Annotated in this window: 56 protein-coding genes and 1 pseudogene (2 of these 57 cut by a window edge); 36 read left to right on the forward strand and 21 right to left on the reverse strand. The window is 66.1% G+C overall.

What is annotated here, in order from left to right; genetic code table 11:
* The 5 genes from nagA to gap all read left to right on the forward strand — a co-directional run.
* Positions 1 to 91, forward strand: the 3' end of a protein-coding gene (nagA, locus tag CXB49_RS22520) for an N-acetylglucosamine-6-phosphate deacetylase (protein ID WP_101710430.1). It extends 1,031 nt beyond the left edge of the window; only the last 91 of its 1,122 coding nucleotides appear in the window; its start codon lies off the left edge, out of view; its stop codon occupies positions 89 to 91.
* Positions 84 to 1,094 (forward strand): SIS domain-containing protein, encoded by a 1,011-nt coding sequence (locus CXB49_RS22525; RefSeq protein WP_101710431.1) that lies wholly within the window; start codon positions 84 to 86, stop codon positions 1,092 to 1,094. Before nagA ends, CXB49_RS22525 begins: the two co-directional genes overlap by 8 nt.
* A 40-nt stretch (positions 1,095 to 1,134) precedes the next feature.
* A complete protein-coding gene (gene ptsP / locus CXB49_RS22530) occupies positions 1,135 to 3,627 on the forward strand; it encodes a phosphoenolpyruvate--protein phosphotransferase (protein WP_101710432.1) in 2,493 nt (830 codons plus the stop codon).
* Between the two features lie 80 nt (positions 3,628 to 3,707).
* On the forward strand, positions 3,708 to 5,378 hold the full coding sequence (gene nagE, locus CXB49_RS22535) for an N-acetylglucosamine-specific PTS transporter subunit IIBC (protein ID WP_101710433.1): 1,671 nt from the start codon (positions 3,708 to 3,710) through the stop codon (positions 5,376 to 5,378).
* Between the two features lie 229 nt (positions 5,379 to 5,607).
* Positions 5,608 to 6,606 (forward strand): type I glyceraldehyde-3-phosphate dehydrogenase, encoded by a 999-nt coding sequence (gene gap / locus CXB49_RS22540; protein WP_101710434.1) that lies wholly within the window; start codon positions 5,608 to 5,610, stop codon positions 6,604 to 6,606.
* A 69-nt stretch (positions 6,607 to 6,675) separates the two neighbouring features.
* On the opposite strand, the gene CXB49_RS22545 is transcribed toward gap, so the two are convergent.
* Positions 6,676 to 7,119, reverse strand: a complete 444-nt coding sequence (locus CXB49_RS22545) for an Lrp/AsnC family transcriptional regulator (protein WP_101710435.1) — start codon at positions 7,117 to 7,119, stop codon at positions 6,676 to 6,678.
* 416 nt (positions 7,120 to 7,535) lie between these two features.
* Here CXB49_RS22545 and phoB point away from each other — a divergent pair, with 416 nt between their 5' ends.
* The 3 genes from phoB to tal all read left to right on the forward strand — a co-directional run bounded on the left by phoB (position 7,536) and on the right by tal (position 10,700).
* Positions 7,536 to 8,225, forward strand: coding sequence for a phosphate regulon transcriptional regulator PhoB (gene phoB, locus CXB49_RS22550; RefSeq protein ID WP_101710436.1), 690 nt, complete (start codon positions 7,536 to 7,538; stop codon positions 8,223 to 8,225).
* Entirely contained in the window at positions 8,225 to 9,532 is a 1,308-nt protein-coding gene (gene phoR / locus CXB49_RS22555; protein WP_101710437.1) for a phosphate regulon sensor histidine kinase PhoR, read from the forward strand. Before phoB ends, phoR begins: the two co-directional genes overlap by 1 nt.
* A gap of 106 nt (positions 9,533 to 9,638) precedes the next feature.
* Positions 9,639 to 10,700, forward strand: a complete 1,062-nt coding sequence (gene tal, locus CXB49_RS22560) for a transaldolase (RefSeq protein ID WP_101710438.1) — start codon at positions 9,639 to 9,641, stop codon at positions 10,698 to 10,700.
* A gap of 69 nt (positions 10,701 to 10,769) precedes the next feature.
* Here tal and CXB49_RS22565 read toward each other — a convergent pair whose 3' ends face one another.
* The gene (locus CXB49_RS22565) at positions 10,770 to 11,300 is read right to left on the reverse strand and encodes a hemerythrin domain-containing protein (RefSeq protein ID WP_101710439.1); all 531 of its coding nucleotides are present in this window, start codon (positions 11,298 to 11,300) and stop codon (positions 10,770 to 10,772) included.
* A gap of 198 nt (positions 11,301 to 11,498) precedes the next feature.
* Between CXB49_RS22565 and CXB49_RS24220 the strand changes: the two are divergent.
* Both CXB49_RS24220 and ampD read left to right on the forward strand, forming a co-directional pair.
* Positions 11,499 to 11,936, forward strand: a pseudogene (locus CXB49_RS24220) (GNAT family N-acetyltransferase); the annotation flags it as partial.
* Complete coding sequence (gene ampD / locus CXB49_RS24225) at positions 11,931 to 12,521, forward strand: 1,6-anhydro-N-acetylmuramyl-L-alanine amidase AmpD (RefSeq protein WP_233493133.1); 591 nt, start codon at positions 11,931 to 11,933, stop codon at positions 12,519 to 12,521. The pseudogene CXB49_RS24220 and the gene ampD, both read left to right, overlap by 6 nt.
* Before the next feature lie 75 nt (positions 12,522 to 12,596).
* Here the strand turns inward: ampD and CXB49_RS22575 are convergent, their stop codons facing one another.
* Genes CXB49_RS22575 through CXB49_RS22590 form a run of 4 tightly spaced genes read right to left on the reverse strand, consistent with a single transcriptional unit; the run spans position 12,597 to position 15,641 of the window.
* Entirely contained in the window at positions 12,597 to 13,052 is a 456-nt protein-coding gene (locus CXB49_RS22575; RefSeq protein WP_101710441.1) for a hypothetical protein, read from the reverse strand.
* A complete protein-coding gene (locus tag CXB49_RS22580) occupies positions 13,049 to 14,371 on the reverse strand; it encodes a chorismate-binding protein (protein WP_101710442.1) in 1,323 nt (440 codons plus the stop codon). The genes CXB49_RS22575 and CXB49_RS22580 overlap by 4 nt, the downstream gene beginning before the upstream one ends.
* Complete coding sequence (locus CXB49_RS22585) at positions 14,368 to 15,111, reverse strand: queuosine precursor transporter (protein WP_101710443.1); 744 nt, start codon at positions 15,109 to 15,111, stop codon at positions 14,368 to 14,370. The genes CXB49_RS22580 and CXB49_RS22585 overlap by 4 nt, the downstream gene beginning before the upstream one ends.
* Entirely contained in the window at positions 15,108 to 15,641 is a 534-nt protein-coding gene (locus CXB49_RS22590) for a helix-turn-helix transcriptional regulator (protein ID WP_101710444.1), read from the reverse strand. Before CXB49_RS22590 ends, CXB49_RS22585 begins: the two co-directional genes overlap by 4 nt.
* A 512-nt stretch (positions 15,642 to 16,153) precedes the next feature.
* On the opposite strand from CXB49_RS22590, the gene CXB49_RS22595 reads away from it, so the two are divergent.
* Positions 16,154 to 16,720 (forward strand): phosphohydrolase, encoded by a 567-nt coding sequence (locus tag CXB49_RS22595; protein ID WP_101710445.1) that lies wholly within the window; start codon positions 16,154 to 16,156, stop codon positions 16,718 to 16,720.
* Between the two features lie 116 nt (positions 16,721 to 16,836).
* Here CXB49_RS22595 and kup read toward each other — a convergent pair whose 3' ends face one another.
* A complete protein-coding gene (kup, locus tag CXB49_RS22600) occupies positions 16,837 to 18,702 on the reverse strand; it encodes a low affinity potassium transporter Kup (protein ID WP_101710446.1) in 1,866 nt (621 codons plus the stop codon).
* Between the two features lie 283 nt (positions 18,703 to 18,985).
* Here kup and CXB49_RS22605 point away from each other — a divergent pair, with 283 nt between their 5' ends.
* The 3 genes from CXB49_RS22605 to CXB49_RS22615 are packed head-to-tail and all read left to right on the forward strand — an operon-like array spanning position 18,986 to position 22,651.
* Positions 18,986 to 20,692, forward strand: coding sequence for a proline--tRNA ligase (locus CXB49_RS22605; protein ID WP_101710447.1), 1,707 nt, complete (start codon positions 18,986 to 18,988; stop codon positions 20,690 to 20,692).
* Positions 20,692 to 21,330: a lytic transglycosylase domain-containing protein gene (locus tag CXB49_RS22610; protein ID WP_101710448.1), complete on the forward strand. Its 639-nt coding sequence runs from the start codon at positions 20,692 to 20,694 to the stop codon at positions 21,328 to 21,330. The genes CXB49_RS22605 and CXB49_RS22610 overlap by 1 nt, the downstream gene beginning before the upstream one ends.
* A gap of 25 nt (positions 21,331 to 21,355) precedes the next feature.
* Positions 21,356 to 22,651, forward strand: a complete 1,296-nt coding sequence (locus CXB49_RS22615) for an Nramp family divalent metal transporter (protein ID WP_101710449.1) — start codon at positions 21,356 to 21,358, stop codon at positions 22,649 to 22,651.
* A gap of 357 nt (positions 22,652 to 23,008) precedes the next feature.
* Here the strand turns inward: CXB49_RS22615 and CXB49_RS22620 are convergent, their stop codons facing one another.
* Complete coding sequence (locus CXB49_RS22620) at positions 23,009 to 23,506, reverse strand: MarR family winged helix-turn-helix transcriptional regulator (protein WP_101710450.1); 498 nt, start codon at positions 23,504 to 23,506, stop codon at positions 23,009 to 23,011.
* Positions 23,507 to 23,749: 243 nt separating this feature from the next.
* Here CXB49_RS22620 and guaD point away from each other — a divergent pair, with 243 nt between their 5' ends.
* A complete protein-coding gene (gene guaD, locus CXB49_RS22625; protein ID WP_101710451.1) occupies positions 23,750 to 25,063 on the forward strand; it encodes a guanine deaminase in 1,314 nt (437 codons plus the stop codon).
* Between the two features lie 117 nt (positions 25,064 to 25,180).
* Here the strand turns inward: guaD and CXB49_RS22630 are convergent, their stop codons facing one another.
* Genes CXB49_RS22630 through CXB49_RS22645 form a run of 4 tightly spaced genes read right to left on the reverse strand, consistent with a single transcriptional unit; the run spans position 25,181 to position 27,021 of the window.
* The gene (locus CXB49_RS22630) at positions 25,181 to 25,702 is read right to left on the reverse strand and encodes an RDD family protein (RefSeq protein WP_101710452.1); all 522 of its coding nucleotides are present in this window, start codon (positions 25,700 to 25,702) and stop codon (positions 25,181 to 25,183) included.
* The gene (locus CXB49_RS22635) at positions 25,699 to 26,085 is read right to left on the reverse strand and encodes a DUF3106 domain-containing protein (protein ID WP_101710453.1); all 387 of its coding nucleotides are present in this window, start codon (positions 26,083 to 26,085) and stop codon (positions 25,699 to 25,701) included. The genes CXB49_RS22630 and CXB49_RS22635 overlap by 4 nt, the downstream gene beginning before the upstream one ends.
* Positions 26,078 to 26,458, reverse strand: coding sequence for a DUF3619 family protein (locus CXB49_RS23825; RefSeq protein ID WP_158301011.1), 381 nt, complete (start codon positions 26,456 to 26,458; stop codon positions 26,078 to 26,080). Before CXB49_RS23825 ends, CXB49_RS22635 begins: the two co-directional genes overlap by 8 nt.
* Complete coding sequence (locus tag CXB49_RS22645) at positions 26,455 to 27,021, reverse strand: RNA polymerase sigma factor (RefSeq protein WP_101710455.1); 567 nt, start codon at positions 27,019 to 27,021, stop codon at positions 26,455 to 26,457. The genes CXB49_RS23825 and CXB49_RS22645 overlap by 4 nt, the downstream gene beginning before the upstream one ends.
* Before the next feature lie 192 nt (positions 27,022 to 27,213).
* Between CXB49_RS22645 and ilvB the strand changes: the two genes are divergently transcribed.
* The 3 genes from ilvB to ilvC all read left to right on the forward strand — a co-directional run bounded on the left by ilvB (position 27,214) and on the right by ilvC (position 30,595).
* A complete protein-coding gene (gene ilvB, locus CXB49_RS22650) occupies positions 27,214 to 28,980 on the forward strand; it encodes a biosynthetic-type acetolactate synthase large subunit (RefSeq protein ID WP_101710456.1) in 1,767 nt (588 codons plus the stop codon).
* Between the two features lie 10 nt (positions 28,981 to 28,990).
* On the forward strand, positions 28,991 to 29,482 hold the full coding sequence (ilvN, locus tag CXB49_RS22655; protein WP_101710457.1) for an acetolactate synthase small subunit: 492 nt from the start codon (positions 28,991 to 28,993) through the stop codon (positions 29,480 to 29,482).
* Positions 29,483 to 29,578: 96 nt separating this feature from the next.
* Positions 29,579 to 30,595, forward strand: coding sequence for a ketol-acid reductoisomerase (gene ilvC / locus CXB49_RS22660; protein WP_101710458.1), 1,017 nt, complete (start codon positions 29,579 to 29,581; stop codon positions 30,593 to 30,595).
* Between the two features lie 65 nt (positions 30,596 to 30,660).
* On the opposite strand, the gene CXB49_RS22665 is transcribed toward ilvC, so the two are convergent.
* From CXB49_RS22665 to CXB49_RS22690, 6 genes are all read right to left on the reverse strand, one after another.
* Positions 30,661 to 30,900 carry a hypothetical protein gene (locus CXB49_RS22665; RefSeq protein WP_101710459.1) on the reverse strand — a complete coding sequence of 80 codons (240 nt, stop codon included), beginning with the start codon at positions 30,898 to 30,900 and terminating at the stop codon, positions 30,661 to 30,663.
* 192 nt (positions 30,901 to 31,092) lie between these two features.
* Positions 31,093 to 32,334 carry a sugar MFS transporter gene (locus CXB49_RS22670; RefSeq protein ID WP_101710460.1) on the reverse strand — a complete coding sequence of 414 codons (1,242 nt, stop codon included), beginning with the start codon at positions 32,332 to 32,334 and terminating at the stop codon, positions 31,093 to 31,095.
* A 12-nt stretch (positions 32,335 to 32,346) separates the two neighbouring features.
* Positions 32,347 to 33,021 carry a transaldolase family protein gene (locus tag CXB49_RS22675; protein ID WP_101710461.1) on the reverse strand — a complete coding sequence of 225 codons (675 nt, stop codon included), beginning with the start codon at positions 33,019 to 33,021 and terminating at the stop codon, positions 32,347 to 32,349.
* Positions 33,018 to 33,887, reverse strand: a complete 870-nt coding sequence (locus CXB49_RS22680) for a LuxR C-terminal-related transcriptional regulator (protein WP_158301012.1) — start codon at positions 33,885 to 33,887, stop codon at positions 33,018 to 33,020. Before CXB49_RS22680 ends, CXB49_RS22675 begins: the two co-directional genes overlap by 4 nt.
* Positions 33,888 to 34,209: 322 nt before the next feature.
* On the reverse strand, positions 34,210 to 35,052 hold the full coding sequence (asd, locus tag CXB49_RS22685) for an archaetidylserine decarboxylase (RefSeq protein ID WP_101710463.1): 843 nt from the start codon (positions 35,050 to 35,052) through the stop codon (positions 34,210 to 34,212).
* A 216-nt stretch (positions 35,053 to 35,268) separates the two neighbouring features.
* Positions 35,269 to 36,309, reverse strand: coding sequence for a DUF2860 domain-containing protein (locus CXB49_RS22690; RefSeq protein WP_158301013.1), 1,041 nt, complete (start codon positions 36,307 to 36,309; stop codon positions 35,269 to 35,271).
* A gap of 151 nt (positions 36,310 to 36,460) precedes the next feature.
* Between CXB49_RS22690 and CXB49_RS22695 the strand changes: the two genes are divergently transcribed.
* From CXB49_RS22695 to CXB49_RS22705, 3 genes are all read left to right on the forward strand, one after another.
* A complete protein-coding gene (locus CXB49_RS22695) occupies positions 36,461 to 37,117 on the forward strand; it encodes a response regulator (RefSeq protein ID WP_071111402.1) in 657 nt (218 codons plus the stop codon).
* Positions 37,118 to 37,160: 43 nt separating this feature from the next.
* Complete coding sequence (locus CXB49_RS22700; protein WP_158301014.1) at positions 37,161 to 38,510, forward strand: ATP-binding protein; 1,350 nt, start codon at positions 37,161 to 37,163, stop codon at positions 38,508 to 38,510.
* Between the two features lie 184 nt (positions 38,511 to 38,694).
* Positions 38,695 to 40,482 carry a 2-isopropylmalate synthase gene (locus CXB49_RS22705; RefSeq protein ID WP_101710466.1) on the forward strand — a complete coding sequence of 596 codons (1,788 nt, stop codon included), beginning with the start codon at positions 38,695 to 38,697 and terminating at the stop codon, positions 40,480 to 40,482.
* A gap of 247 nt (positions 40,483 to 40,729) precedes the next feature.
* Here CXB49_RS22705 and CXB49_RS22710 read toward each other — a convergent pair whose 3' ends face one another.
* Positions 40,730 to 41,173: a hypothetical protein gene (locus CXB49_RS22710; protein ID WP_101710467.1), complete on the reverse strand. Its 444-nt coding sequence runs from the start codon at positions 41,171 to 41,173 to the stop codon at positions 40,730 to 40,732.
* Positions 41,174 to 41,357: 184 nt separating this feature from the next.
* Here CXB49_RS22710 and bioD point away from each other — a divergent pair, with 184 nt between their 5' ends.
* Complete coding sequence (bioD, locus tag CXB49_RS22715; protein WP_101710468.1) at positions 41,358 to 41,984, forward strand: dethiobiotin synthase; 627 nt, start codon at positions 41,358 to 41,360, stop codon at positions 41,982 to 41,984.
* Here the strand turns inward: bioD and CXB49_RS22720 are convergent.
* Positions 41,981 to 43,237 (reverse strand): HD-GYP domain-containing protein, encoded by a 1,257-nt coding sequence (locus tag CXB49_RS22720; RefSeq protein ID WP_158301015.1) that lies wholly within the window; start codon positions 43,235 to 43,237, stop codon positions 41,981 to 41,983. The genes bioD and CXB49_RS22720 overlap by 4 nt on opposite strands.
* A gap of 226 nt (positions 43,238 to 43,463) precedes the next feature.
* Here CXB49_RS22720 and coxB point away from each other — a divergent pair, with 226 nt between their 5' ends.
* Genes coxB through CXB49_RS22745 form a run of 5 tightly spaced genes read left to right on the forward strand, consistent with a single transcriptional unit; the run spans position 43,464 to position 47,833 of the window.
* A complete protein-coding gene (gene coxB, locus CXB49_RS22725) occupies positions 43,464 to 44,585 on the forward strand; it encodes a cytochrome c oxidase subunit II (RefSeq protein WP_101710470.1) in 1,122 nt (373 codons plus the stop codon).
* Positions 44,586 to 44,597: 12 nt separating this feature from the next.
* Positions 44,598 to 46,232 carry a cytochrome c oxidase subunit I gene (gene ctaD / locus CXB49_RS22730; protein WP_101710471.1) on the forward strand — a complete coding sequence of 545 codons (1,635 nt, stop codon included), beginning with the start codon at positions 44,598 to 44,600 and terminating at the stop codon, positions 46,230 to 46,232.
* Between the two features lie 10 nt (positions 46,233 to 46,242).
* Entirely contained in the window at positions 46,243 to 46,785 is a 543-nt protein-coding gene (locus tag CXB49_RS22735; RefSeq protein ID WP_101710472.1) for a cytochrome c oxidase assembly protein, read from the forward strand.
* 2 nt (positions 46,786 to 46,787) lie between these two features.
* Complete coding sequence (locus CXB49_RS22740) at positions 46,788 to 46,964, forward strand: DUF2970 domain-containing protein (RefSeq protein ID WP_101710473.1); 177 nt, start codon at positions 46,788 to 46,790, stop codon at positions 46,962 to 46,964.
* Positions 46,965 to 46,984: 20 nt separating this feature from the next.
* On the forward strand, positions 46,985 to 47,833 hold the full coding sequence (locus CXB49_RS22745) for a cytochrome c oxidase subunit 3 (protein WP_369826520.1): 849 nt from the start codon (positions 46,985 to 46,987) through the stop codon (positions 47,831 to 47,833).
* Positions 47,834 to 47,839: 6 nt separating this feature from the next.
* Here the strand turns inward: CXB49_RS22745 and CXB49_RS22750 are convergent, their stop codons facing one another.
* Positions 47,840 to 48,037 carry a DUF2909 family protein gene (locus CXB49_RS22750; protein ID WP_101710475.1) on the reverse strand — a complete coding sequence of 66 codons (198 nt, stop codon included), beginning with the start codon at positions 48,035 to 48,037 and terminating at the stop codon, positions 47,840 to 47,842.
* A 103-nt stretch (positions 48,038 to 48,140) separates the two neighbouring features.
* Here CXB49_RS22750 and CXB49_RS22755 point away from each other — a divergent pair, with 103 nt between their 5' ends.
* From CXB49_RS22755 to hisC, 9 genes are all read left to right on the forward strand, one after another.
* Positions 48,141 to 48,755, forward strand: a complete 615-nt coding sequence (locus tag CXB49_RS22755; RefSeq protein ID WP_158301016.1) for an SURF1 family cytochrome oxidase biogenesis protein — start codon at positions 48,141 to 48,143, stop codon at positions 48,753 to 48,755.
* Positions 48,742 to 49,251: a hypothetical protein gene (locus CXB49_RS22760; protein WP_101710477.1), complete on the forward strand. Its 510-nt coding sequence runs from the start codon at positions 48,742 to 48,744 to the stop codon at positions 49,249 to 49,251. The genes CXB49_RS22755 and CXB49_RS22760 overlap by 14 nt, the downstream gene beginning before the upstream one ends.
* 37 nt (positions 49,252 to 49,288) lie before the next feature.
* On the forward strand, positions 49,289 to 50,311 hold the full coding sequence (locus CXB49_RS22765) for a heme A synthase (protein ID WP_101710478.1): 1,023 nt from the start codon (positions 49,289 to 49,291) through the stop codon (positions 50,309 to 50,311).
* Complete coding sequence (locus tag CXB49_RS22770) at positions 50,308 to 51,207, forward strand: heme o synthase (RefSeq protein WP_101710479.1); 900 nt, start codon at positions 50,308 to 50,310, stop codon at positions 51,205 to 51,207. The genes CXB49_RS22765 and CXB49_RS22770 overlap by 4 nt, the downstream gene beginning before the upstream one ends.
* Positions 51,207 to 51,788, forward strand: coding sequence for an SCO family protein (locus CXB49_RS22775; protein WP_101710480.1), 582 nt, complete (start codon positions 51,207 to 51,209; stop codon positions 51,786 to 51,788). The genes CXB49_RS22770 and CXB49_RS22775 overlap by 1 nt, the downstream gene beginning before the upstream one ends.
* Positions 51,789 to 51,833: 45 nt before the next feature.
* Positions 51,834 to 52,598 carry a flagellar brake protein gene (locus CXB49_RS22780; protein ID WP_199406740.1) on the forward strand — a complete coding sequence of 255 codons (765 nt, stop codon included), beginning with the start codon at positions 51,834 to 51,836 and terminating at the stop codon, positions 52,596 to 52,598.
* A 36-nt stretch (positions 52,599 to 52,634) separates the two neighbouring features.
* Positions 52,635 to 53,276, forward strand: coding sequence for an ATP phosphoribosyltransferase (gene hisG, locus CXB49_RS22785; protein ID WP_101710482.1), 642 nt, complete (start codon positions 52,635 to 52,637; stop codon positions 53,274 to 53,276).
* Between the two features lie 88 nt (positions 53,277 to 53,364).
* The gene (gene hisD / locus CXB49_RS22790; protein ID WP_101710483.1) at positions 53,365 to 54,657 is read left to right on the forward strand and encodes a histidinol dehydrogenase; all 1,293 of its coding nucleotides are present in this window, start codon (positions 53,365 to 53,367) and stop codon (positions 54,655 to 54,657) included.
* 132 nt (positions 54,658 to 54,789) lie between these two features.
* Positions 54,790 to 55,154: the beginning of a histidinol-phosphate transaminase gene (gene hisC, locus CXB49_RS22795; RefSeq protein WP_101710484.1), read on the forward strand. The gene runs 712 nt beyond the window's last position; the window shows 365 of its 1,077 coding nt (coding positions 1–365); it begins with the start codon at positions 54,790 to 54,792; the stop codon falls past the right edge of the window.

The following is a 55,154-nucleotide window of genomic DNA, read 5'->3' on the forward strand; positions in this document are numbered from 1 at the left end:
CGCCTGGGCCGACATCGTGGTGCTGGATGCCGAACTGAATCTGCAGCAAGTCTACGTTGAGGGAGAAGAGATTGGCCTCGTTGATGCTTGAGGAAGCGCTGTATTCCGCCGAGGCGGTGTCGGCGCAACATATGTACGCCGATGACGGTCTGGCCGCGCTGGGGCGCGAGCTGGGCCGCATCCGCCCGCGGCTGGCGCTGACCGTCGCCCGCGGCAGCTCCGACCACGCCGCCAGCTATTTCGCCTATCTGGTGATGCAGCGGCTCGGCGTGCCGGTGGTGTCGCTGCCGATGTCGCTGCTGACGCTGCACCGTTCGCCGCTGGCGGTCGAAGGCCAGCTGGCCGTCGCGCTGTCGCAGTCCGGCCAGAGCCCGGACCTGGTCGACACGATGAAGGCCTTGTCCGCCGCCGGCGCCCACACGGTGGCGCTGGTCAACAAGCAGCAGTCGCCGCTGGCCGAGGCCTGCGACTGGGCGGTGCCCTTGTGCGCCGGCGAGGAAAACAGCGTCGCCGCCACCAAGAGCTACATCACCGCGCTGTCGGCCGTCGCCCGCCTGGTCGCCCACTGGCAGGCCGACGACAAGCTGCTGGCCGCGCTGGCCAATCTGCCGCAGCGGCTGCAGGACGCCGCCGGGCAGGACTGGTCGGCGGCGATAGACGTGCTGAAGCCGGCCGAGCGCATCATGGTGGTCGGCCGCGGCCTGGGCTTCGCGGTGGCGCTGGAAGCGGCGCTGAAATTCAAGGAAACCTGCGCGATCCAGGCCGAGGCCTTCTCCGGCGCCGAGATCAAGCACGGCCCGATGGCCTTGATCGACGACGGCTACCCGCTGCTGATCTTCGCGCCGCGCGGTCCGGAGCAGCAGGGCCTGATCGATCTGGCCGACGAGATGCGCGGCCGCGGCGCGCGCGTGCTGTTGGCCGCGCCGGACAATGTGGACAGCCGCGACCTGACGCTGGCGGTGGCCGACGACGAGGCGCTGGACCCGCTGCTGGCGATCCAGAGCTTCTATTTGATGGCGGCCCGGCTGTCCGAGGCGCGCGGCCTGAATCCCGACCTGCCGCGCCATCTGTCCAAGGTGACCCGCACCCGCTAAGCGCGGTCGCCGGAAAACAACAAGATAGCAAGGACGCTCGATGACCATAACGCTAGAGCTGCTGGCGCCGTTCTCCGGCCCGGCCATTCCGCTGGAACGCGTGCCCGATCCGGTGTTCGCCGGCCTGATGATGGGGGATGGCCTGGCCGTCGAACCGATGTCGTCGACGCTGCTGGCCCCCTGTAAGGGCACGGTCGGCCAGCTGGCCCGCACCGGCCACGCGCTGACGCTGATCGCCGACGGCGGCGTCGAGGTGCTGATCCACATCGGCATCGATACCGTCAAGCTGGCCGGGCAGGGCTTCCGCCCGCTGGTCGCCGTCGGCGACCGGGTGGCGGCCGGCCAGCCGTTGGTGGAGGTGGATCTGGACGCGGTGGCGCGCCGAGCGCCGTCCTTGCAGACCATGGTCGTCGTCGCCGATGCCGAGCGATTCTGTTTCACCGGCCGCGCCGAGGGTTGGCTCGAGGCCGGACGTTCGCCCCTGCTGACGCTGACGGCGCGGGAGGCCGCGTCGTCCGGCGCGTCCGCCGACGGCCCCGAGCGCGAGGGCGAGGCGGTGGTGGGCCACGAGGGCGGCCTGCACGCCCGGCCGTCGGCGCGGGTGCAGCAGGCGGTCAAGGCTTTCGCGTCCGAAGTGATCGTCGAATTTGGCGGCAAGCAGGCGAATGCGCGCAGCGTGATGGCGCTGATGAGCCTGGGCGTGGCCGAGCGCGACACGGTGGCGGTCCGCGCCAGCGGCGCCGACGCCGAGGCGGCGCTGGCCGCCGTCGTCGCCGTGCTGGAAACCCATAGCGCGGCCGGTCACGCGCCGGTCGCGGTCCATGCCGCGCCGGCCGTCGCCGGGCGCCTCGCCGGCGTGGCCGCCGCTCCGGGCCTGGCCATCGGCCGGGTGGTCAGGCTGGACGTTTTCGATATGGCGCTGCCGGAGGCCGGCGCCGGCGCCCTGGCCGAGCGGGAACGGTTGAGCGCGGCGCTGCGCGCGGTGCGCGAGCGGGTCCAGCACGGCATAGACGCCGCGCTGAGGCGCGGCGCCACCGCCGAGAGCGACATCTTCGCCGCCCATCTGGCGCTGCTGGACGATCCCGAGTTGCTGGCCGCCGCCGAGCGGGGCATAGACAGCGGCGCCGGCGCCGGCCTGGCCTGCCGTCTGGCCATCCGCGCGCAGTGCGCGGTGCTGGCCGGTCTCGGCAACCAGCTGCTGGCCGAACGGGTGGCCGATCTGAAGGATATCGAGCGCCAGCTCTTGGTGGCGATGTACGGCGAGCCGGAGCAGGGGCCGGCGCTGTTCGACGCCTCCATCCTGGTGGCCGAAGACCTGGCCCCGTCGGCGCTGACCCGCTTGCCGCGCGCCAAGGTGGCCGGCATCGTCACCGCCGCCGGCGGCGCCAGCGGCCATGTCGCCATTCTGGCGCGCGCGCTGGGCATTCCGGCGCTGGTGGCCTGCGGCCCCGACGCGTTGTCGCTGACGCCGGGCCAGGCGCTGATCCTGGACGCCCGCGCCGGGCTGGTCAATCCGCGGCCCAGCGAGGCCGAACTGGACGACGCCGCCGTCGAGATCGCGCGGCTGGCCGCGCGCGAGCGCGCGCTGCAGGCCTCGGCCAAGGGCCCGGCGATCACGCTGGACGGCGCGGCGATCGAGGTGGCGGTCAATATCGCCAACGCCGACGACGCCCGCGAGGGCGTCGCGCACGGCGCCGACGCCGTCGGCCTGTTGCGCACCGAATTCCTGTTCATAGACCGCCGCGAGGCGCCGACCGAGGACGAGCAGACCGAAGCCTACCAGGCGGTGCTGGACGCGCTGGACGGCCGCAACGCCATCATCCGCACGCTGGATATCGGCGGCGACAAGGACGTGCCCTATCTGCAGCTGCCGCCGGAACCGAACCCGGCGCTGGGCCTCAGGGGCATACGCACCGGCTTCGCCTATCCGGACATGCTGGACGCGCAGCTGCGCGCGCTGCTGCGGGTCAAACCGCTGTCGCGGCTGCGCATCCTGGTGCCGATGATAGCCGACGTCGGCGAACTGATACGGCTGCGCGGGCGCATCGAGGCGCTGGCCGGCGAAATGGGCCTGGCCGAGCGGCCACAGCTGGGCGTGATGATAGAGGTGCCGTCGGCGGCGCTGCTGGCCGACCAGTTGGCGAAGCATGCCGACTTCCTGTCGATAGGCAGCAACGACCTGACCCAGTACACGCTGGCGATGGACCGTTGCAACGCCGCGCTGGCGGCCCGCATCGACGCGCTGCATCCGGGCCTGTTGCGGCTGATCGCCATTGCCGTTGACGGCGCGAGCAAACATGGCAAGTGGGTCGGCGTCTGCGGCGCGATGGCGTCCGATCCGCAGGCGGTGCCGGTGCTGATCGGCCTTGGCGTCGCCGAGCTGTCGGTCAGCCCGCGACTGGTGCCGGAAGTGAAGAATCTGGTGCGCGGTCTGTCGCTGCAGCAATGCCGCGGCGAGGCCGAGCGCCTGCTGGCGCTGAATTCGGCGCAGGCGGTGCGCGCGCGGATAACGGAGTTGTGGCCCGCCGCCTGAGGCTGGGCATGTAGGGAAGGCTGCGATGTGCAGGGAGCCGCCGGGGGACACGGCGGCCCCATCTAACCTGGGAGAGATGTGTGAGTACACTGAACAAATTCGCCGGCATACAGCAGCTGGGGCGCGCCCTGATGCTGCCTATCGCCGTGTTGCCGGTGGCCGGCCTGCTGTTGCGGCTGGGCCAGCCCGACCTGTTGGACATCAAGATCATGGCTCAGGCCGGCGACGCCATCTTCGGCAATCTGGCGCTGATCTTCGCCATCGGCGTCGCGGTCGGCTTCGCCAAGGACAATAACGGCACCGCCGGCCTCGCCGGCGCCATCGGCTTCCTGGTGCTGACCGCGGTGCTGAAGGTGCTGGACGACAAGATCAATATGGGCGTGCTGTCCGGCATCCTGTCCGGCCTGGTCGGCGGTTATCTGTACAACCGCTACAAGGACATCAAGCTGCCCAGCTACCTGGCCTTCTTCGGCGGCAAGCGCTTCGTGCCCATCGTCACCGGTTTCTCAATGTTGATCCTGGGCGCGGTGCTCGGCTACATCTGGCCGCCGATCCAGCACGGCATCGACAGCGTCGGCCAGTGGCTGATCGGCGCCGGCGAGTTCGGCGTGTTCTTCTACGGCGTGCTCAACCGCGTTCTGATCGTCACCGGTCTGCATCACATCATCAACACCATCGTCTGGTTCCAGGTCGGCGACTTCACCACCGCCGCCGGCAAGCTGGTCCATGGCGACATGACCCGCTTCTTCGCCGGCGACAAGAGCGCCGGCATCTTCATGGCCGGCATGTTCCCGGTGATGATGTTCGGCCTGCCGGCCGCCTGCCTAGCGATGTACCGCACCGCCAAGCCGGAAAACCGCGCCGCCGTCGGCGGCCTGCTGTTCTCGATGGCGCTGACCGCGATGCTGACCGGCGTCACCGAGCCGGTCGAGTTCGCCTTCATGTTCCTGGCGCCGCTGCTGTACGTGATCCACGCGCTGTTGACCGGCCTGGCGCTGGCGGTGATGCACTGGTTCGGCGTCAAGCTCGGCTTCACCTTCTCGGCCGGCCTGTTCGACTACGTGATCAACTTCGGCATCGCGACCAAGCCGCTGCTGCTGCTGCCGATAGGCGCGGCCTACTTCGTCGTCTACTACGCGCTGTTCGTGTTCTTCATCAAGAAGTTCGACTTGAAGACCCCGGGCCGCGAGGACGTGATGGTCGCCGTGGCCAGCGTCGGCGCCGGTACCGGCCGCGCGCGCGCCTTCATCGCCGCGCTGGGCGGCGCCGCCAACCTGAAATCGGTCGATGCCTGCACCACCCGGCTGCGCCTGCAGGTGGCCAGCAACGACAAGGTGGACGAGGCCGCGCTGAAGGCGCTGGGCTCGCGCGGGCTGATCAAGCCGGCCGCCGGCAGCGTGCAGGTGGTGCTGGGGCCGGAGGCCGATCTGGTCGCCGATGAAATCCGCGGCGCGCTCGGCTCCGCCGATATCGCCGACACGCCGGCGCCGGTTGCGGCCGTCGCGTCGCCCGCCGCCGCGGCGATAGACAAGGCCAGCTGGCTGGCGGCGCTGGGCGGCGCCGACAATGTGCGCAAGGTCGAGGCGGTCGCCGGCAGCCGGCTGCGCGTCGAGGTGGCCGACGCCGCCCGAGTCGACCAGGACGCGCTGCAACGGCTGGGCGCCAGCGGCGTCGCCGCCTTGTCGACCAATCTGCTGCATGTGGCGCTGCAGGTCGACGCCGGCCCCTATGCCGCCGTTTTGCAGGGCTGAGGCGGTCAAAGCGCAAACTATTGATGTAACGAGTTGATTACATCGGCAAATGGGTGGAAAGTGACAGCGCAAGGCGGAAAACGTCCTTGCGCTGTTTTGTTTCGGCGCGCGCCCGTTCGCTATCGGCGCCGCCGGACGACAGCCGCCAAATTCGTTTTTTCGATGGCGCCGGCCACGGGCCGTCGAATCGTTCATCGAGCAGTCACAAGCTGACAAGGAGACTTCAATCATGGCTATCAAAGTCGGTATCAACGGTTTCGGCCGTATCGGTCGCATGGCGCTGCGCGCGATCGCCAAGGATTTTCCCGAGATCGAAGTGGTTGGCATCAACGATCTGCTCGATCCGGAATACCTGGCCTATATGCTGAAATACGATTCGGTGCACGGCCGCTTCCCCGGCGAGGTCAAGGTCGACGGCAGCACGCTGCTGGTCAACGGCAAGCGCATCCGCCTGAGCGCCGAGAAGGATCCAGCCCAGCTGAAGTGGAACGAAGTCGGCGCCGACATCGTCATCGAGTGCACCGGCCTGTTCCTGACCGAGGAAAGCTGCCGCAAGCATATCGAGGCGGGCGCGAAGAAGGTGGTGCAGTCGGCGCCGTCCAAGGACGACACGCCGATGTTCGTCTACGGCGTCAACCACCACAAATACGCCGGCGAGGCCGTCGTGTCCGCGGCCTCCTGCACCACCAACTGTCTGGCGCCGGTGGTCAAGGTGCTGAACGACAACTGGGGCATCAAGCGCGGCCTGATGAGCACCGTGCACGCCGCCACCGCCACCCAGAAGACCGTGGACGGCCCGTCGTCCAAGGACTGGCGCGGCGGCCGCGGCATCCTGGAAAACATCATTCCGTCGTCGACCGGCGCCGCCAAGGCCGTCGGCAAGGTGATCCCGGAACTGAACAAGAAGCTGACCGGCATGGCCTTCCGCGTGCCGACCTCCGACGTGTCGGTGGTCGACCTGACGGTGGAGCTGGAGAAGGAAGCCGACTACGCCGACATCTGCAAGGCGATGAAGGCCGCCGCCGACGGCGAGCTGAAAGGCGTGCTGGGCTACACCGACGAGAAAGTGGTGTCGACCGACTTCGTCGGCAACACCGCGCCGTCCACCTTCGACGCCGACGCCGGCATCGCGCTGGACAAGACCTTCATCAAGGTCGTCGCCTGGTACGACAACGAATACGGCTACACCTGCAATATGCTGCGCTTCGTCAAGCACGTGGCGGGGTGATCCAAGCGCATCAAGGGAGAGTTGTTCTCTGTTCCGGCCGGCGTCCGCAAGGACCCCGGCCGTTTTTTATCAGTCGGCGTCGGCCAGCGCCGGCATCCGCGCGGGCACCGGCGTGTCGATGATGATGGAGGTCTTGGTGTCGCCGAATTGCATCAGTCGCGCGATCAGCGTCTGCAGCGCCGGCATCGTGTCGACGGCCACCTTGATCATCAGGCCGCTGGTGCCGGTGATGGACGCGCACTCGATCACTTCAGGCGTGTTGCGGATTTCGTCTATCACCAGGTAGTACTCGAGGTGCTTGACTGTCAATTCGATCAGGCAGGATATAGGCAGCCCGACGCGGCTGGGGTCGATGCGGGCGTGGTAGCCGGCGATGACGCCGGACTGTTCCAGCTTGGCCACCCGGTCGGCCACCGCCGGCGCCGACAGGTTCACCCGGCGGGCCAGCTCGGCGAAGCGGATCCTGGCATTTTCGTGCAGTGCGACAAGAATTTTGCGATCGAATCTGTCCATTATTTGAATCAAAGGAAATATGACGTAATAAACATCAATAGTAAGGCGATTTGGTGAAAAACCCTAGTATTTCTTGGTCAAAGCCCCGGATATTCTACGTAGAATCCACCCCGTATCTGGAGCAAGCGGCACGTCCCGCTGTTTGCTCCGCTCCAAGATTGGTTGCGGATGAGTCGTGTCGTTCGACCCCCCTCATTTGAGACTGTCCTGGTGATCTCTTTGTCCCTGGTCTCTTGTCAAATCCACGTTTTTGACGACGACCATTCCGGGTCTGCCCATGCGGCGGGCCCGTTTTTTTTTGTCTGGATTTCATTGCGGCCTTGCCGCACAATCGCGCGTCCGCGCTTCAAGACATGTCATATTACTGTCATCTAGCGTTTGTATCCTTGCCACAAAATCAAACCGAGGATAGCCGCATGGCCGCCAACATCTTGCTTGTCGAAGACGAACCTGCGATTCAGGAGCTGATCGCCTTCAACCTGGCCCAGGCCGGCCACCATGTGTTGCGCGCCGGCACCGCCGAGGCGGCGCTGACGCTGGTGAGGAACGCGCTGCCCGATCTGGTGCTGCTGGACTGGATGCTGCCCGGCGCCAGCGGCGTGGACGTCGCCAAGCGCCTGCGCGCCGACGAGCGCACCCGCCACATTCCCATCATCATGCTGACCGCGCGCTCCGACGAGCAGGACAAGATCGTCGGCCTGGAAACCGGCGCCGACGACTACATCACCAAGCCGTTCTCGCCGCGCGAGCTCTTGGCCCGCATCAAGGCGGTGCTGCGCCGCCGCGCGCCGCAGATGACCGACGACGCCGTCGACGTGCAGGGCCTGAGGCTGGACCCGGTGACTCATCGCGTCACCGGCCACGGCAACGTCATCGATCTCGGTCCGACCGAGTTCCGCCTGCTGCATTTCTTCATGACCCATCCGGAACGCGTCCATTCCCGCGCCCAGCTGCTGGACCAGGTGTGGGGCGACCACGTCTTCGTCGAGGAGCGCACCGTCGACGTGCATATCCGCCGGCTGCGCAGCGCGCTGGAAGGCACTCAGCACGATGGCCTGATCCAGACCGTGCGCGGCACCGGCTACCGTTTCTCCGTGCAGCAGTAATGCGAGAATTATTGCAACGTACCGCGCTGTGGCTGGCGGCCATCATCGTCGTCTCAGGCGGTTTCTGGGCACTGGGCTCGGCCAGCGACGCGCTGCTGGCGCTGGCGATCGCGCTGGGCGGCTGGCTGGCCTTCAATCTGTACCATCTGGCATTGTTGTTGCGCTGGTTGCGCCATCCGGTGGCGGAGCGGGTGCCGGACGGCTTCGGCGTCTGGCACAACGTCTTCATGACCTTGTACCGCACCATGCGCAACCAGAGCCAGAGCAAGAAGAAGCTGACGCACGCGCTGGAGCGTTTCATCAACGCCGGCGAGGCGATGCCGGACGGCGTGGTGGTGCTGGACGAGTTCGACCGCATCGAATGGGTGAACCCGATGGCGGTCGAGCATCTGGGACTGGACCGCAAGCGCGATGTCGGCAACCAGATACTGAACCTGATCCGTCAGCCGGCCTTCCACGGCTATATGAAGAACGCCAGCTTCAGCCTGCCGCTGATGCTGAGCTTCAGCCAGCCGCGCGAACTGGTGATCTCGCTGCAGCTGGTGCCGTTCGACTCCACCCGCAAGCTGTTGCTGACGCGCGACATCACGCAGATGGAGCGGGTGCAGACCGTGCACCGCGACTTCGTTGCCAACGTCTCGCATGAATTGCGCACGCCGCTGACGGTGGTCGGCGGCTTCCTGGAGACGCTGGGCGACATGGAGGAAGTGGACGAGCGCACCTTCCGCCAGTTCCTGCCGATGATGATGGAGCAGTCGCGCCGGATGCAGAGCCTGGTCGAGGATCTGCTGACCTTGTCGCGGCTGGAGAACAGCCCGAAGGCGGTCAATGCCGAAAAAGTCGATATGCGCGACATGCTGGACACGCTGATGGTGGAGGCCGAGGGCCTGTCGCACGGCCGCCACCAGGTCAAACTGCTGCGCAACTGCGATTGCGGCCTGTGGGGCAGCGGCCAGGAACTGCATTCGGCCTTCGGCAACCTGGTATCCAACGCGGTGCGCTACACACCGGAGGGCGGCAGCATCACCTTGTCCTGGCAGGACGAGGGCGAGCAGCTGCGCTTCTCGGTCACCGACACCGGCATCGGCATTCCGCGCGAGCACATCCCGCGGCTGACCGAGCGCTTCTACCGCGTCGACCGGGGCCGCTCGCGCGGCAGCGGCGGCACCGGTCTCGGTCTCGCCATCGTCAAGCATGTGCTGGCGCGTCATCACGCCCGGCTGGAGATACGCAGCGAGCCAGACAGGGGCAGCACCTTCAGCGCGGTGTTCCCGCGCGAGCGCCGCAACGACAGCCAGGCGGCCTGAGCCTGTCTCGATCCTGCGCAAGCCGCCGCGACAATTTCCTTGGCGCGGCGGGCCCGCCGCGCTACGATGTCTGTCTTTATCTCAAGCAATTCCCGGACGCATCTCCATGAATCGACTGCAAGCCATCCGCCCGTTCGGCCAGCGCATCTGGCTGGACAACCTGTCCCGCGAACTGATCTCCTCCGGCGAGTTGTCGCGCCTGCTGGCCGATGACGGCATCGCCGGCGTGACGTCCAATCCGGCGATCTTCTACAAGGCGATCAGCTCCGACGCGAGCTACCAGGGCGAGCTGGCCGTGCTGAAGCAGGACGCCTCGCTGTCGGCGGAGGCGCGCTACGAAAAGCTGGTGGTGGCCGACATCCAGGCCGCCTGCGACCTGCTGCTGCCGCAGTACGAGGCCAGCCAGGGCAACGACGGCTACGTCAGTCTGGAAGTGTCGCCTGAGCTGTCGCGCGACGAGGCCGGCACGCTGGCCGCCGGGCGCCGCCTGTGGGCCGAGATCGGCCGCGCCAACGCGATGATCAAGATCCCGGCCACGGCCGAGGGCATCCGCGCCTTCCAGACGCTGACCCGCGAAGGCGTCAACGTCAACATCACGCTGTTGTTCTCGCTGCCCCAGGTCGAGGCGGTGTGGGACGCTTATATCGCCGGCCTGTCCGCGCGACTGGCCGACGGCCAGCCGGTGGCCGGCGTCAAGGCGGTGGCCAGCTTCTTCCTGTCGCGCGTCGACAGCCTGCTGGACCCGCAGGTGGCCGAGCAGCACAAGGGCAAGGTGGCGATCGCCTTGTCCAAGGCCGCCTACGCCCGCTACCAGGAACGCTTCCACGGCGAGGAATTCGCCAAGCTGCGCGCCGCCGGCGCCGCTCCGCAATTCCTGCTGTGGGCGTCCACCGGCACCAAGAACGCCGCCTACCGCGACGTGCTGTACGTGGAGAGCCTGATCGGCGACGAAACCGTCAACACCGTGCCGGACGCGACGATGGCCGCCTTCCGCGACCACGGCGACGCCGCGCTGACGCTGCCGCGGGACATCGCCGAAGCCCGGGCGCTGCTGGCCGAAGTGGCAGCCGCCAGCATCGATCTGGCCGCCGTAGGCGAGCAGCTGCAGCGCGATGGCCTGAAGCTGTTCGAGGACGCCTTCGCCCAGTTGCTGAAGCTGACGGCTTGATGCCGCTTCGCTGAGGAAATACGGAGACGGGTTGTCGGCGCGAGCCGGCAACCCGTTTTGCTTGAAGGATCAGGCCGTCTGCTGGCGGCGCCGCGCCATATTGGCGCCGGCCTGGCGCAGTTCGTCGGCGTTCAGCGCGCTGGCGGCGGTGGGAAACAGCCAGGCCTCCTCGGCGGCGGCGTGTTCGCGGTACTGGCGGGCGAACTCCTGCAGCTCGATGTGGCTGATCTGCCGGATGTGGCCGTCGCGCAAGGACATCAGGTCGTCGCGGATCGCGTTCCAGCAGGAGTGCAGATAGCCGTGCTCGGCCGATAGCTGTTCCAGCCGGGCGATGGCGGTGGGGACGCGCTGTTCTATCAGCGGGAACAGCTCCTCCTCTTCGTCGGTATGATGGGCCGGTCCGGCGAGGTCGAAGTAGCGCACCACGTCGTCTATCGTGTTGCGCGCCGCCTCGTCTACGCCGTGCTGCTCGATATACGGCGGCAGTTTGTCCAGCTGGTCGCAGAAGCGGCGTATCTTGTCGTGGCAGGCCAACAGCATTTCCAGCGGCTGTTCGAAGCTGGGGGCGGTGGCGCCGCCCAGGGTGTCGAGCGTGAGCATGAGTGGTCTCCTGCATGGGGTTCGGCATGATTGTGCCGCACTGTCCAAACCGTGGACATGACGCGCCTCAAGTGCAGGCGGTTCGCCGCAGCGGCGGCCGCGCGCTGGCGCAAGTTCTTGATTGATACCGCTTTGCGCGATGGAACACAAGCCGGATTTGTACGCGTTGGCCCGGCTTTTCGATGACGGGGGGGCGTAATGGATTTGCCTTTTGAAGTGAAGGACTTGGACCTGGGCGACGCGGCGCTGGCGCAGCGGGCCTTGCAGCTGCAGCTGGACGCGCACCGGCTGGAGGTGGAGTGGCTGGACTATCCGGAACTGCCGGTATTGTGGCCAGACCTGGCGGCGTTGCATTCTTGCCGCGACCGCATCCTGGCGGTTTTCGACGGCGATGGCCTGCGCGGCCTGCTGGTGACCTCGCGTCGGCTGGACGGCGGCATGCACATCGAGCGCACGGTGGTGGATCCGGCCCATCTGGGCGAGGGCTGGGGCTATCGCCTGCTGAACCACGCGCTGCGGGGGGAAAGCAGCGTCAGCGTCGACACCGCCGAAGTCAACAGCGCGGCGATTTCGCTGTATCACAAGGTCGGCTTCGTGCTGGCCCAGCGCTGGAACACCATCGATGGCCTGATGCTGTGGCGGCTGGAATACCGGCCGGCGACGCCGCCGGAGCTGGCGCTGGGCGACGACGGCTGGGTCCAGGGGGCGCGGCAGCTGCCGTCGCCTAACTGCGACGAGCGCGGGCCGGGCTGCGAGCCGGAACTGCTGGTGATACACAATATCAGCCTGCCGCCTTATCGCTACGGCGGCCCAGGCGTCGAGCAGCTGTTCACCAACCGGCTCGATCCGGCCGAGCATCCGTATTACCAGGGCATCCATCAGCTGCGGGTGTCGGCGCACTTCTTCGTCCGCCGCGACGGCCTGCTGCTGCAGTTCGTGCCGGTCGGGCTGCGCGCCTGGCATGCCGGCGTTTCCAGCTGGCGCGGCCGCGAGAAGTGCAACGACTTCTCCATCGGCGTCGAGCTGGAAGGCTGCGACTTCGAACCGTTCAGCGAGGCGCAGTATCTGACGCTGGCGGCGCTGGCGCGGGCCCTGCGCAGCGGGCTGCCGTCGCTGACGGCGATGACCGGCCACGAGCACATCGCGCCGGGGCGCAAGACCGATCCCGGTCCCTGTTTCGACTGGCCGCGCGCGCGCGCCGACATCGGCCTGGCGGGCTGAGCTGCCATCCGAGGGCGTTTTCCGCGCCCCGGATTCGGCAGAAAACGGCCGCCGCCGCAAAAAGACGGAAGCCTGTTACCTCAGCTTCAGATAGGGCCGGGGATGGCTGTGGAAGGTCAGCCCGGCGTCCGGCAGGCTGAAAGTGGCGTACAGAAAGCCGATGTAGAAGGCCAGCTCGTCGCTGAGCCGCTGGATCACGTCGAGATTGCTGAGCAGGTCCTTGTACGGAATGCCGACCCGCTCGGTGTCGTCGCTGACGAAGCCGACGCTGCGCTCGAACACGATGTCTTTCAGCCGGAAGTCGCCGTCTATGGCGACGTCGCGGAAATCATATTGCGCCTGCAGCGCCGGCCGGCCGCGCGCCACCTTGCCGGCGACGACGCCGGCCAGCAGGATTTCGTCGCGCGGCAGCCCTTCCAGGCTGGAGAGCCGCACTACCTTGTCCAGCGGCACGCGGTAGATCTTGGCGGTGTTGACCAGCCGCACCATGATGGCTTCGGGCGTGATGTCGTCTATCGTCAGCGTGGTCATAGCGCCTCCAGGATCAGTTTGGCCTTGGCATCCAGTTCGTCTTGCTCCTGTTCGGGGCTGGAGTGGCGGGTCACGGTGCTGCCGACGCGGGTGAACGCCGAGCCGCCGCGCAGCAGCGCGCTGCGGATCACGGTGCCGAGATTGGTTTCGCCGGCGGTGACATAGCCGAAGGCGCCGCCGTACCAATGGCGCTTCTCGTGGCCGGCCAGCAGCCGGATGGCCGCCGCCGCCGGGGTGCCGACGATGGTGGCCGGCCACAGATGGTCGCAGATGGCGTCGGCCTCGTCGAGGCCGGGCTTCAGCGTCGCGACGACGTGGGCCGAGGTATGGAACACATTGGGAAACTGTTCGATCTCGCGCTCGGCCAGCAGGCGGATGTCGTCGCCGCAGCCGCGCTTGGCCGCCATGTCGGCGCGCACGCATTCCTCCAGCTCGAAACGGTCCTTGTCCGACGCCAGCAGCCTGGCGATTTGCCGGCTGTCCTCGTCGGCGTCGCGGCCGCGGGCCGCCGTGCCGCAGATCGGGCTGGTTTCCAGCCGGCCGTCGCGCAAGCGCAAAAACATCGCCGGGGAGGCGCCGGCCAGCTGGAAGCCGCCGCCGTCGAAGAACAGCTGGTAAGGCGCGCGGCTGCGGTCCAGCAGTTTCCGGTGCAGGCCCCAGCCGTCGCAGGCGGCCGGGCGGCGGATGGCGAAGCTGGGATTCAGCGAGCGCAGCGCGCCGGCGTCTATCTGCCGCCGCGCCAGCCGGTACATGTCGGCGTACGGCGCGCCGCCGCCGGCGGCGAAGGCGTCCAGGTCCAGCCAGCGCTCCAGCCGGAGCGGTTCGTCGCCGGCGTCGCGGGCGTCCGGCGCCATCCAGTAGCCGTGCTCGACCCCGTCCACCCGCAGCCGTTGCGGCAGGTGGAACACGCCCAGCAGCTCGTCGCCGTCCGCGTCGGTGGCATGGGCCAGCTCATAGGTGAAGAAGCCGTACAGGCCGAAGCGGTCGTCGGCGTCGAACAGCTTCGGCAGCGCCAGCAGGCGGGCCAGCTTCTCGCGCGGGCCGGCGGCGTCGGACAGGTCGAGCCGCCAGGCGGCGCCATCGTCGGCGCGCAGCGGCAAGCGCTCCGCCATCGCGGCCGCCATCGCCCGTCCATTGTCGCCGCGCGGCAGCAGGATCAGGCTGTCGGCGCGGAACAGCACGGTCAGCGCCGCCTGGTCGACTTGCCGCGACTGCAGGACATATTTGGCGGTATGGTCGTAATTGCAGCTGAGCGCGAAGACCGGCGGCGTGCCGGGGCGCGCCGCATCGTGGCCGGGGTGCAGGCGTATCGCGTTCATACTTGCAGGTAGCGGGAGGAGAACTTGACGGTCTTGCCGGCCGGCGCCTCCTCGCTCCAGGCGCGATAGCGGTACAGCAGCTGCACGATGTACTGCGAAATCCAGGACAGGATCACCGTCGACGAGAATTTGAACACCAGGCTGAAGGCGAAGATCTTGACGATGGTGGCGAACGGAAACACGCCGTAGAAGGCGATCATGAAGCAGATGGCGGTGTAAACCACCTCGCCGATCACCGACGAGAAGATGTCGCGGATGAAATAGAAGCGGCTGGACCACAGATTCTTCAGATACAGCAGGAAGCGGGTGTTGAACTGGCTGCCTATCAGGCAGCCCAGCGCGAACGAGATCGAGCCGCGGACGATGTGTTCGCTGATCAGCACATAGCTGGTGTTCAGCGCCTGGCAGCGATCGCGCTCGGCCAGGGCCATCGCGGCGCAGTCGCGCTCGGACTGGCTGAGCGCGGTGAACGCCAGCGCGAACAGGATTTCGGCCAGGCAGGTGGCGAACAGGATCTGGTTGGAGCGGTTCTTGCCGTAGACTTCGGCGATCGGATTCAGCAGCATCAGGATGATGGGCATCGTGAAGGTGCCCAGGCTGGCCTCGGTGCCGAATATCTGCACCACCTTGTACGAGGTCAGATTGGAGACGATGGCCGCCGCCAGGATCATGAAGGACAGGATGACGATGGGGTCCAGCGTGTCCAGGGTCTTGCGGGCGAGCAGGGACAGGATTTTCATGTGTTCTTCCTGAAGGTGATGCCGATGATTTTGCCGATGGCGGCGCCGCCATCGGCGAAGGAGAGATGGTCGCTGTGGCGGTATACCAGTTGGGCGGCGTCGTCGGCCCCGGACTGGATCAGCAGCACGGCGCGGGCCGGAAACAGCGCCGGTCGGAACAGCGCCTGGTCCACGGCGACGACATCGGCCGCCGCCGGGTGGTCCAGCCGCACGTATTCGTCCCAGACCGGCTGGCCGGCCGGCGGCAGCCGGTCCAGTTGCTCGAGCCGGGTCAGCACCGGCGCCATGCGGACGTCGGCGCTGCGTTCCCGGCCGAACGGGTCCAGACCCAGCGCGTGGCTGATGGCGTGGGCGTTGCTGAGCGTCAGCTCCCTTTCCTCGAACAGGCCGCGGTGCAGCGTCGATTGCTTGATGCCGGTCAGCCGCGCCAGTTCGCTGATGGTCAGCTTGCGGTCGCGTATCCTGCGGATGGCGCTCGATTTGAATTCGTTCAGGAAGCTGCTGTGTTGCGGTTCATCATTGGCGTGCATCTGCGTTTTCCTTGCCTGGAGTCTGGAACGGCGAATGGCGGACGAGCGGCGGCATCACAGGCCGCCTTGCCGCGATCGGACGCTGTATGCGCGGGGTACTGGAAACAATGGCGCGCTCCATGCTAGATTCATGCTTTATGAATTTGGTAATAAAAAGTACTAATCAATTCAATTTTAGCGGCGACTGATCGCGAGTATATCGAGCAGTCTGGAGAATCATGCCGCGCCGCATCGGCCATCGCCGGCGCCATTGAAATTCTGCGCCGGTTTGCTATGCCATGATGATCAATCATCGCGCGATGTAAATACCGGACACATTATTTTTGACGTGAAATTCTATTCCAATAAAATATTCTTATACAAGTTTTTAGCTTAAATAGGATTTGGCCGAAATGGACAAGGTGTCCGCCGGCCCAGGATCGCCAGATGGTTCCCGGCGGGGACGGTCCGGTCGAGTTTCATGCGGTCATGACGGACGCGCCCGCCAAAGGCGGGGCGTCCAGGAGCGAGGAATGAGAGACGCATTCATTCAGACAGTATCCGGGCGCTACCTCAATGTGCTGGATCCGCAGCCGGACGATATCGATATCGCCGACATCGCCCATCATCTGGCGCACATCTGCCGTTTCGGCGGCGCCTGCCGCCAGTTCTACAGCGAGGCGGAACACGCGATACGAATGGCGGAGATTCTGCCGCAGCCACTGCAGCTGGCCGGTTTGCTGTACGGCGCCGCCAAGGCCTACTCCGGCGCGGTGGTGCGGGCGGACTCGTTCGAATGCTCCCCGCTGCAGCACAGGCTGACGGCGGCGGTGGAGGAGCGCTTCGGACTGGCCTTGTCGGGCGATGACCGGGCGACGCTGGCGATGGCCGATACCCGGCTGCTGGCGACCGAGCGGCGCGACCTGATGCCGCCGGACAATATCGAATGGCCGATCCTGGCCGGCGTGCAGCCGTTGCAGGAGCGCATCTGGCCGATGACCATCTCCCAGGTGCTGGCGCGTTTCTGCACCCAGTACGAGCAATACCTGGGTTGGGCGCCGAGTTCGCATATCCGCCTGCGCAAGGAGGCTTGCCGCTGACAGCCTGTTCATACGGCTGTCTTCCGGCTGGCGGGTAAGGGGGGGCATGAGCCGGCGCCGGGCCATGAAAAAGGCGCGCCGGAACGGCGCGCCTTTTTTCGTCGGGCGAGGAGGGGCTACAGCTCGACCTGGGCGCCCAGCTCCACCACGCGGTTGGCCGGCACCTGGAAGAAGTCGGTGGCGCGCAGCGCGTTCTTGCTCATCCAGACGAAGATCTTTTCGCGCCAGCGCGCCATGCCCGGATGGTCGGTGGAGATGATGGTCTCGCGCGACAGGAAGAAGGACGTGTCCATCAGTTCCATGTCGAAGCCATCCTCGCGGCACATCTCCATCACCTGCAGCACATTGGGCTCCTCCTTGAAACCGTAGCGCGCCACCACCCGCCAGAACGACGCCGACATCTGCACCACGTCCAGCCTGTCCTCCTCGGCGACGTAGGGCACGTCTTCGGTGCGCACCGTCATCAGCACGACGCGCTCGTGCAGCACCTTGTTGTGCTTCAGATTGTGCAATAGCGCGTGCGGCACGCCGTGCAGCGTGCTGGTCAGGAAGACCGCGGTGCCCTGGACCCGCGCCGGCGGATAGGCTTCCAGATTCTGGATGAAGTCGTCCAGCGGCAGCGCCTGATCGCGCAGGCGGCGGAACAGGATCTCGCGGCCCTGTTTCCAGGTGCTCATCAGCGTGAAGATGATCATGCCCAGCACCAGCGGCAGCCAGCCGCCGTCGGCCACCTTGTGGACGTTGGCGGCGAAGAAGGCGCTGTCTATCACGCCGAACAGCACGGTGATGGCCAGCGCCAGCGGCAGCGGCCAGCGCCAGTTGACGCGGGCGACGACGAAGAACAGCAGCGTGGTGATCAGCATGGTGCCGGTGACGGCGATGCCGTAGGCGGCGGCCAGGCTGGACGAGCTCTTGAAGGTCAGCACCACCACCAGCACCGCGACCAGCAGCGCCCAATTGATGAAGGGCATGTAGATCTGGCCGATCTCCTTGTCCGAGGTGTGGCGCACCTCCAGCCGCGGGCAGTAGCCGAGCAGGATGGCCTGGCGCGTCAGCGAGTAGGCGCCGGAAATCACCGCCTGCGACGCGATGACGGTGGCCAGCGTCGCCAGCACGATCATCGGCAGCAGCGCCCAGTCCGGCGCCAGCAGGAAGAAGGGGTTCTTGATCGCGGCCGGATTGCTCATCAGCAGCGCGCCCTGGCCGAAGTAATTCAGTCCCAGGCCGGGCAGCACCAGGCTGAACCAGGCGCGGCGGATCGGCGTCTTGCCGAAGTGGCCCATGTCGGCGTACAGCGCCTCGGCGCCGGTCAGCGCCAGCACCACCGAGCCCAGCGTCAGGAAGGCGTGGAAGCCGTTCTGCTGGATGAAGGTGACGGCGTGCCATGGATTCAGCGCCTGCAGCACCGCCGGCTGCTGGACGATCTGGTGCAGGCCGAGGATGCCGAGGATGGCGAACCAGATCATCATCACCGGACCGAACATCAGGCCGACCCTGGCGGTGCCGTGGCGTTGCAGCAGGAACAGGCCGACCAGTACGCCGACTGCCATCGGCAACACATAGGCCTCCATGCCGGAGGAGAGGACTTCCATGCCCTCGGCGGCGGACAACACCGACACGGCCGGGGTGATGATGGCGTCGCCGTAGAACAGCGCGGCGCCGAACAGGCCCAGCAGCACGATCTTCCAGCGCGCGGCGTGGGTGGTGTAGTGCCGCGCCAGCGCCATCAGCGCCATGATGCCGCCTTCGCCGCGGTTGTCGGCGCGCAGCACGAAGGCGACGTACTTGATCGATACCACGAAAATCAGCGACCAGAAAATCAGCGACAGAATACCGAAGATATTGTCAGGCGTGGTGGGGAGGTTCTGGCTGACGAAGCACTCGCGCAAGGTGTACAGCGGGCTGGTGCCGATATCGCCGTAGACCACGCCGAGGGCGGCCAGGGTCAGGCCCGCCATCGCCTGTTTGTTGTGATCCTGCATAAGTTTCCATTACGGTTGTGCGCCGCCGCGGCATGCGTGGCAGCGGGGGATCCGGAAGCCTCGATGGCTGCCGCCGTATCATCATTGTCGATGACGGCGGGCAAATAAAAAAGCCATAAAGTCCCCGGCAGGGCGCAGGTTACTCCAGAGTACCCGGCCCGCCAAGCACAGGCCGACGCGCTGTTGTCATGGTTGTTGTACTGCAACAACTGGGCTGTGCTTGGCCGCCGACGGCTGTCGACGCTACAATCGAAGCCGTTTAGCCGAATTCCAAGGACGCATCATGCGCGCATCGCAGTTTTTCATTTCCACCCAGAAAGAAGCCCCCGCCGACGCGGACATTGTCAGCCAGAAGCTGATGCTGCGCGCCGGCTTCATCCGCAAGCAGGCCGCCGGCATCTATTCCTGGATGCCGATGGGCCTGCGCGTGGTGCGCAAGGTGGAAACCATCATCCGCGAGGAAATGAACCGCGCCGGCGGCATCGAAGTGAGCCTGCCGGTGGTGCAGCCGGCCGAGCTGTGGCAGGAAACCGGCCGCTGGGACAAGATGGGCGCCGAGCTGTTGCGCTTCAAGGACAGACACGAGCGCGACTTCGCGCTGCAGCCGACCGCCGAGGAGGTGATCACCGACATCGCCCGCCGCGAGCTGCGCAGCTACCGCGCGCTGCCGAAGAACTTCTATCAGATCCAGACCAAGTTCCGCGACGAGCGCCGTCCGCGTTTCGGCGTGATGCGCGGTCGCGAGTTCACGATGAAGGACGCCTACTCCTTCGACCGCAGCGCCGAAGACGCCGGCAAGAGCTACGACAATATGTACGCCGCCTACCGCCGCATCTTCGACCGCCTGGGCCTGAGCTACCGCGCGGTGGCGGCCGACACCGGCGCCATCGGCGGCGACCGTTCGCACGAATTCCAGGTGATCGCCGACACCGGCGAGGACGCCATCGTCTACTGTCCGGATTCGGAATACGCCGCCAATATCGAACTGGCCGAGGCCGTGGCGCCGGCCGGCGAGCGCGCCGCCGCCGCGGCCGCCTTGAGCAAGGTCCACACGCCCAAGGTCAAGACCATCGCCGAGCTGGTCGACTTCCTGAAGGTCGACGTCAAGGCGACCGTCAAGGCGGTGGTGGTCGAAGGCGAAGAGGACGAGGCCGTGCTGATGCTGGTGCGCGGCGACCATGAGCTGAACGAGGTGAAGGCGCAGAAGATCGCCGGCATCAAGAATCCGCTGAGCTTCGCCAGCCCGGCCGCCATCCGCGCCGCCTTCGGCGCCAATCCCGGTTCGCTGGGCCCGGTGGGCTTCAAGGGCCGCGTGATCGCCGATCGCACCGTCGCCAAGATGGCCGACTTCGTCATCGGCGCCAACGACGACGATCAGCACTACACCGGCGCCAACTTCGGCCGCGATTGCGCCGAGCCGGAGGTATTCGACATCCGCAACGTGGTCGAGGGCGACGCGTCGCCGGACGGCAAGGGCGCGCTGGCGATCCAGCGCGGCATCGAGGTCGGCCACGTGTTCTATCTCGGCACCAAGTACTCGGTGGCGATGAACGCCACCTTCCTCGACGAAGACGGCAAGCCGAAGCCGTTCGAGATGGGCTGCTACGGCATCGGCGTCACCCGCATCCTCGGCGCCGCCATCGAGCAGAACTACGACGACAAGGGCATGATCTGGCCCGCCGCCATCGCGCCGTTCGCGGTGGTGGTGTGCCCGGTGGGCTACGACCGCTCCGAGGCGGTGAAGGACGCCGCCGACAAGCTGCACGCCGATCTGCTGGCCAGCGGCGTCGACGTGCTGCTCGACGACCGCGGCGAGCGTCCGGGCGCGATGTTCGCCGACTGGGAGCTGATCGGCGCGCCGCACCGCGTCACCATCGGCGACCGCGGCCTGAAGGAAGGCAAGGTCGAGTACCAGCACCGCCGCGACAGCGAAGCCACCGCCGTCGCCGCCGATGCTATTCTGGAGCATGTCCTCTCCAAGCTGGCCTGATGAAGACTAGCCTCCTCCTCCCGCTGTCGTTGTGCTGGGTGCTGGCGCCTGCGCCGGCATGGGCCGGCGCGCAGAAGGAGGAGGCGCTGTCGGCCAATGTCGCCACGGCGATGAGCCGTTCGATCTCCGACGTCAACGCGCCCAGGCTGGTGTTCGACGACGCGCGCGTCGGCCAGGCCTGGCTCGCCGAGATGTCGTCGCGGCTGCAGAAGCGCATTCCCGACCCGTGGGTGCGCGAGCGCCTGCTGACCGCGATCCAGTACGAAGCCGTCCGCGCCGGGCTCGATCCGCAGCTGGTGCTGGGCCTGATCCAGGTGGAGAGCGGCTTCAACAAATACGCCGTCTCCGGCGCCGGCGCGCGCGGCCTGATGCAGGTGATGCCGTTCTGGCCGCGCCATATCGGCACGGCGCAACACAATCTGTTCGATCTTTCCACCAATCTGCGCTACGGCTGCACCATCTTGCGCTACTACCTCGATATCGAGCGCGGCAATCTGTTCCGCGCGCTGGGCCGCTACAACGGCAGCCTGGGGCGCTCCGAATATCCCGATCTGGTCATGGGCGCCTGGCATCGCCGCTGGGCATGGACCCCGCCAGCGCTGAGAGTGGCCGGCGACGCGCCGTTGCGCGCGCGCTGAGCCGGTCCCGTCCGACGGCGCCCCGATGCTGCCCACCACCGCCACAGCCCCGTTTTGTCCGGCCGAGGTCAACGGCAGCATACGGATAGACGCCGGGGCCTCTTTCGGCAGCCGGTTGCGCCGCTTCGCCGGACCGGGCCTCTTGGTGGCGGTCGGCTATATGGACCCCGGCAACTGGGCCACCGACATCGAGGCCGGCTCGCGCTTCGGTTATCAGCTGTTGTGGGTGGTGATGCTGTCGGGACTGGCCGCGATGCTGCTGCAGATGTTGGCGGCGCGGTTGGGACTGGTCACCGGCCTGGACCTGGCGCAGGCCAGCGCCCGTCGCTACGGCCGCGCCGGCCGGCTGCTTCACTGGCTCAGCGCCGAGGTGTCCATCGTCGCCTGCGACGTGGCCGAGGTGCTGGGCTGCGCCTTGGCCTTCAAGCTGCTGTTCGGCGTGCCGCTGGCCTGGGGCGTGGGCTTGACCGCTTTCGACACTCTGATCGTGCTGGGGCTGAAGGGGCGCGGTTTTCGCCAGCTGGAAGCCATCGTGCTGGGGCTGGTCGCCACCATCGCGTTATGCTTCCTGGCGCAACTGGCGTTGCTGGACACCCGTTGGTCGGCGGTGGCGGCGGGCCTGGCGCCGACCCTGCCGACGCCGGGCATGGACAAGGCCGTCTTGCTGGCGCTCGGCATCGTCGGCGCCACCATCATGCCGCACAATCTGTATCTGCATTCATCCGTGGTGCAGACGCGGCGCGTCGACGGGGATGACGGCGTCGGACAGGCGCTGTTCTTGTGCCGCATCGACACCATCGCCTCGCTGCTGCTGGCGATGCTGGTCAACGGCGCCATTCTGGTGCTGGCCGGCAGCGCCTTTCACGCCGCCGGGCATACCGCGGTGGCCGACATCGCCGAGGCCCACCAGCTGATTCGGCCGCTGGCCGGTTCGATGGCGGCGCTGCTGTTCGGCATCGCGCTGCTGGCGGCCGGGCAGAGCGCGACGCTGACCGGCACCGTGGCCGGCCAGGTGATCATGGATGGTTTTCTCGGCATACGCATTCCGTGCTATCAGCGACGGCTGATCACGCGCGCGCTGGCCTTGTTGCCGGCGCTGGCCGGCATCGTCTGGCAGGGGGAGTCGGCGGTCGGGCCGATGCTGGTGTGGAGCCAGGTGGTGCTGGGCCTGCAACTGCCGCTGGCGATGTGGCCGCTGCTGAGGCTCAGCGGCGACGCGGCGCTGATGGGCGAGCATGCGCCGCCGCGCTGGATGCTGGCCGGCGGCTGGGGCCTGTTTGGCCTGGTATTGGCCGCCAATCTGGCGCTGCTGCTGGGATGAGCAGCCGGCAAAACGCCCGATGCGGCGTTGCGCCTCCTTGCCGTGCGATGGGCACTGTCCACGTCGGCGCGCCTTGCCTCGGACGTTTTGCCGATTGCTCGAAGAGTCTGGGGGAGGAGGCCGATGCGGCGTTGCGCCTCCTTGCCGTGCGATGGGCACTGTCCGCGTCGGCGCGCCTTGCCTCGGGCGTTTTGCCGATTGCTCGAAGAGTCTGGGGGAGGAGGCCGATGCGGCGTTGCGCCTCCTTGCCGTGCGATGGGCACTGTCCGCGTCGGCACGTCTTGCCTCGGACGTTTTGCCTTCTTAGTTGTGCGATGGGCAAGACAAAGGCCGCCCTCGGGCGGCCTGTCTGCCGGATCAGTCTTCCTGCGACTGCAGCATCTTTTTCAGCAGCCGCGCCAGCGTGCGGCGCTCGTCCACGTCCAGCATGTCCATCAGCTCCGCCTCGGCGGCCAGATGGTGGCCGGCGGCGTCTTCTATCACCTGGAAACCCTTGGCCGTCAGCGTGACGATGACGCCGCGGCGGTCGTCGGGGTCGGGAGAGCGGCTGACCAGCCCGGCTTCTTCCAGCCGATTGATGCGGTTGGTCAGCGCGCCGGACGAGATCAGCACCATGCCCTGCAGCTGATTCGGCGACAACTGGAACGGCTCGCCGCCGCGGCGCAGCGCCGCCAACACGTCGAATTCGCCGACGTTCAGACTGTGGCGGGCCAGGTCCTGCAGTACCCGGCGGGTGATGAAGTATTCCATCCGCACGATGCGGCCGATGACTTCGGTGGCGGAGGTGTCGAGGTCGGGACGGACCTCGTTCCACAGGGCGACGATACGGTCGATCTGGTCTGGTGCTTGCTGCATGCTGCTGGTTCCTGATCCAAAAAGATAAACGCGGCAAACTCGGTCGGGCGCAAGAGTATCACGACTTCAAAATATACTATCTTCATTTAAAGACAACTGCTAACTGGTCGAATGGCCGCGTCCGGTTTCGCCGCCGGAAGCGGGCGCGCTTGCCGCTGAAACGGAACGAGGGTATATTTACACGTAAAGATTCTTTATGTGAAGATAAATGCCGGAGAGCGAGTTCCGGCGCGGGAGAGGAATTTGAAGACTGCGGTACGCGGCGATGTGCTGACTTTCCGGGGCAATCCGTTCCGGGACGCCGAGCGGGATTGCCTGGCTTTCCAGCGCGACGCGCTGGTGGTGATGGAGAACGGCCGCATCGCGGCGTGCGGGCCGGCGGCCGAGCTGCTGCCGTCGCTGCCGGAGGGCGCGCGCGTCGAGCATTATGCCGACCATCTGATCGTGCCCGGCTTCATCGACTGCCACGTCCACTACCCGCAGACCGAGATGATGGCGGCCTTCGGCGAACAACTACTGGACTGGCTGAACCATTACACCTTCGTCACCGAGCAAGGCTTCGCCGACGCGGACCATGCCCGCGAGGTGGCGCGGGTCTTCCTCGGCGAGCAGCTGCGCAACGGCGTTACCACCGGCTGCGTGTTCGGCACTGTTCACGGCGTCTCGGTCGACGCGCTGTTCGAGGAGGCGTCGCGGCATAATCTGCGCGTCCTGGCCGGCAAGGTGTGCATGGACCGCCACGCGCCGGAGGCCTTGCTGGACACGCCGCTGGTCGGCTACGAGGCGTCGCGCGCGCTGATCGAGCGCTGGCACGGCAAGGGTCGCGCCGAATACGTGATCACGCCGCGTTTCGCGCCGACCTCAAGCCATGGCCAGCTTGAGATGCTGGGCGCGCTGGCGGCCGAATTTCCCGACGTCGCCATCCAGTCCCACATCTCGGAGAACCTGGACGAGATCGCCTGGGTCAGGCAACTGTTCCCCGGCTGCCGCGACTACGCCGCCGTCTATCAGCGCTACGGCCTGCTGCGTCCGCGCGCGATCTACGGTCATGGCGTCCATCTGAGCGACGAGGAGCTGGCCGTCTTCCACGACAGCGGCGCGTCGCTGGCGCATTGCCCGACGTCCAACTTCTTCCTCGGTTCCGGCAGTCTGGACCTGCGCCGCTGCGTGGCCGGCGACAAGCCGGTCGCGCTCGGCCTCGGCACCGATCTCGGCGCCGGCACCAGTTTCTCGATGCTGCAGACGATGAACGCCGCCTATATGGCGTCGCAGACCCACGGGCGGCCGTTGACGGCGGCCCAGGCCTTCTATCTGGCCACCCGCGGCGGCGCCGAGGCGCTGGGCATCGCCGACAAGGTCGGCAGCGTGGAGGCCGGCATGGAGGCCGACCTGGCGGTGCTGGACCTGCGTTCGACGCCGCTGCTGGATTTCCGCATGCGCCATGTCCGCGACCTGTCCGAGGCGCTGTTCGTGCAGATGATGCTCGGCGACGATCGCGCGATCGCCGCCACCTATGCCGCCGGCGCGGCGGTGTACCGGCGCGGGGAGCGCGCTTGAATCAGGGCTGTGGGTAAGTTTTGAAATAGACGGCGGCTGTGGATAAGATCGCGGCCGCGCGTTTTCACCGGCATCTGGCCGCGCGGAGAGGGCGGTCCGGCCGCCGTCGCCGCCGCTTTATTTGCCGCCGCGCGGCGGTTTGGGCAGCAGCACCAGCCGGGTGCCGGCCAGCCGGTCGTGCAGGTGGCGGCGGTCCTTGTCGTAATAGCGGGCCAGGAAGGGCAGCAGCCACCAGACCAGCGCCAGCCATTTGACGGCCGGATGATCGCCGTAGCTGCGCTGCCAGCCGAGATAGGACACCACCGGCAGGCCGACGAACAGCATCGCCGCGACGGCGAAGCGCATCAGCGCCTGCTGCCAGTTCAACAGCTGGCCGTCGGCGGTCACCAGGCGGATGTGCCAGGTCTTCATCGCCGCGGTCTGTCCGCTGCGGGTCCAGCAATAGCCGAAATAGGCGAACAGCACGCCGGCGGCGGTCAGCTGGATCAGCGTGTGCAGCAGCGCCGAGTCCTGGCCCAGCGCCAGTTGCAGCGGCGTGATCGCGGCGCTGGTGATCAGCAGCATCGCGACGATCAGCAGCGATTCGTAGAACAGGCTGGCCAGGCAGCGGGCCAGGCTTGGGGAGGCGGTTTCTGTCATTGGGCGTTCGAGGCCTCGGGTGTCTGCGCGCGCAGGCGCCGCATCACTTGTTCGCGCTGAGCGGGCGGCAGCTGCTGCAGTTTCTGCCAGTTGGCGCGGATTTCGCGCCGCTGCTGCTGGCTCAGCTCGGACCAGGTCTTCAGCTTGCGCTGCACCCGCTGGCGCTGTTCCGCCGGCAGGCCGGAGAGCCGCGGCACGATGGCCAGCAGGTTCTGTTTCTTGTCCGGCGCGTAGCGATTCCATTCCGGCGCCAGCGGCGCCAACACCTGTTGCTGCTCGACGCCGAGCTGGTCCCAGCGCGGGTCGGACGGCGGCGCGGCGAGGACGGCCGGCGCCGGCAGGGCGGCCAGGCACAGCAGGGCGGCCGGCAGCATCCTATTCATGCAGGCTCCGGCTGAAATGCGGCTCCAGCAGCGAGTCCAGCGGCAGGTCCTGCGACAGCACCGCGGCGTCTATCGATTCGGATTCGGCCAGCAGCCCCTCGGCCAGCATCAGGCCGACGGCGGTCAGCGCGGCGAAGCCCAGCGCCGCGCTGCCGCGCTTCAGCAGCACGATATGGCGCTGCGCCCACAGGGCCAGCTTCTCGTGCAGGCCGATGGGCTCGGCGGCGCGCATCTCGAAGCGCTCCATCGCGCGTCGGCGGGCGGCTTGCAGCCGCGCGGCCTGGCTCGGGGTCGGGTGGGAATGGGGATTGTCCAGAATGCGGGCGATATGGGTCGGCAAATGGTCGCCCTGGCTATCATTGGCGTGTTTCACAGCAGTACTCCCTTTTGCGCAAGAATGGCCGCCAGGGTGTGGTTGGCGCGCGAGCAGTGCGTTTTCACGCTGCCCTCCGAGCAGCCCATCACCAGGGCGGTTTCGGCAACGTCCAGACCCTCCCAGTAACGCAGCAGAAAGGCCTCGCGTTGACGGGCCGGCAGCAGCTGCAGCGACGCGTCTATCATCTCGGCCACTTCCTTGCGCTGGTACCATTTTTCCGGATTGGTGTGCGCCTCGTCGGCGGCGACGTCCAGCGTCTCCAGCGGATCCGGGCTGTCGTCCTCGGCGTGGGTGGGAATCAGCGACGACAACAGCGTGCTGACGAAGCTGCGCACCTTGCTGCGCCGGTAATGGTCGCGGATGGTGTTCTGCAGGATGCGCTGGAAGATCAGCGGCAGCTCTTCGGCCGGCGCGTGGGCGTAGCGATCGGCCAGCTTCATCATCGAGTCCTGGACGATATCCAGCGCGTTGTCTTCGTGCCGCACCGCGTACAGCGCCTGTTTGAAGGCGCGCTTTTCCACCGACTCGAGGAAGTCGGCCATTTCCTTGCGGCTTGCCATCTGTGCGTTTCGGGTTGATGCCAACCAACGATGGTATCAGAGCAGGATTCGCTAGGCTAGTCCGATTTTTTGCCTGAAATAACCGTGGCTTAGCGGTTTTTTGCACCTGCACAAAAGCACTTGACCATGCTTTGAGCAATACGATAAGGTCTTTGAGCAAACGGGATGAAATCAACATGAAATAGAGGCGATATGCAGATATCGGGCGCCGAAATAGCAGTCCGCTGCCTGCAGGAAGAGGGAGTCGAGTTCGTCTTCGGCTATCCGGGCGGCGCGGTACTGGAAATCTACGATGCCATCTTCCGGCAAGACAAGTTCAAACATGTGCTGGTCAGACACGAGCAGGCCGCGGTGCACGCCGCCGACGCCTACTCGCGCTCCAGCGACAAGGTGGGGGTGGCGCTGGTCACCTCGGGCCCGGGCGCGACCAATGCCGTCACCGGCATCGCCACCGCCTATATGGACTCGATCCCGCTGGTGGTGATCTCCGGCCAGGTGCCGTCCCCGGCCATCGGCCTGGACGCGTTCCAGGAAGTCGACATGGTCGGCATCACCCGTCCCTGTGTGAAGCACAACTTCCTGGTCAAGGACGTGGGCGAGATCGCCGCGACCATCAAGAAGGCGTTCTACATCGCCAAGAGCGGCCGTCCCGGCCCGGTGGTGGTGGACATCCCGAAGGACGTGACCCAGGCGCGCGCCGAGTTCCACTATCCGGACAGCGTGCACATCCGCTCTTACGTGCCGGCCACCCGCGGGCACAGCGGACAGATCAAGAAGGCAGTGAACCTGCTGCTTGAGGCCAAGCGTCCCTTCATCTATGTCGGCGGCGGAGCGGTGCAGGGCGGCGCCGAGGCCGAGGTGACCGAACTGGTGCGCTCCCTAAATCTGCCGTGTACCAACACGCTGATGGGCCTGGGCGCCTATCCGGGTTCGGACCGGCAGTTCCTGGGCATGCTGGGCATGCACGGCACCTACGAAGCCAATATGGCGATGCAGTACTGTGATGTGCTGATCGCCGTCGGCGCGCGTTTCGACGACCGCGTGATCAGCGTGCCGTCGCATTTCCTGGCCCAGCCGAAGAAGATCATCCACATCGACGTCGATCCGTCATCGATCTCCAAGCGCGTCAAGGCCGACATACCGATCGTCGGCGACGTCAAGCTGGTGCTGCGCGAGATGCTGGACATCGTCAAGCAGTCCGGCCAGAAGCCGGACGGCTCGGCGCTGAACCAGTGGTGGCGGCAGATAGAGGAATGGCGCGGCCACGACTGTCTGCTGTACACGCCGTCCGACGAGCTGATCAAGCCGCAGATGGTGGTGCAGAAGCTGTACGAGATCACCGGCGGCCAGGCCATCATCACGTCCGACGTCGGCCAGCACCAGATGTGGGCGGCGCAGTACTACCGCTTCGACCGGCCCAAGCAGTGGCTGAATTCCGGCGGTCTCGGCACGATGGGCTTCGGCCTGCCGGCGGCCATCGGCGCGCAACTGGCCAACCCGGACGCGCAGGTGGCCTGCATCACCGGCGAGGGCTCGATCCAGATGAACATCCAGGAGCTGTCCACCGCCAAGCAGTACCACACGCCGGTCAAGGTGGTGGCGTTGAACAACCGCTATCTGGGCATGGTGCGCCAGTGGCAGGAGTTCTTCTACGGCACCCGCTATTCCGAGTCCTATATGGACGCGCTGCCGGACTTCGTCAAGATCGCCGAGGCCTACGGCCACATCGGCTTCAAGGTGGAGAATCCGGCCGACGTCGAGCCGGTGCTGCGCGAGGCCTTCAGCGACAAGCTGAAGGAGCGCCTGGTGTTCCTGGACTTCCGTACCGACCAGTCCGAGAACGTGTTCCCGATGATCCAGAACGGCAAGGGCCTGGATCAGATGGACCTGCCGGCGCATATGCGCGCCGTCCAGCAGGTGCCTTTCGAGAACAACCGTGACTACGGCAATATGTGCTAAGGCGGCCGGCATGCGACACATCTTATCCATACTTCTGGAAAACGAGGCGGGCGCGCTGTCGCGCGTCGTCGGGCTTTTTTCGGCCCGCGCCTACAACATCGATTCGCTGACAGTGTCCACCACCGAGGACCCGACGCTGTCGCGGATGACCATCGTCACCCACGGTTCCGACGAAGTCATCGAGCAGATCACCAAGCAGCTCAACAAGCTGATCGAGGTGGTCAAGGTGATAGACCTCAACGAATCCGAGCACATCGAACGCGAGATGATGCTGATCAAGGTCCGCGCCGTAGGCAAGGACCGCGAGGAGATGAAGCGGATGGCCGACATCTTCCGCGGACGCATCATCGACGTGACGGAAAAGACTTACACCATCGAGCTGACTGGTACGAGCGACAAGCTCGGCGCCTTTATCGAGGCGGTGGACCGCGCAGTGATCCTGGAAACGGTCCGTACCGGCGCATCCGGCATAGGTCGAGGCGAACGGGTTCTGAAAATCTGATCGGGGCCTGGGAGCCTGTTTTAAGGTCTTTTCCCGGAAAAAGGCTTTGAACAGGCTCTATGAGCCCCCTGGCAAACCAATACCAAGGACAAAGCAATGAAAGTTTATTACGACAAAGACGCCGATCTCTCCATCATCAAGGGCAAGAAAGTGGCCATCATCGGCTACGGCTCGCAAGGCCATGCGCACGCGCAGAACCTGAAGGAGTCCGGCGTCGACGTCATTGTCGGCCTGCGCAAGGACGGCGCGTCGTGGAAGAAGGCCGAGACGGCCGGCCACAAGGTCAAGGAAGTGGCCGAGGCGGTGAAGAAGGCCGACGTGGTGATGATCCTGCTGCCGGACGAGTCGCAGCCGGACGTCTACCACAAGGACATCGCCCCCAATCTGAAGAAGGGCGCCGCGCTGGCCTTCGCCCACGGCTTCAACATCCATTACAACCAGATCGTGCCGCCGGCCGACGTCGACGTGATCATGGTGGCGCCCAAGGGCCCGGGCCACACCGTGCGCTCCGAATACCTGAAGGGCGGCGGCGTGCCGACGCTGATCGCCGTCTACCAGGACAAGTCCGGCAAGGCGCGCGACGTCGCGCTGTCCTACGCCGCGGCCAACGGCGGCACCAAGGGCGGCGTGATCGAGACCAATTTCCGCGAGGAGACCGAGACCGATCTGTTCGGCGAGCAGGCCGTGCTGTGCGGCGGCGCCGTCGAGCTGGTCAAGGCGGGCTTCGAGACGCTGGTGGAAGCCGGCTACGCGCCGGAAATGGCCTATTTCGAGTGCCTGCACGAGTTGAAGCTGATCGTCGACCTGATGTACGAGGGCGGCATCGCCAACATGAACTACTCGATCTCCAACAACGCCGAGTACGGCGAGTATGTGACCGGCCCGGAAGTGGTGACCTCGGCCACCAAGGAGGCGATGAAGAAGGCGCTGTACCGCATCCAGAGTGGCGAGTACGCCAAGATGTTCATCCTGGAGGGGAAGACCAACTACCCGTCGATGACGGCCCGCCGCCGCCTGACCGCCGCCCACCCGATCGAGAAGGTCGGCGCCGAGCTGCGCGCGATGATGCCGTGGATCGCCAAGAACAAGCTGGTGGACCAGTCGAAGAACTGATAGACGGGCCATCCGCCGTCAATGACGAAGCCGGGCGAAAGCCCGGCTTTTTTATCGTCCCGGCTTCAGATGCCGTGGCTGGCGCGCCTGCCCGTCGTCTTCAGCTCCTGCAGATTGAGCAGCTGATGTTTCAGACCCAATTCCACCAGCGACAGCAGATACTCCTTGGTGAAGATCAGCGAGCCCTCCCATTCCGAGCCCGGCTCGCCGACCATCAGCGGGCTGGTCACCAGCACCGGGTCGCCGCTGATCACGTCCAGCGCGTAGTTGTCGTCTGAGATTTCCCTGACAAGGTGGTGGTGCATAGATTCGGCTCCGCGAGATTGGGCTAGCAGTGATGGTCTTTATCTGCATCAAAACAACTGCTTAGGCGCGCCGGATCAGCCGGCTGCTGGAAACAGCCGCTACGTTAGCGCATTCGCGGGTCGGGAATAAGTACAGAAATCTGCAGTGAATTTCGCGGCGGGAAAAGACGGCGGCCAAAATGGCCGCCGGCATCAATATTCCAGCGCCTTGCGCGCCGGGGCGGGCGACGGTTTCCGGTCCAGCCGCATGCCGTAGGCGAAAATCACGACGAAGCTCAGCAGCGGCAGCGCATAGGCGGTCGCGGTGCCGTAATGGTCGGCGACCAGGCCCATCGCATACGGGAACACCGCGCCGCCGCTGACCGACATCGCCAGCAGCGAGCTCGCCATCTTGGTCTGTCCGTACAGGCCCTTGATGGCCAGCGAGAAGATGGTGGGGAACATGATGGACATGAAGAAGAAGATCAGCATCAGCGCCGCGATGGCGGCGTCGCCGCGGGCCAGCACCACGACCAGCGACAGCGCGATATTGGCCAGCGCGCAGACCGCCAGCAGACGGCTGGGCGCCAGATAGCGGATGACGAAGGTGCCGACGAAGCGGCCGACCATGAACAGCATCATCGCCATCGACAGCAGCCAGGCGGCCGATTGCGAGGACAGGCCGGCCCGGCTTTCGGTGGCGTAGTTGATGAAGAAGGCGCCGACGCCGACCTGGGCCGCGACATAGAGGAACTGTGCCAGCACGCCGGCCGAGAAGCGGCGCTGGCCGAGCAGCGCGCGCCAGGTGCCGCGCGGCCGCTCGTCCGACGACGACTCCGCCTCCGGCATCGGGGTTCTGGCGATCAGCGCGGCCAGCAGCGCCACGAAGGCGGCGATCCAGACATAGACCTGCATCACCAGGCCATGGCCGCCCTGGGGGCCGGTCTGGGCGCCGAGGCCGAAGAAGAAGGCGCCGCCGATCAGCGGGCCTATCACCGTGCCCAGGCCGCAGAAGGCCTGGGCCAGATTGAGGCGCCGTTCGGCGCCGTCCTCGTCGCCGAGCAGCGAGATATACGGATTCGCCGTGGTTTCCAGGCAGCCGGAGCCGCAGGCCAGGATGAACAGCGCCAGCACGAAAAAGGGGAAGCTGCCGGCGGACAGCGACGGAATGAACAGCAGCGACCCGGTCGCGAACAGCGCCAGCCCGGCGATCAGGCCCGCCTTGTAGCCGTACCGCTCATTGAAGGCCGCGGCTGGTATCGCGATGACGAAATAGGCCAGGAAATAGGCGATCTGCAGCAGGCCGGAGCCGGCCTTGCTGATGTGCATGGCTTCCTGGAAATGCTTGTTGAGCACGTCCAAGAGGCCGTAGGACAGGCCCCAGAGGAAAAAGGTGCAGCTGACGAGGACGATGGTTTGCGCGAGGACGCGGCGGGTGGCGGGGGCGCTGATCATGGCGTGGCGGGCTTAAACGTCGAACAGGTGGGAGGAGGTGGCCAGCGGATTGCCGGCCCAGGCGGCGTCGAATTGCGCCAGGCTGCCGTCGATGTCGGTGCTGGACGCGAACAGGCGGCGGTAGACCTCGGTCGGCAGCGTGATCGCGGCGATGCCGAGACGCGCGCAGCCGATGAACTGATCGACCGACTTGATCGCGGCGCCGAGTATCGCTGTCGGGTAGCCGGCGCTGTCCAGGATGTGCTGGGCCTGCTCCAGCATCGCGAAGGCGTTGCCGGTCGACTGCTCGATCCGGTTGACGTAGGGCGCCGCGTAGCGCGCGCCGACCATGCCGGCCATGACGACTTGCCGGGTCTCGAAAATGGCGGTGGCCAGCGTCGCGACGCCTTCTTTCTCCAGCGTCGCCATCGCCTGGAAGCCGTCGCCTATCGCCGGAATCTTGATCACGATGCGCGGGCTTTTGCGGGCGATGCGGCGCGCCTGCTTCAATTGGCCGGCCAAGTCGTCGGCGCAGACCTGGACGGCCAGCTGGCCGGACTGGATGTCCAGCAGCCGGTCCAGTATGCCCTCGACGTCCTCGTTCGCCGCGCCGAGGATCGCGGGATTGGTGGTCACGCCGGCGAGTATGCCCAGGTCCTGGGCGTGTTTGACGGCCTGAAAATCAATGGTATCCAGCCAGAGCTTCATGTCGTATCACCATGTTTGATTGAGAAGGGGTAGAGGTTTTTCGCGCTGAGCTTGCCCATGACGAAGCCGAGCTGGCACAGCGAGCGGCAGTTCAGCCTGTCCTTGATGTTCTTGATGTGCTTGTTGACCGCGTCGCTGGAAATGCCCAGCTGCATCGACGCCTCCGCGCAGGAGGCGCCCTTGACCAGCTCCCGCATCAGCTCCAGTTCCTTGGTGGTCAGGTAGGCGTTGCCGAACTCCTCCCCGACATAGATGCGGGAGACGTCGCGACGGTCCAGCAGGCTGTGGAAATCGGCGGCCAGCATCGCGTGATTCAGTTCGCTGCCGCGGATCTGGCTGTTGGCCTGGGCGAAATCCGGCAGCACGATCCGGCTTTTCGAGGCGTCGTGGATGACGTCCTGCAGCTTGTATTTGAACAGCGACATGAATTTGTGCAGGAAATACATTTTTCCCATCAGGTATTCATTGTCGACGCTGTTGTCGTTGATGGCGCCGAAGTGATAGAAGTCGCAATGCTTGTCATGGCGTTCTATCAGCGTGACGCCGTTGTCGATGCCGAACTGGGCGGCGGCGGAATAGATGGGTTCGCGGTTCAGCCAGTTCCAGAAGACATGGCCGTCGGAAAAGCTGCTGGGCGCGTTCTCGAATATCGCCAGCTTGTACATCTCCTTGCGCCAGTAGTGCGTGATCCAGTCTATGGCGTTGGTCAGCACCACGCGCGAGCCGTCCTGGTAATGCCGGTCGAAGGTGAAATAATTGATTTTCAGGCTGCGCAACGGCCGGGTGAACTCGATGATCGCATCGGTGGCGGTGAACGATGGATTGGTCGCATAGAAAATATCGGACTGAAAATTGATGGCTTCCACTGACTTGACACCTCTTGCCGGCGGCTCGGGTTCGCGCGCGTTTTTCATGCCGGAGCGCTCGTCGCGCGGCCGCTTGGGGCCGCGCGGCGGGGGCGGGGCGTTGGGTGAAGACCGTGGACGCCCGACGTGTTCCGGATGGTTCGGGGCGTTATCGTATCATCTGGGCATTATGATTGGCATAATTTTATGATTTTGTAATAACAAGTAATTTATTGTGTCGAACGATCTGTCGACGGCGGGGGCGAAGCGGGACGGAAAATAAAAAAACGACGCCGGGAGGCGTCGTTTCGGTCTGGCGGCGTCCGGGCCGCGTCGACGGCGCTCAGTCCGCCATCGTCTCGCCCAGCCGCACCGGGCTGGCGGGGCCCCACTGCGGATTGAAGCGCAGCGGGCCGGCCGGAAACAGCAGCACCACGGTGGAGCCGAGCAGGAAGCGGCCCATTTCCTCGCCGCCGGCCAGGCGGATGTCCTGGCCGCGGTAATCCCACCGTTGCACGGCGGGCCGGCGCGGCGGGTTGACCACGCCGTGCCAGACGGTGGCCATGCTGCCGACGATGGTGGCGCCGACCAGCACCATGACGAAGGGTTGGCCGTCGTCGTCCTCGAACAGGCAGACCACCCGCTCGTTGCGGGCGAACAGCCGGTCCACGCCGCGGGCGGTGGCCGGATTCACCGAGTACAAATCCCCCGGGACGTAGGTCATTTCCAGCAGGCGGCCGGCGCACGGCATATGGATGCGGTGGTAGTCGCGCGGGCTGAGGTAGATGGTGGCGAAGTGGCCGTCGGCGAAGCGGGCGGCCAGCCCGGCGTCGCCGGCCAGCAGCGCGGTCGCGCTGTAGTCGCGGCCCTTGGCCTGGAAGATGCGGCCGCCGTCTATCGCGCCCAGCTGGCTGACGGCGCCGTCGACCGGGCAGACCAGGCGGGCGTCGGCCAGCGGCCGCGCGCCCGGTTTCAGCGCGCGGGTGAAGAAATCGTTGAAGGTGGCGTAGGCCGCCGGATCGCTGTTCGCCGCCTCGCCCATGTCGACCTGATAGCGGTCGATGAAGCGGCGGATCGCGGCGGCGGTGATGCCGCCGCCCTTCCAGCCGGCGAAGCAGCCTGCCAGTCGGGTCAGCGCCAGTTTGGGCAGAATATGTTGAGACAGCACGAACAGGCGCTCGGACACGGGCATTTCCTGATGATGAGTTTAACCGCCCATTATATCGCAGCTAAGCGCGGCTAGCCCGCCAACTGCCGATGACGCGGCGCTTCCGCGCCGGTCATGCCGATTTCCCCTAATGGCCGAGCGCTCGACAGGAAGCGCCACAGCCATCTGGCGCTGCGCTGAATGGCGGACCACCAGCGGGCGCCTTTGCGATGATGGCCGCGCGTTTCGACTGGATCAAAGATGGTAGCCCAGGCCGATGGACACCTCTCGGATATGCGCGTTGAAATAAGCAAGGTCCGAGCTGGAGCGCCCATAGTTGCCGCTGAGAAAGGCGGACCAGGCCTTGGCGCCGAACAGGTTTTTCCGGGTCAGGCCCAGGCTGAGCAAAGCGTCGCGGCTATCCGCTTTCTGGCCGGCGAAGACCGGATTGCCGGCTTGATAGCGGGTGCGAAGCGCGGCGAGGGAGGTCGTGGCGTCCCAGTTCGCGCCTTGGTAGGCGTAAGCCAATTGCATCCCGTAGCGTCGGGTGCTCATCGCCTTGCCGTCCAGATCTGCGCGCGCGTATATCAGGCCGGGGGTCAGCGTATGCGCGCCCTGGCTGTCCAACTTCCAGGCATAAGCGGCTTGGACGCCGTAGTTGTCGCCATTGCGCCGCAGCAGGGCTTGATTGGCCAGCGTCAAGCCTTGTGCCTGCCCGCTTTGCTCATTGTCCAGCTTTTGCCTGGCGTAGCTGAAGCTGGCGCTGAACGGCGTATTCAGGATGTTCGACCAGCCCAGCGCCAGACCCGCGCTTTTCAGCTTGCCGTCTTGGCGGGCGACATTCAAAGCATAGGGGTCCAGCCAGACTTCGCTCTGGCCATAAGTCAGCGCCGCCGACACCGCACCGGCTTGCGGCAGTTGCTGGCGCACGCCCAGCTGCAGGCCGCCTCCCGCAGCGAAGGTGCTGGTATTGGAAGGCGAGATGAAGAGCCGGGTGCCGGTGCCGGCGAAGCCATAGCTCCATTCGCCTTCGATCAGGGGGGCTGTGCCGGATTGCGAGGCCGGCGATTGCGTCAGGCTGGCGGCGCTGGGGCGGCCGTCGTTTGGCGCCTTGAGGAAATTGCTGGCCAGTTGATAGTGGCTGACGCCTAGCTGGAAGGTCCCGGAGAAACCGTCTTGTTCCTTCTCTGCGGCGACTGCCAGCAAAGGTGCGAGCAGTATCAATACGGCATGATGTTTCATCGGATATTCCTTTGGATGGAGTGAAAAGAGCGGGTCGCCGGGCGGGCAATTCATCTTGGCGTTGGATCGCCAAGCCGATTGTCTGTCTTGAGCGCGCGACCATATACTCCATGGCCAGCGCAAGAGAGGGCATCCCGTTCGCATGGCCCAAGTATGTGTATTCCAACCTTTGGCTAAGCCAAAGATTGTCGCGGTGAAAACGAAAATGCATCTATTGATTGTTGAGGATGACTTGGACCTGGGCCGGGCTTTGCAGGCCGCGTTGAAAGCCGAAGCGGTGACAACCGAATGGGTGCGCAAGCTGGCGGATGCGGACGCCTTGTTCGAGCCGGACCGGTTCGATTGCGTATTGCTGGACCTGGGTTTGCCGGACGGCAGCGGCTTGGCATTGTTGCGCGCCTGGCGGGCCAGGCAGATAGCTGTGCCGGTGATCATGATCACGGCCAGCGCCGATTTGAACGATAAGTTGGCGGGTTTGGACGATGGCGCCGATGATTATCTGTGCAAGCCGTTCGCGGTGTCGGAAATGGTGTCGAGAGTGCGGGCGGTATGCCGCCGCAGCGCTCGGCAAGCCAGCGAAGTCTGGAGCCTGGGCGCGCTGAGCCTCAAACCCCGCGTGCACTTGGCCTGGCTGGACGGCCTGGCGTTGGACTTGTCGCCTCGCGAATTCCGCTTGCTGGTGGAACTGGCGCGCGATCCTGGCCGCATCGTGTCGAAAACGGTGCTGGGGCAACGGCTGGAGCCGCTTGGCGATATTGTCGACGGCGCGACGATAGAGGTGCACTTGTCCAATCTGCGCCGCAAGATAGGCGCCGAGCGCATCCGCACCGTGCGCGGCGTGGGCTATCAATATGTGGTTTAAATGGCTGGCGGACGGTTTGGCGCCGTCGTTGACGAGGCGGGTCTTGCTGGCTTTGTTGCTGGCTTTCGCCTTGATATGGCTGGCGCTGGTCGGGCGGGAATACCATGAGTCGAGGTCGTCGGAATCCCGCCGCCAAGTTTTGTGGAATGTGACCGATCTGCTTTCCGTAGCGTTGTCGCCTGGCCGAATGGAGCAAAATCGGCAAGCCTTGGTGACGGCGGATCGCTTGTTCAACGCATCGCGGCGCATCAATGTGGCTTCCAAGGTCGAAATCGATTATCCGGGCGATTTGTTGATTTCCGCGCGCACGCGGCAAGGGGAGCCGATCTATGCTTCGTCGGGCGCCCCGGCCACCCCGCTGCCGGCGCGCGATTTGAATAAGGGTGTGGTTCAGCTCAAAGGAAAAGCGTATCGGGTGGCGGAGCGGCTTTATCCTGCTGGATATTTGACTGTGTTCGAGCCGCTGATTCCAGACGAGGAAGTGCTGCCTTTCCTCACTAAGCAATATATCGCGCCTCTGGCCATCTCTTTTTCGTTCATCCTGCTGCCGCTGTGGTTCGCCATTTCGCGCGGCCTGCTGCCGCTGAGGCGCTTGGCCGATTATCTGAACCGTCGCGCCTCCGATGATTTCTCTCCTTTGTCCATGCGCTTGCCCTATCGGGAGTTGAAGCCGATTGTCCAGGCGCTGGACCAGTTGCTGAGGCGCAGCCGCGACAGCATCGCCCGCGAACGCGCCATCGTGCAGGATGCCGCCCATGAGATGCGCACGCCATTGGCGGTGATTTCCACGCAGGCGCATGCCTTGGCCCGCGAGGAGGATGCCGAGGCCAGGCAGCAAAACCTGGCCGCTTTGGAGCAGGCGGTGGCCCGCCATTCCCATTTGGTGCAGCAGCTGTTGAGGCTGGCGGCGCTGGAGGGCGTGGAGAGCGAGCAGCGACAACAGGTCGATCTGGTCGAGGTGACGCGCAATGTCTTGATCGGCTTGTCGCCGCGGGCGGAAGAAAAAGGCATGGAGTTGGAGCTGGACTCGCCTGATGGCTTGCTGGCCAGCCTGGCCTTGGTTTCCTTCCTCTCGATTGTGGACAATTTACTGTCCAATGCGGTGGCCTATGGCCGCGCCGGCGGTCGCGTTCGGGTGCGCCTTGCCGCCGCCGATGGGCGAGTGGAATTGGTGGTGGCGGATGACGGGCCTGGCATCGCCGTCGAGGACAAACCGCATCTGTTCGAGCGCTTTTACCGGGGCAAGACGGCATCCGCGCCGGGTTCCGGCCTGGGGCTCGCGATTGTCTGGCAGGCGGTGCGGGCGCAGGGTGGCCGCATCCGGATGGCGGAGGGGCTGGGAGGCCAGGGCGTGGCGTTTCATGTCAATCTGCCCTGGTTGTCGCCAAGTTAGATGCTTTCAATGTTTGTCTAGGCGCCTGAGGGTGCCTTTTTTTGCGGCTAAATTCTACAATTTGTCTAAAAAATATAATTAGACATTAAGGTGTGACGAATTTGATACAGATTTTTCTATTAAATTTGACCTTATGTCTCATGCTTGAGTAGGCTGGTTCAAAATATGCTGCAGGAGCACATCAATGCAAGTGGACATCGACCGACTGGTGGCGGACTTCGGCGGGCCCGGCAAGCTGGCCGACGAGCTGAACCGTCTGTATCCGGAAGATCAGGTGAGCCGGGCAGCGATATACAAATGGAGAGAACGCGGCAGCCTGCCGCTGGCCCAGCTGAGCCGGCTGGCGCAACTGGCCGCCGGACAGGGCAGGCGCTTTGATTTCAACGACTATCTGGTCGGCGAGCCGAACCAGGCGGCAGGGAGAACTATCGACATGGGCGATCGCCTCTACATTTTCGACACCACCTTGCGCGACGGCGAGCAGTCGCCGGGCGCCTCGATGACCAAGGAAGAGAAGATCCGCATCGCGCGCCAGCTGGAACGGCTGGGCGTCGACATCATCGAGGCCGGCTTCGCCGCCGCCAGTCCCGGCGATTTCGACGCCATCCGCGCGATCGCCGAGACGATCAAGGACTCCACCGTCTGTAGTCTGGCGCGCGCCAACGAGCGCGATGTGCGCGCCGCCGGCGAGGCGATCCGTCCGGCCGCGCGCGGCCGCATCCACACCTTCATCGCCACCAGCCCCATCCATATGGAAAAGAAGCTCAGGATGAGTCCGGACGAGGTGGTGGAGGCGGCGGTGAGGGCGGTGACGATCGCCCGCGAATACACCGACGACGTCGAGTTCTCGGCCGAGGACGCGCTGCGCTCCGACATCGATTTCCTGGCCCGCATCTTCGGCGAGGTGATCAAGGCCGGCGCCACCACGCTGAACGTGCCGGACACCGTCGGCTACGCGGTGCCGCGGCTGACCGAGGCCTTCTTCCGCGAATTGATCGCCCGCACGCCGGGCGGCGACAAGGTGATCTGGTCCGCCCATTGCCACAACGACCTGGGCATGGCGGTGGCCAACAGCCTGGCGGCGGTGCTGGGCGGCGCGCGCCAGGTCGAATGCACGATCAACGGCCTCGGCGAGCGCGCCGGCAACGCCAGCCTGGAGGAGATCGTGATGGCGGTGAAGACCCGCCGCGACGTGTTCGGCGTCGACAGCCGCGTCGACGCCACCCAGATCGTGCCGGCGTCCAAGCTGGTGTCGACCGTCACCGGCTACCCGGTGCAGCCGAACAAGGCCATCGTCGGCGCCAACGCCTTCGCCCACGAGTCCGGCATCCACCAGGACGGCGTGCTGAAGCACCGCGAGACCTACGAGATCATGTCGGCGGAATCGGTGGGCTGGAGCGCCAACCGCTTGACGCTGGGCAAGCTGTCCGGCCGCAACGCGTTCAAGACCAAGCTGGCCGAGCTCGGCATCGTGCTGGACAGCGAGGAGGCGCTGAACGCCGCCTTCGCCCGCTTCAAGGAACTGGCCGACAAGAAGCGCGAGATCTTCGACGAGGATCTGCACGCGCTGGTGTCCGACGAGATGGTCACCATCGAGCGCGAGGACTACAAGCTGGTGTCGCTGAAAGTGCTCAGCGAAACCGGCGAGCCGCCGCAGGCCAGCATCGTCTTCGTCGAGCGCGGCCTGGAGCGGCATGGCGAGTCCAGCGGTTCCGGTCCGGTGGACGCCGCGTTCAAGGCGATCGAGATCGTCGCCGCCAGCGGCGCCGAGCTGGAATTGTATTCGGTGAACGCCATCACCAAGGGCACCGAGTCGCAGGGCGAGGTGACGGTGCGCCTGTCGCGCGACGGCCGCATCGTCAACGGCCAGGGCGCCGACACCGACATCATCGTCGCCAGCGCCAAGGCTTATCTGTCGGCGTTGGACAAGCTGACGGTAGCGGAAAAGGTGAGCGCCCAGGCCATCGTATAAGCATGTTTTCCCGGCGCGGCGGTCCGTCGCCGCGGGGAGGCGGCAAGGTTTTCCATCCCGGCCTTGTCGTTGCGCCCCGCGGCGGACGGTTCGCCAAGCCAAGAGGCTTTCACTCCATCCCCGCGTGAAATCCTGCGCAGGCCTACCCGGCCGCCCCTACTGCGCCATCGCTCAAAAGGCCGACGGCACAGCGCCGACCCACAAGGTCGGCGTTGGCACGTCGACGGCGCGGTCCGGGCTCTTCCGATCAGACTGCCAGCGCCGGCTGCCCGTCCTGCAGCAGCCGTCGACAGTTCGCCGTCTTCGCCCAGTGCGTCAGCCACAGCGCCACCGCCGGCAGGATGGCCAGCAGATTGACATAGGGCACGAAGCACAGCACCAGCAGCGCGACCAGCGCCACGCTGACGCCGAAACCGCCGTCACCGGTCTGCCCGCGCTGCGCCAGCTCCGTTCTCAGCGCGCTGGCCAGCAGCACGATATAGATCATGTACCAGATCAGCCCGGCGACCGGCACCAGCGCCAGCCAGATCAGCTCGCCGGCCAGCGGCCGGTTGGCCGGCGACACCGCGTTCATCGCCTGCTGCAGCGTCAGGTAATAGAAGATGCTGACGGCCAGCGCCAGCGCGCAGATCACCACCAGCGCCATGATGCCCATGCCGGCCAGCGCGGCGAGCGTCTCGTTTTCGTTCATGTCACGCTCCTGAATAGAGGGAGCCGGATTCTGGCATGGCGGGAGAGGCCGGGCCGGGACGTCTGTTCTTTCGGCCTGCCGGCGGCGGCGCGGGCGCAAAGCTGGCGGTCGGGCGCGCGCTGGTGTAGAACATCGGTCCCGGGCGGCGGGGCGCCCGTCGACCATCATCATTTCAGGAGCAAGCATGAGCCAGGGCTATTTCATCACCGGCACCGACACCGAGATCGGCAAGACCCATTCCGCCGTCGAGCTGATCCGCCTGTACCGGGGACAGGGCAGGACCGTGCTGGCGATGAAGCCGGTGGCGTCCGGCTGCGAGATCCTGCCGGACGGCGGCTGGCTGAACGACGACGTGGCGCGGCTCGTCGCCGCCACCGGACAGACCGATCTCGACTTGATGAATCCCTATCGCTTCCTGCCGCCGGTGTCGCCGCACATCGCCGCGCGCGAGGCCGGGGTGGAAATCGAGCTGTCCCGGATCGGCGAGCATTACCGCCGCCTGTCGGCCCAGGCCGACATCGTGCTGGTCGAGGGGGCCGGCGGCTGGCTGGCGCCGTTGTCGGACACGCTGTTCATGGCCGATCTGGCGCAGTCGCTGGCCCTGCCGGTGATCCTGGTGGTCGGGATGCGGCTGGGCTGCATCAACCACGCGCTGTTGAGCGCGCGCGCCATCGTCGACAGCGGCCTGGAATTGGCCGGCTGGGTGGCCAACTGCGCGCAGCCGCCGCAGGCGGCCTACGCCGAGAACCTGGCCACGCTGCGCCGCCACATTCCGGCGCCGCTGCTGCTGGAGTTGCCGTACCGAGGCTAGTCCTCCATCAGCGCGTCGGCCAGCGACAGGAAGGCGGCCTTCTCGGTCGGCGGCAGCCGGTCCAGCGGCAGCACGATCTGCCGCGCCAGATTGCGCAGCCGCCAGCGCACCTCGCCTATCACGCCGGCCAGCTCTTGGCGCAACTCCTCGTCTTCCGGCTCGGCGGTCAATTCGCCGGCGCCGGTGCTCAGCAGCGCGCGTTGTATCGTGTCGAAGCGTTCCATGCTGGAGCCCAGGTGGGCGCGGCCGGCCGGCGTCAGGCTGCTCTCCAGCTCCTTCATGCCCCAGAAGCACGGCGTGGCGCGGCCGATCTGCCGCAGCAGCCGCGGCAGCACCTCGATGCCGGCGGCCGGCGCGGCGGCGCCGTGTCCGTGCGCTTCCCGGCTGATCTTGCACAGCGCCGACACCAAGGCGTAATCGAATTCGCCGGGCAGGATCTTCAGCGCGATTTCGATGCGGCCGCCGGGGTCGGGCGCGCCTTCCAGCAGCTGGCTGACGGTGTCGGCCAGCATCAGTATCTGCCCCGGCGTCTCCAGTTGCGCGCCGTTGCTGCCGAGCGGGTAGCCGCTGCCGTCCAGCCGCTCGTGGTGCTGCAATATGGCCAGCGCCACCGGACGCGGCTGCTTCAGGCCGGCCAAGGCGCCGACCAGCCGACAGCCCAGCACCGGGTGGCCGACCACGTGGCGCCATTCTTCCAGCCGCAGCGTGTGCTGCGCCGCCAGATGATTGGGGTCGGTGTACAGCTCGCCGACATCGTGCAGCAGCGCCGCCAGCGCCACCTGCTGTTGCTGCAGCCGCGGCAGGCCGAGCAGGCGGGCGGCGCCGACGGCGATCAGACAGGTCCGCAGCGCGTGGTCCAGGCCGCCCTGGCATTCCAGCATGGCCAGCCACAGCGCCACCGCGCCGTTCAGCGGCAGTCCCTCCAGCAGCGCGACGCAGGCGGCGCGGTCGGCGGCGCTCGGGAACAGCGCCCGCAGAAAGCGGCATTCGGCCGCCAGTTCCGGTCCGCGCCGCCTCAGCGTCGCGGGCGGATCGAAGTCCGGCAGCCGCAATAGCGGTTCCAGCGGCTGTCGCAGCCGCCGGCCGGCCAGCTGGGCCAGCGCTTCGGCCTCCATCGGCTTGCGCCGCTCCAGCAGCATCGCGCCGTCGGCGCCGACGATGTCGTCTTGCGGCAGCACGCGGCGGCGGGAGGCCAGCGCGGCCAGGTGGTTCAGGCAGTGGCGGTTGACCGCGGTGAAGTCGTTCTCTGGCATCGGATCAGGCGGCGCGCCGGCGGAAAGCTGTCTTTCAGTTAAGGCGATCCGGCGTGGCATGCAAGCCTTCGGCGCGGTTTACCCGCTTGTCGCGCGGCATTGCGCCGCATCATGACAGCTTCTTGTTTTTCTTGACCGAACTCCTACGATGAAAGCATGCTGGCGCCAAGCCGGCGGCTGGACATGCATTTCATTGAATCGGTCGTTTTGACCGCGAGGGGGCGACATGTCTTGTTTGCGCATTCCGTTCTTGTGCAGCCTGTTGCTGGCGGCACGGGGCGCGGCCGCGGCGGAGTTCAACCTGCAGCAGCCGGTGACCCCGCTGGCGCGCACCGAATACCATCTGCACACGCTGTTGCTGATCATCACCGGCGTCATCTTCGTCGTCGTGTTCCTGGTGATGCTGTATTCCATCGTCCGCCACCGCAAGTCGGCCGGCCACGAGGCCAAGCAGTTCCATGAGAACACCACGGTGGAAATCATCTGGACCGTGGTGCCGCTGCTGATCCTGGTGGTGATGGCGCTGCCGGCCACCCGCGCGGTGCTGGCGCAGAAAAGCACCCGCAGCGAGGACATGACGATCAAGGTCACCGGCTACCAGTGGCGCTGGCGCTACGACTATCTGGACGACAACTTCGGCTTCGTCAGCCACCTGGCCACGCCGCGCGAGGCGATCGAGGGCAAGATTCCGAAGCCGCCGCACTATCTGCTGGAAGTGGACGAGCCGCTGGTGGTGCCGACTCAGCGCAAGATCCGCCTGCTGCTGACCGCCAACGACGTGATCCACTCCTGGTGGGTGCCGCAGCTGGGCGTCAAGCAGGACGCCGTTCCCGGCTTCCTGCGCGACAGCTGGATGCTGATAGAGAAGCCCGGCACCTATCGCGGCCAGTGCTCCGAGCTGTGCGGCAAGGATCACGGCTTCATGCCCATCGTCGTCGAGGCCAAATCGCCCGAGGACTACGCCAAGTGGCGCGAGGCCAAGATGAAGCAGCTGGCCGCCAGCGCCGACGACCCGAACAAGGTGTGGAAGCTGGACGATCTGAAGGCGCGCGGCGAAAAGATCTACACCCAGAACTGCATTCCCTGTCATCAGGCCAACGGCAAGGGCGTGCCCGGCACCTTCCCGGCGCTGGACGGCTCGCCCATCGTCACCGGCGACAAGGCCGCCCACATCGAGATCGTGCTGTTCGGCGGCAAGAAGAATCCGGCGATGGCGGCCTGGGGCAAGCAGCTGTCCGATACCGACATCGCGGCGGTGATCACCTACGAGCGCAACAGCTGGGGCAATCATACCGGCCAGGTCGTGCAGCCGAAGGAAGTGAAGGCCGCGCGCGGCAAGACGGCATAAGGAGTCGGACTCATGGCAATCGCGGAAACCACCCACGCCGGCGGCGCCCACCACGGCAAGCCGCACGGCATCATGCGCTGGCTGATGGCCACCAACCACAAGGACATCGGCACGATGTATTTGTGGTTCTCGTTCACGATGTTCCTGACCGGCGGGGTGCTGGCGCTGTGCATACGCGCCGAGCTGTTCAGCCCCGGCATGCGTTTCTTCCAGCCGGAGCTGTTCAACCAGCTGACCACGCTGCATGGCCTGATCATGGTGTTCGGCGCCATCATGCCGGCCTTCACCGGCATGGCCAACTGGATGCTGCCGCTGATGATAGGCGCGCCCGACATGGCCTTCGCGCGGATGAACAACTGGAGCTTCTGGCTGCTGCCGCCGGCGGCGCTGCTGTTGCTGCTGTCGTTCGCGGTGCCGGGCGGCGCGGCCGCCGCCGGCTGGACGCTGTACGCGCCGCTGTCGACGCAGATGGGCATGGGCATGGACATGACCATCTTCGCCATCCACATTCTCGGCATCAGTTCCATCATGGGTTCGATCAACATCATCGTCACCATCCTGAACCTGCGCGCGCCGGGGATGACGCTGATGAAGATGCCGATGTTCGCCTGGGCCAGCCTGATCACCGCCTATCTGATCATCGCCGTGATGCCGGTCCTGGCCGGCGCGGTCACCATGGTGCTGACCGACCGTCACTTCGGCACCCACTTCTTCAACGCGGCCGGCGGCGGCGATCCGATACTGTACCAGCACATATTCTGGTTCTTCGGCCATCCGGAGGTCTACATCATGGCGCTGCCGGCCTTCGGCATCGTCAGCCAGGTCATCCCGACCTTCGCCCGCAAGCCGCTGTTCGGCTACACCTCGATGGTTTACGCCACCAGCTCCATCGGCGTGCTGTCCTTCATGGTGTGGGCGCACCACATGTTCGCCACCGGCATGCCGGCCACCGCCCAGCTGTTCTTCATGTACGCGACGATGCTGATCGCGGTGCCGACCGGGGTCAAGGTGTTCAACTGGATCGCCACGATGTGGCAGGGGGCGATGAGCTTCGAGACGCCGATGCTGTTCTCGATAGGCTTCATCCTGCTGTTCACCATCGGCGGCCTGTCCGGCATCACCCTCAGTGTGGCGGCGGTCGACATACAGCTGCACGCCAGCTACTACGTCGTGGCCCACTTCCATTACGTGCTGGTGGCCGGCGCGCTGTTCAGCCTGTTCTCGGCGATCTACTACTGGTTCCCGAAGATGAGCGGGCGGATGTACCACGAGGGGCTGGGCAAGCTGCACTTCTGGTGGTCGATGATCTGGTTCAACGTCACCTTCTTCCCGATGCACTTCCTCGGCCTCGCCGGCATGCCGCGGCGGATTCCGGACTACGCGCTGCAGTTCACCGAGTTCAACCGCATCGCCAGCGTCGGCGCCTTCCTGTTCGGCCTGGGCCAGTTGATCTTCCTGTTCAACATCCTGTATTCGCTGCGCTACGGCAAGAAGGCGCCGGACAAGCCGTGGGAGGGCGCCAACACGCTGGAGTGGGAGCTGCCGACGCCGGCGCCCTATCACAGCTTCGAGGAGGCGCCGCGGCTGGAAACCGGCGAGAACGGGGTGATCCTGTCCTACCAGGAGGGCGGCAAGCACACGCATTGAGGAGGCGGCGATGAACACGATGGTCATGCGGCAGCGCAACCGCCGCCTGGTGCGCAAGCTGGCGGTGATCGCCGCGCTGATGTTCGGCTTCGCCTGGGCGATGATCCCGCTGTACCGCATCGTCTGCGAGCAGACCGGCCTGAACGACGTGGTCAAGGCCGACGAATTGGAGAAGGGCGATCTGACCGCCGGAACCGGCGAGGTCGACATGAGATTCGACTCGACGGTGCAGGCCGGCCTGCCGTGGCAGGTGCAACCGCTGACCACGCGACTGAAGGTCAAGCCCGGCACTTTCGTCCAGGTACAGTACCGGATCACCAACGCCAGCCCGCATGCTGTGGTCGGCCAGGCGCTGCCGCGCTATCTGCCCGGCGAGGCCGCCGCCTATGTCAAGAAGCTGGAATGCTTCTGTTTCACCCAGCAGCGCTTCGCGCCGGGACAGACCCGCACCTTCCCGGTGGTGTTCGTGATAGACCGCAAGCTGCCGGCGTCGATCACCAGCATCACGCTGGCCTACACCGTTTTCGATGTGCCGGGGCAGGGAAAGGGGTGACCATGAGTTGGGGACAGGGCGTCAAGGCGGTGTTGGGCGCCTTCATCGGCGTGCGCAAGGGCGTGGCCTCCGAGGCCGACCAGGCGCTGAAGCCGTGGCAGTTGATCGTCACCGCGCTGCTGCTGGCCGCCGGCCTGATCGCGGCGCTGTTGCTGCTGGTGTCGTGGGTGACACCTTAGGGAGAAACAAGATGACAAGCATGGAGCAACAGGATCGCTATTTCGTGCCGCCGCCGTCGCGCTGGCCGATGGTGGGGGCGCTGGCGCTGTTCTGCATCGGCCTTGGCGCGGCCCTGGCCGTCAACGGCATGCTGCTGGGAGAGCTGTCGCTGGGCCTGGGCATGCTGATCCTGGTGGTGATGCTGTTCGGCTGGTTCGGCGACGTGATCCGGGAAAGCCGGCTCGGCGTCTACCTCGGGCGCGAGGACATGTCCTTCCGCTGGGGCATGGGCTGGTTCATCTTTTCCGAGGTGATGTTCTTCGGCGCCTTCTTCGGCGCGCTGTTCTGGGTGAGGACGGTGTCGGTGCCGCTGCTGGGCTCGCTGGACTACAAGATCCTGTATCCGGATTTCGAGGCCTCGTGGCCGCTGGCGACCGGTCCCGGCATCACCGCGGCCTATCAGGCGATGGAAGCCTGGGGACTGCCGGCGTTCAACACGATGATATTGCTGACGTCGGGCGCCACCGTCACCTGGGCGCACTGGGGGCTGCTGACCGGCAAGCGCGGCCAGCTGAAGCTGGGGCTGTTTCTGACGGTGCTGCTGGGCTGCAGCTTCCTGGCGCTGCAGATGCACGAGTACGGCCACGCGTTCTCGACCTTGCACCTGACGCTGGCGTCCGGCGCCTACGGCATGACCTTCTTCATGCTGACCGGCTTTCACGGCCTGCACGTGCTGCTGGGTTCCATCATTCTGTTCGTGGTGTGGCTGCGCAGCCTGAAGGGCCATTTCGACGCGCAACAGCATTTCGCTTTCGAGGCCGCCACCTGGTACTGGCACTTCGTCGACGTCGTGTGGCTGCTGCTGTTCATCTTCGTGTACTGGCTGTGAACGGCCTCAGACCTGATGCGGGCGCCACCAGCCGAACAGGGCGCCCAGCAGCAGCAGCAGGAACAGGCCGATCGACAGCCCGACCCTCAGGGTCAGCGAGCGGACCAGCCGCTGGGAGCCGTGCTCGGCCTTCAGCAGTCCGGTCAAACCCCAGAACAGAGCCAGGACGATACAGGCGAGCAACAACAGGATGACGAGTTTCATGACCGTATCCTCCTCACATTCCGATGCGGAAAACAAACCCACATCCCGCTGGCAGCGGTTGCTGTGGGTGTTTTTGCTGGCAATCACATTGTTGCCGTACGCATTGGCAGTATGGCAGTGGCAACGGGGACAAGACAAGGAAGTGCTGCTGCGTTCGCTGACCAGCGCGATGAGCGTCGCGCCGGTCGGTCTGGTCTACCGCGAGGCGGAACCGCCCCCCGGCTTCACCCGGGTCAGGCTGATCGACGCCGAGCCGGCCGGTCCGGTGCTGGAGCTGCGCAACAGCTATCTGGCCGGTCAGAGCGGCCGGCGCATCCTGCAGCCTTGGCGGCAGGGAGCCGACCGTTCGATGGTGTTGCTGGATCTGGGCTGGGTGGTCGACGGCGCGCGGCTGCCGGCGTTTCGCGCCGACCAGATCGAGCCGCAGGGCTACCGGGTGCCGACGCCGCATCATTTCGTGCTGTCCGGCGCCGTCAAGGGCACGGCCGGGCCGGTCGACCAGATCGACGAGCCGGCGCTGCGCCGCCGTTATCCCGGCCACTGGTTTCAGGGCGTGGTGATCCTGGAGAGCTCGCCGGAACCGCTGCTGCACTGGCCGGTGGTGCCGGAGTTCATGCCGGACCGGCATTACGCCTACGCGGTGCAGTGGCTGCTGCTGGGCGTCTGCCTGAGCGGTTTGTTCTGGCTGATGTGGAGACGACGCCATGAAATCCATTAGACGCGGCCGGATGGCGCTGTTCGCGATGGCGCTGCTGTGCCTGGCGCCGGTGCTGGCGGCCTGGCTGGCCTACGCGCTGCTGCCGCCCGGCGGCGGCGCCAGCTACGGCCAGTTGCTGCCGACCCAGCCGTTCGCCGCCGCCGCGCGGACCGACTGGCCGCGGGGCAAGTGGGTGCTGGCCGCGGCCCAGGGCGCCGATTGCCAGAACCGTTGCCGTCAGCGCTGGTACGCGATGCAGCAGATCGAGAAGGCCCAGGGCGAGGCGGCCGGAAGGCTGACCCGGGTGGCGTTGCTGGTGTCGGCCAGGCCGGCCGAGGTGGACGCGCCGCACCGGTTGTCCCATGCGCCGGAGCACGCGCTGCCGGCCGGCACCCAGGGTTTTTATCTGGTCGATCCATTGGGCAACCAGGTGCTGTTTTACCGCGACGGCGCCGATCCGGGGCGGATCATAGACGAAGTCGCCAAGGTGCTGAAGGTGAACAACGGTTTGGGTTAGAGCCGATTCAACGCGTTGCAATGTGGGGGCGCTTGCCATGCGAAAACTGATCTGGGCGGCCTTGTTGCTGGCCGTCGTCGTGGTGCCGTTCGGCGCCTATGTCCGATTGTCCCATGCCGGGCTGGGTTGCCCGGACTGGCCAGGCTGTTACGGCCAGATCTCGCCGGCGCACGCCGCCGACAGCATAGCGCAGGCGCAGTCGCTGGCGCCGGACGGGCCGGTCAGCCTGGGCAAGGCCTGGCGCGAGATGGCGCACCGCTATCTGGCCGGCAGCCTGGGCCTGCTGATCCTGCTGATAGGCTGGCGCGCCTGGCGCGAGAAGCGGCAGCGGCTGCCGGCCGGCCTGCTGCTGGCGACGGTGGCCCTGCAGGGCACGCTGGGCATGCTGACCGTGACGCTGGTGTTGAAGCCGGTCATCGTCACCTCCCACCTGCTTGGCGGCATGGCGGTGCTGCAGATTCTGGCGTGGATGGCGCTGGCGCCGGGCCTGACGCCGGTCCGCGCCTCGGCGGCGCTGCCGCGGCTGGCCGGGCTGCTGGCGTCGGCGCTGGTGCTGCAACTGGCCCTGGGCGGCTGGGTGTCCAGCAATTACGCCGCGCTGGCCTGTCAGGGCTTCCCGGCCTGCAATGGCCAGTCCTGGCCCGAGCTGCGCTTCGACCGCGCCTTTCACCTGCTGCGCGAGCTGGGCGAGTCGCCGGACGGCGGCCTGCTCGATTTCGCCAGCCTGGTGACCATACACTGGCTGCACCGGCTGGGCGCGCTGGCGGTGTCGCTGCTGCTGTGCTCGGTGCTGTGGCTGGGCTGGCGCGAGGCGGCGCTGCGGCCGCATCTGGGCTGTCTGGCCGCTGCCTGGCTGCTGCAGATCGGCCTCGGCGTCGCCAATGTGCTGCTGCAGCTGCCTTTGCCGCTGGCGGTGGCCCACAATGCCGGCGCCGCGCTGTTGCTGATGACGGCCTTGCTGCTGCGCTCGCGCCTGCGGGCGCCGGCCGCCGCGCGTCGGCGGGCGGCGTTGCCGGCGCCGCCGCTGGGGCCGTGGGGCCGGCCGGGAGCGGAGCGATGAGCGCGCTCGGTCTGCCGCTGTGGCGCCAGCACGCGCAGGCGCTGTGGCAATTGTCCAAGCCGCGGGTGGTGGCGCTGATCGTGTTCTGCGCGGTGATCGGCATGTTCCTGGCCAGTCCCGGCCTGCCGGCGGCGACGGTGGTGGTGCCGGCGACGCTGGGCATCGCGCTGGTGGCCGGCGCGGCGGCGATGATCAATTGCCTGGTCGAGCGCGGCGTCGACGCCCGGATGCGGCGCACCGCCTGGCGCGCGACCGCCACCGGCGACGTCGGGACGTGGGAGACGCTGCTGGTGGCGCTGTCGGTCGGCGGCGCCGGCCTGGCGCTGTTGTGGGCGTGCTGCAACGCGCTGACAGCCTGGCTGACGCTGGGCACCTTCGTCGGCTACGCCATCGTCTACACGCTGCTATTGAAACCGAACACGCCGCAAAACATCGTCATCGGCGGCGCCAGCGGCGCGATGCCGCCGGTGCTGGGCTGGGCGGCGGTCAGCGGCGAGATCAGCGCCTTCGCGCTGGTGCTGTTCCTGATCATCTACGCCTGGACGCCGCCGCATTTCTGGGCGCTGGCGCTGTACCGGCGCGACGACTACGCCCGCGCCGGCCTGCCCATGCTGCCGCTGACCCACGGCCAGCGCTACACCACCTTGTCCATCGTGCTGTACAGCGTGCTGCTGTGCGCGATCACGCTGTTGCCGGCGGCGCTGGCGACGGTCGGATGGATCTATCTGGCGGCGGCGCTGGCGCTGGACGCCAGGCTGTTGTTCCTTGCCGTGCGCCTGCATCGACAGTATGCTGACGCTCTGGCGCGTCGCGTTTTCGCCTGGTCGATCTGGTATCTGACCCTGCTGTTCGCGGCCTTGTTGTTAGACCATTACTGGCTGATTCCGCTTTCCTGATGTCCAAATTCCTGCATTTCCTGTCCGGACTCCTGATCGTGCTGGCGCTGAGCGCCTGCGCACCGCCCGTCGTCGATTTCAAGGGCACGTCGATAGACGACGACGCCATGGGCGGCGCCTTCACGTTGATAGACTACAACGGCAAGCCGCGCAGTCTGGACCAGTTCCGCGGCAAGGTGGTGGCCCTGTTCTTCGGCTACACCAACTGCCCCGACGTCTGCCCGACGACGATGCTGGAATACGGCTCGGTGATGAAGCAGCTGGGCGCCGACGCCGACAAGGTGCAGGTGCTGTTCGTCAGCGTCGACCCCGAGCGCGACACGCCGCGGGTGCTGGCGGGCTATGTGCCGCATTTCGACAAGCGCTTCATCGGCCTGACCGGCGGCGTCGACGCGATAGAGAAGGTGAAGAAGCAGTACAAGGTGGTGGCGCAGAAGGTGCCGACGCCCGGTGGAGGCTACAGCGTCGATCACAGCGCCGGCTCCTATCTGCTGGACCGGGACGGCAAGCTGAGGGTGTTTGAGGCCTATGGCACGCCGGCGTCCAACCTTGCTTATGATATCAAGCAGTTGTTACGCTAAACTTGGCGTATCACTCCACCCCCGAGACATGAAAGTCGGCATATCGTGAGCAACGACCCCACTCCCGTCAATCCGGCCGGTCAGCACCAGTCCCTGGACCTGGCCAGATTCACGCTGGCCTCGCCGGCGGAGATTGCCCAGCATCTGTCTGGTATCGCCAAGCACGGTCACATGGTGACGGTTTTCGCCAACAAGGGGAAAAACTTCATCCTGACCCGCCTGCTGGGGGTCGACTACCAGTCTGGCGTGTTCACTTTCGACTGGGGCGCCGACGAGGATACCAACCAGCAGGTGCTGAACAGCGAGCGCAATGTTTTCGTCTGCTCGCCGGAAGGCGTGAAGACCCAGTTCGTCGCCGGCCAGATCAGCCGGGTGATGGTGGACGACAGGCCGGCCTTCCAGTGCCAGCTGCCGGAGCAGGTGATCAAGCTGCAACGGCGCGAGTTCTTCCGCATCCAGACGCCGCTCGGCACGCCGGTATTCTGCCATGTCGGCGATTTCAACCAGCGCGCGATCGATCTGGCGCTGTTCGACATCAGCCTGGGCGGCATGAGCTTGTGGCTGCCCGGCGTCGACACGCCCGGCTTCGACCTCGGCCAGCAGTATCTGCAGTGCTCGATAGAGCTGAAGCCGCTGGGCGTGCTGACGCTGGGCATCGAGGTGCGCCACCGGCTGACCGCGCGGATGCGCAACGGCAACGAGGCGATGCGGGTCGGCTGTTCCTATCTGAATCTGACGCCGCCGATGGAGACGCTGATCCAGCGCTATGTCGGTCTGCTCGAACGCGAGCGCCGCGCGCTGGTCGGCTGACGCCGATCTACCCATTCACTTTCGCAGTAGAAGACCATGAAGCTGACCATCGCCCTGTCCAAGGGCCGAATTTTTGAAGAAACGCTGCCGCTGCTGGCGGCGGCCGGCATCGTGCCGGCGGAAAACCCGGAATCGTCGCGCAAGCTGATCATAGCCACCAATCACCCGGAGGTGCAGCTGGTGATCGTGCGCGCGTCCGACGTGCCGACCTATGTGCAGTACGGCGCGGCCGACCTCGGCATCGCCGGGCGCGACGTGCTGATCGAGCACGGCGGCGCCGGCCTGTACCAGCCGCTGGACCTGAACATCGCCAAGTGCAAGATGATGGTGGCGGTGCAGGAGGGCTACGATTACGACGCCGCGGTGCGCCAGGGCGCGCGGTTGAAGATCGCCACCAAATACCCGCTGATCGCCCGCGAGCACTTCGCGAAGAAGGGCGTGCACGTCGACATCATCAAGCTGTACGGCTCGATGGAGCTGGCGCCGCTGGTCGGCCTGGCCGACGCCATCGTCGACCTGGTGTCCACCGGCGGCACGCTGCGCGCCAACAAGCTGGTGGCGGTCGAGCACATCATCGACATCAGCTCGCGGCTGGTGGTCAACCAGGCCGCCTTGAAGCTGAAGTACGACGCGATCCAGCCGGTGCTGGACGCTTTCGCCGGCGCCGTGCCGGCCTGATCGATACGCATGCCGGGCGGGTAGCGGTCAACCGATAGGCTCGGCCGGCGTTGGCCATTGTTCAGGCTATAAGCATCAGAGAATCATTATGTTGAAACTGTCATCCTCCCAGCCCGACTTCGCCGAGCGCCTGCAGGCGCTGCTGGCCTTTGAAACCGCGCAGGACCCGGCGGTGGACGCCGCCGTCGCGGCGATCTGCGCCGACGTCCATCATCGCGGCGACGCGGCGCTGGTGGAGTACACCAACCGTTTCGACCGCATGCAGGCGGCGAGCATCGCCGACCTGACGCTGAGCCGCGAGCAACTGGAGGCCGCCTGGGGGCGGCTGCGGGCCGACGTGCGCGACGCGCTGTCAGCCGCCGCCGACCGGGTGCGCCGCTATCACGAGAAGCAGCTGGCGCACTCCTGGAGCTACGAGGACGAGGACGGCACGCTGTTGGGCCAGCAGGTGACGCCGCTGGATCGCGTCGGCATCTATGTGCCGGGCGGCAAGGCCGCCTATCCGAGTTCGGTGCTGATGAACGCGCTGCCGGCCAAGGTGGCCGGCGTCGGCGAGATCGTCATGGTGGTGCCGACGCCGGGCGGCGAACGCAACGACCTGGTGCTGGCCGCGGCCTATATCGCCGGTGTCGACAAGGTGTTCACCGTCGGCGGCGCCCAGGCGGTGGCCGCGCTGGCCTACGGCACCGCCACCATTCCGCAGGTGGACAAGATCACCGGCCCCGGCAACGCCTACGTCGCCGCCGCCAAGCGCCGGGTGTTCGGCGTGGTCGGCATCGACATGGTGGCCGGCCCGTCCGAGATCCTGGTGATCTGCGACGGCGACACCGACCCGGACTGGGTGGCGATGGACCTGTTCAGCCAGGCCGAGCACGACGAGATCGCCCAGGCCATCCTGCTGTGCCCGTCGGCCGACTACATCGCCCAGGTCGAGGCCAGCATCGCCAGGCTGCTGCCGGCCATGCCGCGCCGCGCCATCATCGAGGCCAGCCTGGGCAACCGCGGCGCGCTGATCGAAGTGCGCGACCTGGCCGAAGCCTGCGAGATAAGCAACTACATCGCGCCGGAGCATCTGGAGCTGTCGGTGGCCGATCCGGACGCGCTGCTGCCGCTGCTGCGCCACGCCGGCGCCATCTTCATGGGCCGCTTCACCTCGGAGAGCCTCGGCGATTATTGCGCCGGGCCCAACCACGTGTTGCCGACCAGCCGCACCGCGCGCTTCGCCAGCCCGCTGGGCGTCTACGACTTCCAGAAGCGCAGCAGCCTGATCCGCGTGTCGCAGGCCGGCGCGCAGAAGCTGGGCCGCATCGCCAGCCTGCTGGCGCATGGCGAGGGCCTGACCGCGCACGCCCGCGCGGCCGAGTTGAGACTCGATAAATAAGTCCGCCGTAGCCGCGCCGCAACAGGCGCGGCCCGTCGGGCGCGCGGCGGTGGTCCGCCGCGCCCGGACGCGTTACGATGCTTTTTTGCCCGTTCGCGGGACGATGACGGCGCTAGGCGCCGCAGATACACGATGACGACCAAACTGAGCACCAAGCAACTCGTCCGCGACGAGATCGCCGCGATCAAGGCCTACCACGTGGCGCCGGCCGCGGGCTTCATCAAGCTGGACGCGATGGAGAATCCGTGGCCGCTGCCGGTGGCCTTGCAGCACGCGCTGGCCGTCGAGCTGGCCCAGGTGGCGCTGAACCGCTATCCGGACGCCAACGGCGGCGGCCTGAAGGACGATCTGCGCGCCGCCTTCGCCATTCCGGCCGCGGCCGACATCGTGCTCGGCAACGGCTCGGACGAGCTGATCACGCTGGTGACGCAGGCGCTGGCGCGCCCCGGCGCCAAATTGCTGGCGCTGGAGCCGTCCTTCGTGATGTACAAGATGAA

It is taken from the genome of Chromobacterium sp. ATCC 53434 (genome assembly GCF_002848345.1).
Lineage (GTDB): Bacteria > Pseudomonadota > Gammaproteobacteria > Burkholderiales > Chromobacteriaceae > Chromobacterium.

Bases quoted from the DNA above. Each gene is read 5' to 3' on its own strand.
- CXB49_RS22525 (WP_101710431.1), top strand. From the start codon at position 84: ATGCTTGAGGAAGCGCTGTATTCCGCCGAGGCGGTGTCGGCGCAACAT.
- ptsP (WP_101710432.1), top strand. From the start codon at position 1,135: ATGACCATAACGCTAGAGCTGCTGGCGCCGTTCTCCGGCCCGGCCATT.
- gap (WP_101710434.1), top strand. From the start codon at position 5,608: ATGGCTATCAAAGTCGGTATCAACGGTTTCGGCCGTATCGGTCGCATG.
- CXB49_RS22545 (WP_101710435.1), bottom strand. From the start codon at position 7,119: ATGGACAGATTCGATCGCAAAATTCTTGTCGCACTGCACGAAAATGCC.
- phoB (WP_101710436.1), top strand. From the start codon at position 7,536: ATGGCCGCCAACATCTTGCTTGTCGAAGACGAACCTGCGATTCAGGAG.
- phoR (WP_101710437.1), top strand. From the start codon at position 8,225: ATGCGAGAATTATTGCAACGTACCGCGCTGTGGCTGGCGGCCATCATC.
- tal (WP_101710438.1), top strand. From the start codon at position 9,639: ATGAATCGACTGCAAGCCATCCGCCCGTTCGGCCAGCGCATCTGGCTG.
- CXB49_RS22565 (WP_101710439.1), bottom strand. From the start codon at position 11,300: ATGCTCACGCTCGACACCCTGGGCGGCGCCACCGCCCCCAGCTTCGAA.
- ampD (WP_233493133.1), top strand. From the start codon at position 11,931: ATGCTGTGGCGGCTGGAATACCGGCCGGCGACGCCGCCGGAGCTGGCG.
- CXB49_RS22575 (WP_101710441.1), bottom strand. From the start codon at position 13,052: ATGACCACGCTGACGATAGACGACATCACGCCCGAAGCCATCATGGTG.
- CXB49_RS22580 (WP_101710442.1), bottom strand. From the start codon at position 14,371: ATGAACGCGATACGCCTGCACCCCGGCCACGATGCGGCGCGCCCCGGC.
- CXB49_RS22585 (WP_101710443.1), bottom strand. From the start codon at position 15,111: ATGAAAATCCTGTCCCTGCTCGCCCGCAAGACCCTGGACACGCTGGAC.
- CXB49_RS22590 (WP_101710444.1), bottom strand. From the start codon at position 15,641: ATGCACGCCAATGATGAACCGCAACACAGCAGCTTCCTGAACGAATTC.
- CXB49_RS22595 (WP_101710445.1), top strand. From the start codon at position 16,154: ATGAGAGACGCATTCATTCAGACAGTATCCGGGCGCTACCTCAATGTG.
- kup (WP_101710446.1), bottom strand. From the start codon at position 18,702: ATGCAGGATCACAACAAACAGGCGATGGCGGGCCTGACCCTGGCCGCC.
- CXB49_RS22605 (WP_101710447.1), top strand. From the start codon at position 18,986: ATGCGCGCATCGCAGTTTTTCATTTCCACCCAGAAAGAAGCCCCCGCC.
- CXB49_RS22610 (WP_101710448.1), top strand. From the start codon at position 20,692: ATGAAGACTAGCCTCCTCCTCCCGCTGTCGTTGTGCTGGGTGCTGGCG.
- CXB49_RS22615 (WP_101710449.1), top strand. From the start codon at position 21,356: ATGCTGCCCACCACCGCCACAGCCCCGTTTTGTCCGGCCGAGGTCAAC.
- CXB49_RS22620 (WP_101710450.1), bottom strand. From the start codon at position 23,506: ATGCAGCAAGCACCAGACCAGATCGACCGTATCGTCGCCCTGTGGAAC.
- CXB49_RS22630 (WP_101710452.1), bottom strand. From the start codon at position 25,702: ATGACAGAAACCGCCTCCCCAAGCCTGGCCCGCTGCCTGGCCAGCCTG.
- CXB49_RS22635 (WP_101710453.1), bottom strand. From the start codon at position 26,085: ATGAATAGGATGCTGCCGGCCGCCCTGCTGTGCCTGGCCGCCCTGCCG.
- CXB49_RS22645 (WP_101710455.1), bottom strand. From the start codon at position 27,021: ATGGCAAGCCGCAAGGAAATGGCCGACTTCCTCGAGTCGGTGGAAAAG.
- ilvB (WP_101710456.1), top strand. From the start codon at position 27,214: ATGCAGATATCGGGCGCCGAAATAGCAGTCCGCTGCCTGCAGGAAGAG.
- ilvN (WP_101710457.1), top strand. From the start codon at position 28,991: ATGCGACACATCTTATCCATACTTCTGGAAAACGAGGCGGGCGCGCTG.
- ilvC (WP_101710458.1), top strand. From the start codon at position 29,579: ATGAAAGTTTATTACGACAAAGACGCCGATCTCTCCATCATCAAGGGC.
- CXB49_RS22665 (WP_101710459.1), bottom strand. From the start codon at position 30,900: ATGCACCACCACCTTGTCAGGGAAATCTCAGACGACAACTACGCGCTG.
- CXB49_RS22670 (WP_101710460.1), bottom strand. From the start codon at position 32,334: ATGATCAGCGCCCCCGCCACCCGCCGCGTCCTCGCGCAAACCATCGTC.
- CXB49_RS22675 (WP_101710461.1), bottom strand. From the start codon at position 33,021: ATGAAGCTCTGGCTGGATACCATTGATTTTCAGGCCGTCAAACACGCC.
- CXB49_RS22690 (WP_158301013.1), bottom strand. From the start codon at position 36,309: ATGAATTGCCCGCCCGGCGACCCGCTCTTTTCACTCCATCCAAAGGAA.
- CXB49_RS22695 (WP_071111402.1), top strand. From the start codon at position 36,461: ATGCATCTATTGATTGTTGAGGATGACTTGGACCTGGGCCGGGCTTTG.
- CXB49_RS22705 (WP_101710466.1), top strand. From the start codon at position 38,695: ATGCAAGTGGACATCGACCGACTGGTGGCGGACTTCGGCGGGCCCGGC.
- CXB49_RS22710 (WP_101710467.1), bottom strand. From the start codon at position 41,173: ATGAACGAAAACGAGACGCTCGCCGCGCTGGCCGGCATGGGCATCATG.
- bioD (WP_101710468.1), top strand. From the start codon at position 41,358: ATGAGCCAGGGCTATTTCATCACCGGCACCGACACCGAGATCGGCAAG.
- CXB49_RS22720 (WP_158301015.1), bottom strand. From the start codon at position 43,237: ATGCCAGAGAACGACTTCACCGCGGTCAACCGCCACTGCCTGAACCAC.
- coxB (WP_101710470.1), top strand. From the start codon at position 43,464: ATGTCTTGTTTGCGCATTCCGTTCTTGTGCAGCCTGTTGCTGGCGGCA.
- ctaD (WP_101710471.1), top strand. From the start codon at position 44,598: ATGGCAATCGCGGAAACCACCCACGCCGGCGGCGCCCACCACGGCAAG.
- CXB49_RS22735 (WP_101710472.1), top strand. From the start codon at position 46,243: ATGAACACGATGGTCATGCGGCAGCGCAACCGCCGCCTGGTGCGCAAG.
- CXB49_RS22740 (WP_101710473.1), top strand. From the start codon at position 46,788: ATGAGTTGGGGACAGGGCGTCAAGGCGGTGTTGGGCGCCTTCATCGGC.
- CXB49_RS22745 (WP_369826520.1), top strand. From the start codon at position 46,985: ATGGAGCAACAGGATCGCTATTTCGTGCCGCCGCCGTCGCGCTGGCCG.
- CXB49_RS22750 (WP_101710475.1), bottom strand. From the start codon at position 48,037: ATGAAACTCGTCATCCTGTTGTTGCTCGCCTGTATCGTCCTGGCTCTG.
- CXB49_RS22760 (WP_101710477.1), top strand. From the start codon at position 48,742: ATGAAATCCATTAGACGCGGCCGGATGGCGCTGTTCGCGATGGCGCTG.
- CXB49_RS22765 (WP_101710478.1), top strand. From the start codon at position 49,289: ATGCGAAAACTGATCTGGGCGGCCTTGTTGCTGGCCGTCGTCGTGGTG.
- CXB49_RS22770 (WP_101710479.1), top strand. From the start codon at position 50,308: ATGAGCGCGCTCGGTCTGCCGCTGTGGCGCCAGCACGCGCAGGCGCTG.
- CXB49_RS22775 (WP_101710480.1), top strand. From the start codon at position 51,207: ATGTCCAAATTCCTGCATTTCCTGTCCGGACTCCTGATCGTGCTGGCG.
- hisG (WP_101710482.1), top strand. From the start codon at position 52,635: ATGAAGCTGACCATCGCCCTGTCCAAGGGCCGAATTTTTGAAGAAACG.
- hisD (WP_101710483.1), top strand. From the start codon at position 53,365: ATGTTGAAACTGTCATCCTCCCAGCCCGACTTCGCCGAGCGCCTGCAG.